Source organism: Methyloparacoccus murrellii, assembly GCF_054657115.1.
On sequence record NZ_BAAHXD010000004.1, the window covers coordinates 57480 to 105072 of the forward strand.

44 protein-coding genes and 1 tRNA gene (1 of these 45 running past the window's edge) are annotated in these 47593 nt (G+C 63.9%); 20 read left to right on the top strand and 25 right to left on the bottom strand.

The window, feature by feature from the left end; translation table 11 throughout:
• The 4 genes from ACYQ1H_RS01875 to lptF all read right to left on the bottom strand — a co-directional run.
• On the bottom strand, positions 1-987 hold the 5' portion of the coding sequence (locus tag ACYQ1H_RS01875; RefSeq protein WP_460026354.1) for a phosphoglycerate kinase. It extends 189 nt beyond the left edge of the window; 987 of the gene's 1176 nt are visible here — the first part of the coding sequence; it begins with the start codon at positions 985-987; its stop codon lies off the left edge, out of view.
• Between the two features lie 44 nt (positions 988-1031).
• On the bottom strand, positions 1032-1589 hold the full coding sequence (locus ACYQ1H_RS01880) for a thioredoxin family protein (RefSeq protein WP_460026355.1): 558 nt from the start codon (positions 1587-1589) through the stop codon (positions 1032-1034).
• Between the two features lie 97 nt (positions 1590-1686).
• On the bottom strand, positions 1687-2760 hold the full coding sequence (gene lptG / locus ACYQ1H_RS01885; protein WP_460026356.1) for an LPS export ABC transporter permease LptG: 1074 nt from the start codon (positions 2758-2760) through the stop codon (positions 1687-1689).
• Positions 2757-3899 (bottom strand): LPS export ABC transporter permease LptF, encoded by a 1143-nt coding sequence (lptF, locus tag ACYQ1H_RS01890; RefSeq protein ID WP_460026357.1) that lies wholly within the window; start codon positions 3897-3899, stop codon positions 2757-2759. Before lptF ends, lptG begins: the two co-directional genes overlap by 4 nt.
• A gap of 240 nt (positions 3900-4139) precedes the next feature.
• Between lptF and ACYQ1H_RS01895 the strand changes: the two genes are divergently transcribed.
• The 12 genes from ACYQ1H_RS01895 (at position 4140) to ACYQ1H_RS01950 (ending at position 17485) form a co-directional block, all read left to right on the top strand.
• A complete protein-coding gene (locus tag ACYQ1H_RS01895) occupies positions 4140-5630 on the top strand; it encodes a leucyl aminopeptidase (protein WP_460026358.1) in 1491 nt (496 codons plus the stop codon).
• Positions 5627-6061, top strand: coding sequence for a DNA polymerase III subunit chi (locus ACYQ1H_RS01900; protein WP_460026359.1), 435 nt, complete (start codon positions 5627-5629; stop codon positions 6059-6061). The genes ACYQ1H_RS01895 and ACYQ1H_RS01900 overlap by 4 nt, the downstream gene beginning before the upstream one ends.
• 77 nt (positions 6062-6138) lie before the next feature.
• On the top strand, positions 6139-8961 hold the full coding sequence (locus tag ACYQ1H_RS01905; RefSeq protein ID WP_460026360.1) for a valine--tRNA ligase: 2823 nt from the start codon (positions 6139-6141) through the stop codon (positions 8959-8961).
• Positions 8962-9028: 67 nt separating this feature from the next.
• Positions 9029-10729 carry a type IV-A pilus assembly ATPase PilB gene (pilB, locus tag ACYQ1H_RS01910; protein ID WP_460026361.1) on the top strand — a complete coding sequence of 567 codons (1701 nt, stop codon included), beginning with the start codon at positions 9029-9031 and terminating at the stop codon, positions 10727-10729.
• 3 nt (positions 10730-10732) lie between these two features.
• Positions 10733-11953: a type II secretion system F family protein gene (locus tag ACYQ1H_RS01915; RefSeq protein WP_460026362.1), complete on the top strand. Its 1221-nt coding sequence runs from the start codon at positions 10733-10735 to the stop codon at positions 11951-11953.
• 10 nt (positions 11954-11963) lie between these two features.
• Positions 11964-12839, top strand: a complete 876-nt coding sequence (locus tag ACYQ1H_RS01920) for a prepilin peptidase (protein WP_460026363.1) — start codon at positions 11964-11966, stop codon at positions 12837-12839.
• 7 nt (positions 12840-12846) lie between these two features.
• Positions 12847-13452 (top strand): dephospho-CoA kinase, encoded by a 606-nt coding sequence (coaE, locus tag ACYQ1H_RS01925; protein ID WP_460026364.1) that lies wholly within the window; start codon positions 12847-12849, stop codon positions 13450-13452.
• An 83-nt stretch (positions 13453-13535) separates the two neighbouring features.
• A complete protein-coding gene (zapD, locus tag ACYQ1H_RS01930) occupies positions 13536-14306 on the top strand; it encodes a cell division protein ZapD (RefSeq protein WP_460026365.1) in 771 nt (256 codons plus the stop codon).
• Between the two features lie 30 nt (positions 14307-14336).
• Complete coding sequence (gene yacG / locus ACYQ1H_RS01935; protein ID WP_460026366.1) at positions 14337-14543, top strand: DNA gyrase inhibitor YacG; 207 nt, start codon at positions 14337-14339, stop codon at positions 14541-14543.
• A gap of 167 nt (positions 14544-14710) precedes the next feature.
• Positions 14711-15004 (top strand): co-chaperone GroES, encoded by a 294-nt coding sequence (gene groES / locus ACYQ1H_RS01940; protein ID WP_460026367.1) that lies wholly within the window; start codon positions 14711-14713, stop codon positions 15002-15004.
• Between the two features lie 46 nt (positions 15005-15050).
• Positions 15051-16679, top strand: coding sequence for a chaperonin GroEL (gene groL, locus ACYQ1H_RS01945; protein WP_460026368.1), 1629 nt, complete (start codon positions 15051-15053; stop codon positions 16677-16679).
• A gap of 83 nt (positions 16680-16762) precedes the next feature.
• Complete coding sequence (locus tag ACYQ1H_RS01950; RefSeq protein ID WP_460026369.1) at positions 16763-17485, top strand: phosphoadenylyl-sulfate reductase; 723 nt, start codon at positions 16763-16765, stop codon at positions 17483-17485.
• An 84-nt stretch (positions 17486-17569) separates the two neighbouring features.
• On the opposite strand, the gene fdxA is transcribed toward ACYQ1H_RS01950, so the two are convergent.
• The 16 genes from fdxA to speA all read right to left on the bottom strand — a co-directional run bounded on the left by fdxA (position 17570) and on the right by speA (position 31684).
• A complete protein-coding gene (gene fdxA, locus ACYQ1H_RS01955; protein WP_460026370.1) occupies positions 17570-17893 on the bottom strand; it encodes a ferredoxin FdxA in 324 nt (107 codons plus the stop codon).
• A 284-nt stretch (positions 17894-18177) separates the two neighbouring features.
• Positions 18178-18253 (bottom strand) — tRNA-Phe (locus ACYQ1H_RS01960).
• Between the two features lie 77 nt (positions 18254-18330).
• Positions 18331-19593 (bottom strand): ABC transporter substrate-binding protein, encoded by a 1263-nt coding sequence (locus ACYQ1H_RS01965; RefSeq protein WP_460026371.1) that lies wholly within the window; start codon positions 19591-19593, stop codon positions 18331-18333.
• Between the two features lie 4 nt (positions 19594-19597).
• Positions 19598-20455, bottom strand: a complete 858-nt coding sequence (gene rapZ, locus ACYQ1H_RS01970) for an RNase adapter RapZ (RefSeq protein ID WP_460026372.1) — start codon at positions 20453-20455, stop codon at positions 19598-19600.
• 25 nt (positions 20456-20480) lie between these two features.
• Positions 20481-20768, bottom strand: a complete 288-nt coding sequence (hpf, locus tag ACYQ1H_RS01975) for a ribosome hibernation-promoting factor, HPF/YfiA family (RefSeq protein WP_460026373.1) — start codon at positions 20766-20768, stop codon at positions 20481-20483.
• Between the two features lie 25 nt (positions 20769-20793).
• Positions 20794-22272, bottom strand: coding sequence for an RNA polymerase factor sigma-54 (locus tag ACYQ1H_RS01980; protein ID WP_460026374.1), 1479 nt, complete (start codon positions 22270-22272; stop codon positions 20794-20796).
• A 91-nt stretch (positions 22273-22363) separates the two neighbouring features.
• Positions 22364-23089: an LPS export ABC transporter ATP-binding protein gene (gene lptB, locus ACYQ1H_RS01985; protein ID WP_460026375.1), complete on the bottom strand. Its 726-nt coding sequence runs from the start codon at positions 23087-23089 to the stop codon at positions 22364-22366.
• Between the two features lie 6 nt (positions 23090-23095).
• Positions 23096-23668 carry a lipopolysaccharide transport periplasmic protein LptA gene (gene lptA / locus ACYQ1H_RS01990; protein ID WP_460026376.1) on the bottom strand — a complete coding sequence of 191 codons (573 nt, stop codon included), beginning with the start codon at positions 23666-23668 and terminating at the stop codon, positions 23096-23098.
• Complete coding sequence (gene lptC, locus ACYQ1H_RS01995) at positions 23655-24254, bottom strand: LPS export ABC transporter periplasmic protein LptC (protein WP_460026377.1); 600 nt, start codon at positions 24252-24254, stop codon at positions 23655-23657. Before lptC ends, lptA begins: the two co-directional genes overlap by 14 nt.
• Entirely contained in the window at positions 24232-24765 is a 534-nt protein-coding gene (kdsC, locus tag ACYQ1H_RS02000; RefSeq protein WP_460026378.1) for a 3-deoxy-manno-octulosonate-8-phosphatase KdsC, read from the bottom strand. Before kdsC ends, lptC begins: the two co-directional genes overlap by 23 nt.
• A gap of 2 nt (positions 24766-24767) precedes the next feature.
• On the bottom strand, positions 24768-25778 hold the full coding sequence (locus ACYQ1H_RS02005; protein WP_460026379.1) for a KpsF/GutQ family sugar-phosphate isomerase: 1011 nt from the start codon (positions 25776-25778) through the stop codon (positions 24768-24770).
• 88 nt (positions 25779-25866) lie between these two features.
• Positions 25867-26916 (bottom strand): MlaD family protein, encoded by a 1050-nt coding sequence (locus tag ACYQ1H_RS02010; protein ID WP_460026380.1) that lies wholly within the window; start codon positions 26914-26916, stop codon positions 25867-25869.
• Positions 26909-27763, bottom strand: coding sequence for an ABC transporter ATP-binding protein (locus ACYQ1H_RS02015; protein ID WP_460026381.1), 855 nt, complete (start codon positions 27761-27763; stop codon positions 26909-26911). Before ACYQ1H_RS02015 ends, ACYQ1H_RS02010 begins: the two co-directional genes overlap by 8 nt.
• An 11-nt stretch (positions 27764-27774) precedes the next feature.
• On the bottom strand, positions 27775-28911 hold the full coding sequence (locus ACYQ1H_RS02020; RefSeq protein WP_460026382.1) for an ABC transporter permease: 1137 nt from the start codon (positions 28909-28911) through the stop codon (positions 27775-27777).
• Positions 28908-29795, bottom strand: coding sequence for an NAD(P)-dependent oxidoreductase (locus tag ACYQ1H_RS02025; protein WP_460026383.1), 888 nt, complete (start codon positions 29793-29795; stop codon positions 28908-28910). Before ACYQ1H_RS02025 ends, ACYQ1H_RS02020 begins: the two co-directional genes overlap by 4 nt.
• A gap of 8 nt (positions 29796-29803) precedes the next feature.
• Complete coding sequence (gene speA / locus ACYQ1H_RS02030; RefSeq protein WP_460026384.1) at positions 29804-31684, bottom strand: biosynthetic arginine decarboxylase; 1881 nt, start codon at positions 31682-31684, stop codon at positions 29804-29806.
• A 69-nt stretch (positions 31685-31753) separates the two neighbouring features.
• Here speA and speE point away from each other — a divergent pair, with 69 nt between their 5' ends.
• The 5 genes from speE (at position 31754) to ACYQ1H_RS02055 (ending at position 37244) form a co-directional block, all read left to right on the top strand.
• A complete protein-coding gene (gene speE / locus ACYQ1H_RS02035) occupies positions 31754-32608 on the top strand; it encodes a polyamine aminopropyltransferase (protein ID WP_460026385.1) in 855 nt (284 codons plus the stop codon).
• Between the two features lie 36 nt (positions 32609-32644).
• Positions 32645-32908, top strand: coding sequence for a DUF4404 family protein (locus tag ACYQ1H_RS02040; RefSeq protein WP_460026386.1), 264 nt, complete (start codon positions 32645-32647; stop codon positions 32906-32908).
• 52 nt (positions 32909-32960) lie between these two features.
• On the top strand, positions 32961-33464 hold the full coding sequence (locus ACYQ1H_RS02045; protein WP_460026387.1) for a peroxiredoxin family protein: 504 nt from the start codon (positions 32961-32963) through the stop codon (positions 33462-33464).
• An 88-nt stretch (positions 33465-33552) separates the two neighbouring features.
• Positions 33553-35979: a phosphoenolpyruvate synthase gene (ppsA, locus tag ACYQ1H_RS02050; RefSeq protein WP_460026388.1), complete on the top strand. Its 2427-nt coding sequence runs from the start codon at positions 33553-33555 to the stop codon at positions 35977-35979.
• A 173-nt stretch (positions 35980-36152) separates the two neighbouring features.
• Complete coding sequence (locus ACYQ1H_RS02055) at positions 36153-37244, top strand: glycosyltransferase (protein ID WP_460026389.1); 1092 nt, start codon at positions 36153-36155, stop codon at positions 37242-37244.
• Positions 37245-37407: 163 nt separating this feature from the next.
• On the opposite strand, the gene ACYQ1H_RS02060 is transcribed toward ACYQ1H_RS02055, so the two are convergent.
• The 4 genes from ACYQ1H_RS02060 to ACYQ1H_RS02075 all read right to left on the bottom strand — a co-directional run bounded on the left by ACYQ1H_RS02060 (position 37408) and on the right by ACYQ1H_RS02075 (position 42018).
• Complete coding sequence (locus ACYQ1H_RS02060; RefSeq protein ID WP_460026390.1) at positions 37408-37854, bottom strand: DapH/DapD/GlmU-related protein; 447 nt, start codon at positions 37852-37854, stop codon at positions 37408-37410.
• A gap of 104 nt (positions 37855-37958) precedes the next feature.
• Entirely contained in the window at positions 37959-39032 is a 1074-nt protein-coding gene (locus ACYQ1H_RS02065) for a glycosyltransferase (protein WP_460026391.1), read from the bottom strand.
• Positions 39033-39300: 268 nt separating this feature from the next.
• Positions 39301-40524 carry a glycoside hydrolase family 5 protein gene (locus ACYQ1H_RS02070; protein WP_460026392.1) on the bottom strand — a complete coding sequence of 408 codons (1224 nt, stop codon included), beginning with the start codon at positions 40522-40524 and terminating at the stop codon, positions 39301-39303.
• Between the two features lie 84 nt (positions 40525-40608).
• On the bottom strand, positions 40609-42018 hold the full coding sequence (locus tag ACYQ1H_RS02075) for an undecaprenyl-phosphate glucose phosphotransferase (RefSeq protein WP_460026393.1): 1410 nt from the start codon (positions 42016-42018) through the stop codon (positions 40609-40611).
• Positions 42019-42281: 263 nt separating this feature from the next.
• Between ACYQ1H_RS02075 and ACYQ1H_RS02080 the strand changes: the two genes are divergently transcribed.
• The 3 genes from ACYQ1H_RS02080 (at position 42282) to ACYQ1H_RS02090 (ending at position 46851) form a co-directional block, all read left to right on the top strand.
• Positions 42282-43895, top strand: a complete 1614-nt coding sequence (locus ACYQ1H_RS02080; RefSeq protein WP_460026394.1) for a GumC family protein — start codon at positions 42282-42284, stop codon at positions 43893-43895.
• Positions 43896-43995: 100 nt separating this feature from the next.
• A complete protein-coding gene (locus ACYQ1H_RS02085) occupies positions 43996-45450 on the top strand; it encodes an oligosaccharide flippase family protein (protein WP_460026395.1) in 1455 nt (484 codons plus the stop codon).
• Positions 45451-45516: 66 nt separating this feature from the next.
• Entirely contained in the window at positions 45517-46851 is a 1335-nt protein-coding gene (locus ACYQ1H_RS02090; protein WP_460026396.1) for a VpsF family polysaccharide biosynthesis protein, read from the top strand.
• Positions 46852-46857: 6 nt separating this feature from the next.
• Here ACYQ1H_RS02090 and ACYQ1H_RS02095 read toward each other — a convergent pair.
• A partial coding sequence (locus ACYQ1H_RS02095) for a DUF2490 domain-containing protein (protein ID WP_460026397.1) occupies positions 46858-47593 on the bottom strand: 736 nt, incomplete at its 5' end.

Here is a 47593-nt window from a genome sequence, read left to right on the forward strand (position 1 = left end):
CACCTGGGTGCCCTGGCTGAACTGCTCGATCTCGAACACGCCGACCGGGCCATTCCAGACGATCGTGCCGGCCGACTTGATGATCTCGGCATAGCGGGCCGCCGTCTCAGGACCGATGTCCAGGATCATGTCGTCCTCGGCGACGTCGCCGACCTTTTTCACCGTGGCAACCGCGGCTTCGGAAAATTCCTTGGCGGTAACGACATCGGTCGGCACCGGGATCTCGCCGCCGCGGGCCTTGGCCTGTGCCATCAGCCGCTGCGCCTCGGGAATCAGATCCGCCTCGTAGAGCGACTTGCCGACGGGGAAACCGGCCGCGGCGATGAAGGTGTTGGCGATGCCGCCACCGACGATCAGCTGGTCGCAGAGGCTGGACAGCGAATCCAGCACCTCGAGCTTGCCGGACACCTTGGAGCCGCCGACGATGGCCAGCATCGGCCGTTGCGGATGCTTCAGCGCCTTGCCCAGCGCGTCCAGTTCGGCCGCCAGCAGCAGGCCGGCGCAGGCGACTGGGGCGAAGCGGCCGACCCCATGGGTGGAGGCATGGGCGCGGTGGGCGGAACCGAAGGCGTCCATCACGTATACGTCGCACAGGGCCGCCATTTGCCTCGACAGTTCCTCGCCGTCCTTCTTCTCGCCCTTGTTGAAGCGGACGTTCTCGCAGAGCACGACATCGCCCGGCGCGGCCTCGACCCCGTTCAGCCAGTCCCTGGCCAGCTTGACCGGTCGACCCAGCAGTTCGGCCAGCCGCTCGGCGACCGGCTGCAGGGAAAACTCCCCGGCGAACTCGCCCTCGCTGGGGCGGCCCAGATGCGACATCAGCATGACCTGGGCGCCAGCCTTGAGGCAATGTTCGATGGTCGGCAGGCTGGCGCGGATGCGGGTATCGCTGGTGACCTTGCCATCCTTGACGGGGACATTCAGGTCCTCGCGGATGAGGACGCGTTTGCCGGCGAGATCCAGATCGGTCAGTCGTTTGAAGCTCATATGTCGTAAGGTTCCGGTTGGTGGGTTGAATCTGCTGGTGGGGCTCAGGCCACGCGCCACTTGATGGAGCAGCCCATGCTGGGCATCTGCTCGGCCGGCCCGTTGCCGGTCTCGGCCACCTGCTGCATGGCCTCGAACAGTTCCCGGCGCGCCTCCGGCGGTGCCGGGTTGCGGCCGCTGGCGTCCAGCCGGCCCCGGTACTGCAGCGCGAGTTGCGCGTTGTAGCCAAAGAAGTCCGGCGTGCAGACGGCGCCATAGGCGCGGGCGGTTGCCTGGCTGGCATCCAGGAGATAGGGGAACGGGTATTCCTGCTCGCGGGCGACGCGCTGCATGTTCTCGAACGAATCCTCGGGATAGTCGGCGGGATCGTTGGCCATGATGGCCACGCTGTGTATGCCGTGCGCCCGGAGCGCCAGGGTGTCGCGCACCAGCCTCGGCTGGATGGCCTTGACGTAGGGGCAATGGTTGCAGATGAACATGACCAGCAGCCCGCGCGGGCCCAGGCAGTCGCTCAGGGTCCAGATCCTGCCGTCGACGCCGGGCAGGGCAAAGTCGATGGCGCGCGCGCCGAAATCGCAAACGGGTGTTTCCAGTAGGGCCATGCGGTCGTGCCGGTATGTGCGGTTACAGCCGCCGAATGATAGCAAACCTCGCCCGCCTTCCGGTTTTCATGGATTTTCCGCCTGCCGGCCCGGCGGCTCAGGTTGTCCGCAGCCGCCAGAGGGCCACCAGCACGCCCAGCAGTGCCAGGAGGGTCGGCATGGAGACGGAGAGCAGCGGGTTCAGCTCGTAAACGAGCCCCAGGTGGCCGAACATCTTGTCGAACACATGGAAGCCAAGCCCGATGACCACCCCGGCCACCACGCGCTGGCCGGTGCCGACCTCGCGCCTGACCGTCAGCACGAACGGTATTGCCACCATCAGCATGACCAGCGTGACCAGCGGATTGACCAGCCGGCCCCAGAAGGCCTGTTCGACGATCTGCGATTTCTGGCCGTTCTCGCGCAGGTACTGCGCGTAGTTGTGCAGTTCCAGGGCCGACAGGTTCTCCGGACGGATGACGAAGGCATTCAGCAGCTCGGGCGCCAGCACCGAGGACCAGTCGGTTTCATGCAGATGCGAGGTCGCCACACGCCGCCCGTCAAAGGTGCTGGTGCTGATGTCGCTCAGCCGCCAGCGGATGCCGTCGTGGCTGGCCTGGTCGGCGTGGGTGGCACGGGTCAGCTGGCGGTCGGTGTCGACATCGTAGATGCTGATGTCGCCCAGCTGCTCCAGTTCGGTCATGCTGCGGATGTTGATGAAGACATTGCCATCCCGCACCCAGAAGCCGTACTTGGAACGCGAGGTCACCTGCTTGTTCTGGGCGATGGACTTGAGATTCTGGGCGGCGCGCTCCGAGGGTGGCGCTAGCAGTTCGCCGACCAGGATGGACAAGACCAGCAGGATGACCCCGCCGAGGATCACGCCGCCGACGATGCGGGCCCGGGCCACGCCGGCCGCCTGCATGGCGACCAGCTCGCGGTGGTTGGCGAGCGCTCCCAGGGTGACCAGGCTGCCGACCAGGGCGGCGGGTGGCAGCAGCTCATAGAAGTTGCGGGGCAGGGTCAGGGCCAGGTACTTGAATATCTGCCGCATGCCGTAGTCGCCCTTGCCCATGTCGCCCAGCTCGTCGGCAAAGGTGAAGAAACTCAGCAGGGTCAGCAGGATCAGTACCGCGATCAACGATCCCTTGATGACCTCGCGGGCGATGTACCAGTCCAGGCTGCGGATCATGTCCGTCTCCCGATATGCAGCTGGTATCGCACCCAGCGCAGGCCCAGGTTCTTGGCGAACAGCACCAGCGTCATCAGCAGCAGAAGGCCGTAGATGGCCGCATAGGCCACCCAGGGGGCGATCTTTTCCGACATCACCAGGCCCTGCGATATTTTCTGGGCATTCTCGTAGACGATGTAGATGATGAAGGCCGAGAAGACGCTGGCATAAGGGCCCTGGCGTGGCGAGACCCGCGCCAGCGGGACGGCGAGGAGGGCGAGGGCGACGACCCCCAGCGGAATGCCGATGCGCTTTTGCAGTTCGGCGAGTTCCTTGGGGGTGCCGGCCGCCAGCAGTTCCAGGCTGGCCGTTCCCTCGCGGCGCAGGGTGGCGGACATTTCCTCCGGCCCGCCGATACGGACGGCGTACTCGTCGAACTGGCTGATGACGTAATCGGCCTGTCCGGGGATGCCCTGATAGCGGCGTCCATTGTTCAGGACCACGAAATTGTCGCCGTTGTCGGCCCGCTGCAGCCGGCCCCGTTCGGCGATCACGACCCCGGTGCTGTCGCTCTGCCGGCTCTGCACGAAGATGTTCAGCATGTCCTGGCTGGCGTCCAGGGTTTCGGCGTAAAGCACGACATCGCCGGCGCTGAATTCGTTGAAACGGCCCGGCTTGATGCCGCGGATATCGTGCGTTTCCACGTCGCGCATCAGCAACTGCTGGGCCTGGCGCTCGCTCCAGGGCATGACTTCCAGCGCCATGTAGGCGGACAGCAGCAGCAGGGGAATGACAGTCCAGGCCAGGGCGCGGTAAAGCCGCCTCGCGCCGATTCCGGCCGAGGCCAGCACCGAAATTTCGTGATCGCGGTACATGCGTCCCATCAGGGTCAGCACGGCCATGAACAGTGAGGGCGGGATCAGTACCGCGATGGCCGACAAGGTTTTCAGGCCCAGCAGCGAGAACACGGTTTCGGTGGCCACCTCGCCTTCGATCGCCTTGGTCAGGATGCCCAGGAACTTGCGGCTGACGATGATGGTGACCAGGACCAGCAGTATGGACAGCAGGGTCTTGAGCAGTTCCTGACACATCATGCGGTCGATGACCGCGAACAGGGGGCGGCCGGCGCGGCCCCGGCGGCTGTCCGATCCGGCTTTCATCGGCCGGAACCGGTGTGGCGGGCCAGGGTCGGAAAATGGCCGCGGGGACAGGGGTGATGGGGTTTCGGCACGGATCGCTGGTGTGGTCTTGTTCTGCACGGGAACGGTTTGGACGCTGGCCCCGCTCCCTTGCTATCCTTCCGCCTCGGGTGCGGGGCGCAACGTCGGAGCCGCCGTCCGGCGGGCGCGGTTCGCGCGGCGTGCCGGCGTCTCCCTACCTTCAAATCAGGACAGTTTACTATGGACTATCTCGCAAAATCCGATCTCATCGAACAGCTGGCCACGCCCTGCGTCATCGCCGGGTTTCACCACAAGCGCAAGCTGACGCCTGCGGCGGCGGCGCTGGATGCCCGCCTGGGTGGTCTGCTGGAGCGGCTCCTCAAGCGCGACGACATCGACGGCAAGCCGGGCGATCTGCTGGTGGTGGCGCACACGGGGGATGCCGGCATCGAGCGGGTGATCCTGATCGGGCTCGGCAAGAAAGACGAGCTTAACGCGGCGGTCTACCGCAAGGCCCTGTCGGTGGCGGCCCGCGCGCTCCGGGACAGCCATGCCCGGCAGGCGGTCAGCCTGTTGCACGATGTCGAGCCGGCGGAGCGGGATGCGGCCTGGGCCATCCGCCAGTTCATCGACATCCTGGAGGCGGCGCTCTACCGTTTCACCGAATTCAAGCGCGAGGAAAACAAGGCCAGGCGCAAGCTGGAGTCGCTGGCGTTCCTGGTCGCCGAAACGGCCGGCTTCAAGGCGGCCGAGCAGGCCATCCGGGAGGGGCAGGCCATCGCCCAGGGCGCCAACCTGGCGCGGGACCTGGCCAACCTGCCCGGCAATGTCTGCACACCGACCTATCTGGGCGAGCAGGCCGAGCGGATCGGCAAGAAGCACAAGAAGCTCAAGGTCAAGGTGCTGGCCGAGAAGGACATCGAGGAACTGGGCATGGGTGCCTTTCTTTCGGTGTCGCGCGGCAGCCAGGAACCGGCCCGGTTCATCGTCCTGGAATATGCCGGCGGTCCGGCCAAGGCCAAACCCTATGTCCTAGTCGGCAAGGGCCTGACCTTCGATGCCGGCGGCATCTCGATCAAGCCCGCCGCCAACATGGACGAGATGAAATACGACATGTGCGGTGGCGCCAGCGTCATCGGCGCCATGGCTGCCGTCGCCGAACTGCAATTGCCCATCCATGTGGTGGGTCTGGTGCCGGCCTCGGAAAACCTGCCATCCGGCTCGGCCAACAAGCCCGGGGACATCGTCAGGAGCATGGCCGGCATCAGCATCGAGATCCTCAATACCGATGCCGAGGGGCGTCTGCTGCTGTGCGACGCGCTCTGCTATGCCAAGCGCTACGATCCGGCGGCGGTCATCGATGTGGCGACGCTCACGGGCGCCTGCGTGGTGGCTCTGGGCCGCCATCCGAGCGGCCTGTGGAGCAACCATGAGGATCTGGCGGCGGCGCTGGCCAGGGCCGGTGACGAGAGTTGCGACCGGGTCTGGCGCATGCCGCTGTGGGACGATTACCAGGAGCAGCTGAAGTCCAATTTTGCCGATGTCGCCAACATCGGCGGGCCCGATGGCGGCAGTATCACGGCGGCCTGTTTCCTGTCGCGCTTCGCCAAGGAATACCCCTGGGCGCACATCGACATCGCCGGCACCGCCTGGCGTACCGGCGCCGAGAAGGGCGCGACCGGGCGGCCGGTGCCATTGCTGGTGCAGTACCTGATCGACCGGGCGCGATGACCCGCATCGACTTCTACCTCCTGTCGACCCGCGATCCGCAGTCACGCCGGCTGATGGCCTGCCGGCTGATCGAAAAGGCCTATCGCCAGGGCCACCGGCTCTGGGTGAGAACGGAAACCGCCGAGGAAACCCGAGAGCTGGATGATCTGCTCTGGACGTTCCGGCAGGGCAGTTTCGTGCCGCACGAGTGCGCGGCGGAGATCAACGAGGCGCCGGTGCTCATCGGTCATGGCCCACCCCGGCCGGAACTGGCCGATGTGCTGGTCAACCTGGGCGCCGGGGTGCCGCCGGGCTTCGAGCATTTCGAGCGGGTCGCCGAGCTGGTGGACCAGGATGCGGCGGTGAAGCAGGCCGGCCGGCAGCGCTACCGTCACTATCAGGCCGGCGATCACCCGATCCACACGCACGAGCTTGATCGGCTCGCCGGCTGAGGCGCGCCGGATCTCCAGGCCCCGAATCCTTGCAAACATACCGTTCGCGCGAGCCGCGGACGATTCCCCGAGACGTTATGGACAAGACATACGAACCGCACGCGCTGGAACAACGCTGGTACGACACCTGGGAGCGCCAGGGCCATTTCAGGCCGTCCGGCAGCGGCGAGTCCTACTGCATCATGATCCCGCCGCCCAACGTCACCGGCAGCCTGCACATGGGGCACGGGTTCAACAACACCATCATGGACACCCTGATCCGGCTGCGTCGCATGCAGGGCCGCAACACGCTATGGCAGGTGGGGACCGACCATGCCGGCATCGCCACGCAGATGGTGGTCGAGCGGCAGCTGGCTGCCGGCAACCTGACCCGCCACGATCTCGGGCGCGAGGCATTCCTGGAGAAGGTCTGGGCGTGGAAGGCCGAATCCGGCGGCACCATTACCCGTCAGCTGCGCCGCCTGGGTTCCTCCGTCGACTGGACCCGCGAGCGTTTCACCATGGACGCGGGACTGTCCCGCGCCGTGCAGGAGGCCTTCGTCCGGCTCTATGACGAGGGCCTGATCTATCGCGGCAAGCGCCTGGTCAACTGGGACCCCAAGCTGCACACCGCGATTTCCGACCTGGAGGTCCAGAGCGAGGAAGAGAAGGGCAGCCTGTGGCACTTCCGCTATCCGCTGGCGGACGGCTCGGGCCACCTGGTGGTGGCGACCACCCGGCCGGAGACCATGCTCGGCGATACCGCCGTGGCCGTGTATCCGGAAGATGCGCGCTACCGGCATCTGGTCGGCCGCACGGTCCGCCTGCCGGTGGTGGGCCGGGAGATTCCCATCGTCGCCGACGATTACGTCGACCCGGAATTCGGCACCGGTTGCGTCAAGATCACGCCCGCCCATGATTTCAACGATTACGAGGTCGGCAAGCGCCACAACCTGCCGCTGATCAATGTGCTGGACCGCGATGCGCGCATCCTGCACGAGTTCACCGTGCTCACCTTCGAGGGCTATGCCGGCGCCCACGGCGAGAAGGCGCCGGAAGCCTATGCCGGGCTGGACCGCTTCGCGGCGCGCCGGCAGATCGTCGCCGAGTTCGAAGCCCTGGGCCTGCTGGAAAAAATCGAGCCGCATACCCTGAAGGTGCCGCGCGGCGATCGCTCCGGGGTGGTGATCGAGCCCTGGCTGACCGACCAGTGGTACGTCAACGCCAGGGAGCTGGCCCGGCCCGCCATCGAGGCGGTCGAGGACGGCCGCATCCGCTTCGTGCCGCAGCAATACGAGAATCTCTACTTCTCCTGGATGCGTGATATCCAGGACTGGTGCATTTCCCGCCAGCTGTGGTGGGGTCACCGCATCCCGGCCTGGTACGACGACCGCGGGCAGGTCTATGTCGGTCGCGACGAGGCCGACGTGCGCGCCAAGTACAGCCTGGCTGCCGCCACGCCGCTGCGCCAGGACGAGGACGTGCTCGACACCTGGTTCTCCTCCGCCCTGTGGACCTTCTCCACCCTGGGCTGGCCGGACGAAACACCGGAGCTGCGGACCTTCCATCCCACCGACGTGCTGGTCACCGGCTTCGACATCATCTTCTTCTGGGTGGCGCGGATGATCATGATGACGCTGCACTTCATGAAGCACCCGGACGGTTCGCCGCAGGTTCCGTTCAGGACCGTCTATGTCCATGGTCTGGTCCGCGATGCCGAGGGCCAGAAGATGTCCAAATCCAAGGGCAACGTGCTCGATCCCCTGGACATCATCGACGGCATCGGCCTGGAGGCGCTGGTGGCCAAGCGCACCACCGGTCTGATGCAGCCCCAGATGGCGGAAAAGATCGACAAGCGTACCCGCAAGGAATTTCCGGAAGGCATCGCGGCCTATGGTTGCGATGCGCTGCGCTTCACCTTCGCCTCGCTGGCCTCCACCGGCCGCGACATCAAGTTCGACATGGGCCGGGTCGAGGGCTACCGCAATTTCTGCAACAAGCTGTGGAACGCGGCGCGCTTCGTGCTGATGAACACCGAAGGCCAGGATTGTGGCCTGGCGGGCGAGATGGCCCTGAGCCTGCCGGATCGCTGGATCCGCTCCCGCCTGAGTCGTGCGGTCGGCGAGACCTTGGCGGCCTTCGACGATTTCCGCTTCGATCTTGCCGCCCGTGCGATCTACGAATTCATCTGGAACGAGTACTGCGACTGGTATCTGGAACTGGCCAAGGTCAGCCTGCAAGCTCCCGATGTGGCCCGGCAGCGCGGCACGCGACGGACCCTGGTCGAGGTACTGGAGACCGTGCTGCGCCTCGTCCATCCGGTGATGCCCTACATCACCGAGGAGATCTGGCAGCGCATCGCGCCGCTGGCCGGGCAGGGCGGTGAGACCATCATGCTGCGGCCCTATCCGGTGGTCGCGCCGGCCGGCTGCGATGCCGATAGCGAGGCGGCGCTGGACTGGCTGATGGCGCTGCTGCTCGGGATCCGTCGCATCCGCGGGGAGATGAACATCGCCCCGGGCAAGCCACTGAATATCCTGCTGGATAACGGCTCGGCGCAGGATCATGCCCATGTCGACGCCTGCCGCGACTATATCCACCGGATCGGCCGCATCGAGTCGATCGACTGGCTTGCGGCGGGTGCCACGGCGCCGGACGCCGCCATCGCCCTGGTCGGCGATCTGAAGGTGCTGATCCCCATGCGCGGCCTGATCGACAAGGATGCCGAACTGGCCCGGCTGGACAAGGAAATGCAGCGGATCGCCAGGGAGCTGCCCCGGCTCGAAGGCAAATTGTCGGATGCCGGTTTTCTGGCCAAGGCGCCGCCTGCCGTGGTGGCCAAGGAACAGCAGCGGTTGCAGGAACTGCGCGCCAACCTCGCCGAACTCGAAGCCCAGATGGCGAGGATACGGACGCTCTAGCCGGGGCGGCAGGTGAGCGCCGAGTTCCCGATGGCCGGTCCGGCGCGTTCGTCCGCTTGAGGCACGCATGGCTGCCGTTCCTGCCGGCCTGTCCGGCCTGGCCAAATGTCTGGTGAAGCAGGGCCTGATCACAGAAGGCAAGGCCCTGGCCTGCACGGAGGAGGCGGCGCGCAAGAATGTCCCGCTGGTCAGCCATCTGGTGGCCGGCGGCATACTGGGCAGCCTGGAGATCGCCGAGACGGTGGCTGAGGAATTCAGCGTGCCCCTGCTGGATCTGGCCGTCTTCCTGCCCGAGTTCATCCCCCTCAAGGCGGTGAGCGAGCGGCTGATGCTGGAGCATCATGCCCTGCCGCTGTTCCAGCGCGGCAATCGCCTGTTCTTGGCGGTATCCGACCCCAGCCAGCATCTGGCCTTCGACGAGATCAAGTTCCACTCGGGTCTGATCGTCGACATTGTCGTTGTCGAGGAAGACAAGCTCGGCAAGGCCATCGAGGCGGCGCTGGAAGCGGCCGACACCACCTTCAAGGAACTGCTGAACGTCAATCTCGACGCCATCCCCCTGACTGGCGCCGATAGCGGCGGGGCCGAGGGCGCGGTCGAGGTCGACGACGCGCCGATCGTGCGCTTCGTCAACAAGATCCTGCTCGATGCCATCAAGAAGGGCGCCTCCGACATCCACTTCGAGCCCTACGAAAAGGCGTTCCGCATCCGCTTCCGCAACGACGGCCTGCTGCATGAGGTCGCCAGTCCCCCGGCCGGTCTGGCGACCCGCATCTCGGCCCGGCTCAAGGTCATGTCGCGCATGGATATCGCCGAACGCCGGGTGCCGCAGGACGGCCGCATCAAACTGGAGATTTCCCGCCACCGGGCGATCGATTTCCGCGTCAACACCTGTCCGACGCTGTTCGGGGAGAAGATCGTCCTGCGCATCCTGGACCCGACCACGGCACAGATCGGCATCGAGCGGCTCGGTTTCGAGCCGGAGCAGCGGGTGAATTTCCTTGAGGCGATCAACAAGCCCTACGGCATGATCCTGGTGACAGGGCCGACCGGCAGCGGCAAGACCGTGACGCTGTATACCGGGCTCAATATCCTCAACACCAGCGATCGCAACATTTCCACCGTCGAGGATCCGGTCGAGATCACCGTGCCGGGCATCAACCAGGTGAATGTCAACGTCAAGACGGGCCTGACCTTTGCCGAGGCGCTGCGGGCCTTCCTGCGGCAGGATCCCGATATCATCATGGTGGGCGAGATCCGCGATCTCGAAACCGCCGAGATCGCGGTCAAGGCGGCGCAGACCGGTCACCTGGTGCTGTCGACCCTGCACACCAACGACGCGCCGCAGACGCTCAACCGCCTGATGCAGATGGGCATCCCGCCCTTCAACATCGCCTCGTCGGTGCTGTTGATCATGGCCCAGCGGCTGGCGCGGCGACTGTGCGAGTCCTGCAAGCGCCCGCTCGATCTGCCGCCGGAAACCCTGCTGGAGGCGGGTTTTGCCGAGGCCGATCTGGATGGGCTGACCCTCTATGGTCCCGGCGAGTGCGACCAGTGCGTGAAGGGCTACAAGGGGCGGGTCGGCATCTACCAGGTGATGCCGATCACCGAGGCCCTGAACCGCATCATCCTGGAGGGGGCGAATGTCAGCCGCATCGCCGAGCAGGCCCGCGCCGAGGGGATCACCGATCTGCGCACCTCCGGTCTCCGCAAGGTGCGGGCGGGGATCACCAGCCTCGCGGAAATCGACCGTATCACCCGGGAGTAGGACGTGCCCAGGAGCGGAGAACATCTCGTCTGGTTTGTCTGGGAGGGGACCGACCCGCGCGGCCTGCGGACCAGGGGCGAGCTTACCGCCCGCACGGAGATGATCGCCCGCGCCGAGCTGCGCCGCCAGGGTGTCCGCGTGGTCAAGATCCGCAGGAAGCCCAAGGCGCTGTTCCCCTCCGGGCAGAAAAAGATCACGACCCGGGACATCGCCATTTTCAGCCGCCAGCTAGCAACCATGCTGTCCTCGGGCGTGCCGCTAGTACAGGCGTTCGATATCGTCGGGCGCGGACACGAAAACCCGTCGATGCAGGACCTGCTGCTCAAGATCAAGACCGACATCGAGGGCGGCGTCGCCCTGGCGGAGGCGCTGGGACGCCACCCGCAGTATTTCGACGAGCTGTTCTGCAATCTGGTGCAGGCCGGCGAGCAGGCCGGCGTGCTGGAGACGCTGCTGCACAAGATCGCCGAATACAAGGAAAAGACCGAGTCGATCAAGGGCAAGATCCGGAAGGCGCTGACCTACCCGATCGCCGTCATCATCGTCGCCGTGGCGGTCACGGCCATTCTGCTGATTTTCGTGGTGCCGCAGTTCGAGGAGCTGTTCAAGGGGTTCGGCGCCGACCTGCCGGCCTTTACGCGGATGGTGGTCGACCTGTCGCGCTGGGTGCAGGACGGATGGTACCTTGTTCTCGGGGGGCTGATGGCCCTGGTCTATGTCCTGGTCCAGCTGCAGAGGCGCTCGGTCGGTTTCAATCACATGGTGGACCGCCTTGCCCTGCGCGCCCCGGCCATCGGCACCATCGTCAACAAGGCCGCGATCGCTCGTTTCGCCCGCACCCTGGCCACCATGTCCGCCGCCGGCGTGCCGCTGGTGGAGGCGCTCGCCTCGGTGGCGGGGGCCACGGGCAATGTCGTCTACTCCACCGCGGTCATGCACATGCGGGACGACGTTTCCGCCGGTTCGCAGTTGCAGCAGTCCATGCGGCAGACAGCCCTGTTTCCGAATATGGTGGTGCAGATGGTGGCCATCGGCGAGGAGGCCGGATCGCTGGACAACATGCTGGCCAAGATCGCCGACTTCTACGAGGAAGAGGTCGACAATGCGGTCGATTCGCTCAGCAGCCTGATCGAGCCGATGATCATGGCCATCCTGGGCGTCGTCGTGGGCGGGCTGGTCATTGCCATGTACCTGCCCATCTTCAAGCTGGGTTCGGTTGTCTGAGGTGTATGCCATGCAGGATTTGTGGATCGACGCGCCGGCCTTCCTGATCGTGATGACGGCCCTGCTGGGGCTGGCGGTGGGCAGCTTTCTGAACGTGGTTGTCCACCGGCTGCCGCGGATGCTGGAGCGGCAATGGCGGCGGGAATGCCTGCTGTTCCTGGGTCAGCCGGCGGAGCCCGCGAGCGATGTGGAAGATCCGGGGAACCTGTTCTGGCCCGGCTCGCGCTGTGCCGTTTGCCGGACGCCGCTGTGCGCCGCTGAAAACATCCCGCTGCTCGGCTATCTGTGGCTGCGCGGGCGCTGCGCCCATTGCGGGACAGAGATTTCTCCGCGCTATCCGCTGCTGGAACTCCTCTCGGCGGTGTTGTCGGCGGCGGTGGCCTGGCGGTTCGGCTGGAGCCTGCCCTTGCTGCCGGCACTGGTGCTGAGCTGGGGACTCCTGGCGCTGGCCGCCATCGATCTCGAACGGCAGCTTTTGCCGGATGCGATCACGCTGCCCTTCCTGTGGCTGGGCTTGCTGCTCAGCCTGTTCGGCGTCTTCACGGACAGCCCGGCGAGCATCCTCGGCGCCGTCTCGGGATACCTCAGCCTGTGGCTGGTGTACCAGCTTTTCCGCCTGCTGACCGGCCGCGAAGGCATGGGCTACGGCGACTTCAAGCTGCTGGCCCTGCTGGGGGCGTGGCTGGGCTGGGACGTCCTGCCTTCGATCATCATCCTGTCCTCCGGCGTCGGCGCGGTGGCGGGTCTGCTACTGATCGGATTCGGCGGCCGGGACCGGCATCAGCCGATACCCTTCGGTCCTTATCTTGCCGCGGCCGGCTGGCTGGTCCTGCTGTTCGGCGATGCCATCAACACGACCTACCTGGCCTGGATCGCCCCGGTTTGAGGACAGCATGTTCAAGGTCGGCCTGACCGGCGGCATCGGCTGCGGCAAGACCACCGTCGCCAATATCTTTGCCGAGCTGACGGTTCCCGTCATCGACGCAGACCAGATCGCGCGGCAGCTGGTGCAACCTGGCGAACCGGCGCTGGCGGCGATCATCGGGCATTTCGGCGACAGCCTGCTCGCCGGTGGCCAACTGGATCGGGCACGCCTGCGTGCCCGCATCTTCGCCGACGAGCGGCAGCGCGTCTGGCTGGAAAATCTCCTGCATCCGCTCATCTATGCCGACATGCAGCGACGTGTCGATGCCTTGCCGGATGCCTATGCCGTGCTGGCCATTCCCCTGCTGCTGGAGACCGGACGCCGGGATTTCGTCGACCGGCTGCTGGTGGTCGACTGCGAGCCGGAGGTCCAGCAGCGGCGGGTCATGGCCCGGGATGGTATCGATGCGGCGGCTTTCCGGGGCATCCTGGCGGCGCAGGCATCCCGCTCGTCGCGGCTGGCGGCGGCCGACGATGTCCTGGAAAACAATGGCGATCTGGGCGTGCTGCGCGACCGGGTGAGGATGCTGCACGAACGCTACCTGCGCTTGGCTGCGCCGGGGGCCGGGGCTTGAGGGGCCATCGGCCGGGCATCCGTTTATACTTCAACTACGCCTTGCCGATTGCGCAATCACTGCCTTGGTGCGGGAACCCACCCTTGAGCGACCTGATTACCTACGAATTTCCCCTCAACGAGCGGATTCGCCTCTTCATGCGCCTGGAGCACCTGTTCCGGCAGTTCGATCACTTCATGCCGGGACGCTCCAGCTGGGATTGCCGGGCCGTGGTGTCGACCCTCATCGATATCGTGGGTCTGTTCAACCGTAACGATCTCAAGTCCGAGGCCCTGCAGGAGATCGATCGCCAGACCACCGTGCTGAACCGCATGGCCAGACTCCATGAGGGGATCGACCAGGGGCGGCTGGCCGAGGTCGTCGGCCGTCTGGAAGCCATCAGTCGCGAGCTGTACGCGGTACCGGGCAAGCTCGGAGCCAGCCTGATGGAGAACGATCTGTTCAAGGGCATCATCCAGCGCAGCAGCATGCCGGGCGGCAGCTGCTCCTTCGATCTGCCGGCCTATCACCACTGGCTGGAAGGCGACGAGCAGGCGCGCCGGCAGGATCTCCTGGGCTGGATTGAGCCATTTCAACAGACCCGTGTGGCCATTGACCTGCTGCTGAATTTCATCCGCACCAGCGCCATGCCGGTGCGGGAGCTGGCGCCCGGGGGATTCTTCCAGAAGACGCTCGATCATTCCCTGGCGTTCCAGCTGTTGCGCGTGGCAGTGCCCCGGGCGGCTCCCTATTTCGCCGAGATCAGTGGCGGCAAGCATCGTTTCACCATCCGCTTCATGCTGCGCGACCCGCTGCTGAGACCGGCGCAGTGCCTGGACGATGTCGAATTCCTGCTGACGGCCTGCCTGTTCTGAGCCAGCCGGACCGCCGCCCTCCTCAAGACCGTGAGCATCATCGTTTCCTGTCCCACCTGTCGCCAGCCGGTGTGCTGGTCTCCGGCCGCGCCGTTCCGCCCCTTCTGTTCCGAGCGTTGTCGCCTCATCGACCTTGGCGAGTGGGCGGCGGGAAGCTACGCCATACCGGCCGAGCCCGCCAGCCAGGACGACGGCGCCCTGCCACTGCCGCCGGCTCGTCCCGAGACCGACGCCTGACCAGTAGACGCATCGGCTTTCACCGGAAAAGCCGGCCGCCCCCTTGAAATGGGCAAGGGCGAATCCCATTTCGCTGCCCAGCCTGATACAGGCTGGCTTGCCGGCTCCGGTCGGCAAGGCATCTACATCGTCATCCGTTTCGAGAAAACCTTAAAGGAGTTCCAAGCATGGGAAATATTCGTCCTCTGCATGATCGTGTCGTGGTCAAGCGCTGGGAAGAAGAAAAGACCTCGCCTGGCGGCATCGTCATTCCCGACAATGCCAAGGAAAAGCCCATCAAGGGCGAAGTCATCGCCGTGGGGCCGGGCAAGCCGATGGACGACGGCCAGGTCCGCGCACTTGGCGTCAAGCCTGGCGACAAGGTGCTGTTCGGCAAATATTCCGGCACCGAGGTCAAGGTGGATGGCAACGATTACCTCATCCTCAGGGAAGACGACATCATGGGCGTGTTCGAAGCCTGATCGTCCGTGAACGAATCCCATCAACCGTCACAAGGAGTTTGAATCTATGGCAGCCAAAGAAGTCCGCTTTTCCGATGATGCCCGTCAGCGCATGCTGGCCGGTGTGAATGTCCTCGCCGATGCCGTCAAGCAGACGCTGGGTCCCAAGGGCCGCAACGTCGTGCTGGAGAAATCCTGGGGTGCTCCGACCGTCACCAAGGACGGCGTGTCGGTCGCCAAGGAAATCGAGCTGAAGGACAAGTTCGAGAATATGGGTGCGCAGATGGTCAAGGAGGTCGCGTCCAAGACATCCGACATCGCTGGCGATGGCACCACCACCGCGACCGTGCTGGCCCAGGCCATCGTGCGTGAGGGTCTGAAGTCGGTTGCCGCCGGTGCCAATCCGATGGATATCAAGCGCGGCATCGATCAGGCCGTCGGCGTGGTTGTCGAGGAGCTGAAGAAGCTTTCCAGACCCTGCACCACCAGCAAGGAGATTGCCCAGGTCGGCAGCATCTCGGCCAATTCGGACGATAGCATCGGCCAGATCATTGCCGATGCCATGGACAAGGTCGGCAAGGAGGGGGTGATCACCGTCGAGGAGGGCTCGGGCCTAGCCAACGAACTGGACGTGGTCGAGGGCATGCAGTTCGACCGCGGCTACCTGTCGCCCTACTTCGTGACCCAGCAGGAGACCATGAGCGTCGAGCTGGAGAATCCCTACATCCTGTTGCACGACAAGAAGATTTCCAATATCCGCGACCTGTTGCCGGTGCTGGAAAAGGTCGCCAAAGCCGGACGCTCGCTGCTGCTGGTGGCCGAGGATGTCGAGGGTGAGGCGCTGGCCACGCTGGTGGTCAACACCATGCGCGGCATCCTCAAGGTCTGCGCGGTCAAGGCACCGGGCTTCGGCGACCGCCGCAAGGCCATGCTGGAGGACATCGCCGTGCTGACCGGTGGCACCGTGATCGCCGAGGAAGTCGGCCTGTCGCTGGAGAAGGTGGAACTGTCCGATCTGGGCAGCGCCAAGAAGGTACAGGTCAACAAGGAAAACACCGTCATCGTCGATGGCGCCGGCAGCGCCGAGACCATCAAGGCCAGGGTCGAGCAGATCCGCAAGCAGGTCGAGGAAACCACCTCGGACTACGATCGCGAGAAGTTGCAGGAGCGTGTTGCCAAGCTGGCCGGCGGTGTGGCCGTGATCAAGGTGGGGGCGGCGACCGAGGTCGAGATGAAGGAAAAGAAGGCCCGTGTCGAGGATGCCCTGCATGCGACCCGCGCCGCGGTGGAAGAGGGCGTGGTTCCGGGTGGTGGCGTCGCGCTGATCCGTGCGCAGAGGGTCCTGCAGGATTTGAAGGGCAAGAACGCCGATCAGACCGTGGGTATCCACATCCTGCGGCGCTCCATCGAGGAGCCGCTGCGGCAGATCGTCGCCAATGCCGGTGAGGAGCCCTCCGTGATCCTGCACAAGGTTCAGGACGGCAGCGGCAATTTCGGCTACAACGCCGGCAGCGGCGAGTATGGCGACATGATCGACATGGGTATCCTCGATCCGACCAAGGTCACCCGTTCCGCCCTGCAGAACGCTGCCTCCGTCGCCGGTCTTATGCTGACCACCGAGGCCATGATCGCCGAAGCGCCGAAGAAGGAAAAGGAGCCGGCCATGCCTGCTGGCGGCATGGATGGCATGATGTAATTCACGCCGAAGTCGATTAGACTTTTCCGGGCCCCGTTGCCGGCAGGCAACGGGGCTTTCTTTTGCTGGGAATCGATGTTCCGATGAATGCAACAAACTTTGACCTGGAATCCCTGCAAGCAGAGCTGGCGGGCAGTAATCCCCGGGTGATCCTGAAGGCCGCGCTGGCTCACTTCGAGAACATCGCCATCTCCTTCAGCGGTGCCGAGGATGTGGTGCTGGTGGATCTGGCCGTGCAGCTCAGGCCGGATGTACAGGTCTTCACGCTCGACACCGGACGCCTGCATCCGGAAACCTATCGTCTGATCGAGGCGGTGCGCAAGCGTTACGGGTTGGCGATCGACGTGCTGTCACCCGATCCCTTCGCATTGCAGCAGATGGTCAAGGCCAAGGGGCTGTTCAGCTTCTATGAGGATGGCCACAAGGAATGCTGCGGTCTGCGCAAGGTGGAGCCTCTCAGGCGCAAGCTGGCCACACTGGATGCCTGGGTTACCGGTCAGAGACGCGATCAGAGCCTGACACGAACCGCATTGCATGAGGTCGAGTACGATCAGGCCTTCGGCGGGGAAGGGCATGTGCTGGTGAAATTCAACCCTCTGGCTGGCTGGACCTCGGCCCAGGTCTGGGATCATATCGAGGCCTACGATGTGCCGTTCAACGAGCTGCATCGCAAGGGCTACGCCAGTATCGGTTGCGAGCCGTGCACCCGCCCCATACTGCCCAATCAGCATGAGCGCGAGGGGCGGTGGTGGTGGGAGGATGGCGCCAAGAAGGAGTGTGGTCTCCACGTGCGGGATGGCGGTTAGGCCGACCGAGTTTGGTCGCCGCCAACAGCGGACAAAAAAATAGCGGCTCCGGAGCCGCTATTTTTGTCTCTGTACCTTGGGTACCTAACGTTCCAGATGCTGGAGCTTGTCGGGCTTGCCGTTCCATTCGTCGGCATCTTCGGCGGCAGGCCTCACTTCGGTGAGGCTTGGCCAGACCTTGGACAACTCGGCATTCAGTTCGATGAACTGCTTCTGATCCTCCGGCACCTCGTCTTCGGAGAAGATGGCATTGGCGGGACACTCCGGTTCGCAGAGCGTGCAATCGATACATTCGTCCGGATCGATGACCAGGAAATTGGGGCCTTCATGGAAACAATCGACCGGGCATACATCCACGCAATCGGTATATTTGCACTTGATGCAGTTTTCGGTAATTACGAATGTCATTTCTAGTCCTGTCGTCTTGCGAATAGGCCGATCAGTGGCAGTCATGCCGACGGGAGACTACCCCGTGCCTTGCCGATAGTGCGCACACTGGGGTGGCTGGAGACAACCATAACCCCGATGGCCATGGGTTGCGGAGTTATTGCTGACCCCGGCGGTCGCGCGATTATAGCCCTGATGCCGGACTCGATGAAATCCTGATGCGGCAGGAGACCAACGAAGCACCGGTCTGCAAAATAAAAAGGCTTACGACCTGGGAAAACAGTAGCGTAAGCCTCGGAAAACATTGGTGGCCAAGGACGGAATCGAACCGCCGACACGGGGATTTTCAATCCCCTGCTCTACCAACTGAGCTACTTGGCCAAGTCACTAACAATCTGTATATTAAACCGTAAAAAAAGATGTACGTCAAGGCATCCATGACAGTCTGCATCTTGCGTTCAACGGCGGCAGGTCGATTCCGGTTCGTCGAAGCCCAGCGTATCCAGCTCGTTTTTGGGGTGCAGATAACCTTCGACAGGGGCAACAGCCACGATCGCGCGATCCGAGGCCACCAGCACCGGCTGTCGCAGTTGGTGATCCCAGGCCCGGAATGACAGGGGCACGCCCTTGAATCCGGCCAACGAGAACTCGGGACCCAGCAGGAAACCGCTGACGGTGGCGAACTCGACCGACCGGGCGCGGGTTGCGGCCTCGCCGATGGCGCGAACCGCCAGCCAGCCGCCGTAATCCCGTTCCGTCATGAAACGTCCGGCCTGCTCGCGAAAACGTGTCTGAAGCTGCAGGGCGCCCCAGGCTTCGTGGGCCTGATGCCAGGCCAGCGGTCGCAGACCGGCGCCGCCGGCAATCGGGCGCGGCAACCAGGTCCGGTAGGGGAAGAGGTCACCAAAGGCGTCCAGTTCATCGACCACCACGATCACATCGTAGTTGCCCTCCTGCGTGAAGACGGGTACCTCGGATTCCGGTGTTCGCCGGTCGTTGAACTCAGGATTCCAGGTCTTCTCGGCGACGATATCGAGACCGAACTTCTTTGCCGAGCGCCGCAGGGCGTCGGCCTGCCGCCGATCGGCATCGCTGGCGCCTTGTATCAGCAGCCATTTGTTCCAGCGCTTCTTGCTCAGGTACTGCGCCAGGGCATCGCCGCGCATGGCGTGCGAGGGCTGGAGGTACACGAGGTTTTTCCGGCAATCGCGGCCTCGCAGCCGATCGTCGCGGTTGGCCACGTCCAGAAGTAGGATCTCCCGCGCTTCCGGCAGGTCGGCCAGCTGCAGGATCCGTTCGGCTGGCAAGTCCACCAGAACGAAGCGTGTTCCCCGGGCCAGCAGTCCCTTCAGGGCATTGGCGGGATCCTCGGTGATCGGGACTTCGGCCTCGATCAACTCGAAGTGCTGCCGGGTGAAACTGCCGGTGGTGTTGTCGTCCCGGATACCCAGGCGGGCGCCCTGGACACCCTCGTCTGCGGGGAGCGGGTCGAAGTAGGGGCGGCTGGGTGCAGGCTCGCGCGGTTCGTGCAGATACCCCAGCGTCAGGGTGTTGTTGGCAGGCGCTTCGGCCCTGGGAGCCTCCGCCGGGGGCGCGGTGACTTTCTTCCTCGCGGCGGCCTCGGCAATCCCGTGCTGGCAGAGCAGGGCGGAACCCAGCGGCAATGCCAGCGCAAGTGTGTGCCAGAGCGGCCGGGCTACTGTGGGGGGGCGTTTCATCATCGGTTCAACGCAGGTCGCGATGACGGACGAGCAGATCGTAATCGTCCGAGGCCAGGCGCTCGGCCAGTGCTTCCGTCAGGTATACCGAACGGTGCTGGCCACCGGTGCAGCCGATGGCGATGGTCAGATAACTGCGGTTCTCGGCTGCGAAACGTGGCGCCCAGCTCCGCATGAAATGCGTCAGATCATCCAGGTAGCGCTGGACCTCCGGCTTCGACTCCAGAAAGGCCCGGACCTCGGGATCGCGCCCGGTTTTCGGGCGCAAGGCGAGATCCCAGTGGGGGTTGGGCAGGCAGCGGACATCAAAGGTGAAATCGGCGTCGAAAGGAATGCCATTGCGGTAGCCGAATGACAGGCAGTACACCGACATGCGGTATTCCCGCTGGGCACCGACCCGCTCGCGGATCAGTTCGCGCAGCTGGTGGATGTTGGTGTGGCTGGTGTCGATCACCAGATCCGCCCGGCTGGCGATGGGGATAAGCAGCTGGTTTTCCCGCTCGATGGCCTCGGTCAGGGAGTGGTGATTATCGGTCAGCGGATGCTTGCGCCGGGTTTCGCTGAAGCGCTGGAGCAGGCTCTCCATGCGTGCCCGCAGGAACAGGACCTGACAGTTGATGCCAAGCTGCGCCGCCAGTTCCAGCGTGCTGGGAAACTGCTGCAGGCTGTTGCAACGGCTGCGGGCGTCGATGCTGATGGCCACCTTGCGGTAGGCCTGCGGGCTCTCCTGCATCGCGCCGCGTACGAAGGCGGCGAAAACAGCGATGGGAAAATTGTCGATGCAGTAGTAGCCGCAGTCCTCCAGCGTCTCCAGCGCGATGCTTTTGCCGGAGCCCGACAGCCCGCTGACGATGACCAGGTCCATGCGCGTCGGACTCGCGTCTGCTGCTTCAGTGGTCCTGATGTTTTTCCTTGTGCTTGACGATCTGCCGGTCCAGCTTGTCGACCAAGCCATCGATGGCCGCGTAGAGGTCAGCCTGCGTGTCGGCCGCGAACAGGGTGGCGCCGTTGACCTGCACGGTCGCTTCCGCCTTCTGCTCGAGCTTTTCGACTTCCAGAACGACATGCACGTCCATGACCCGGTCGAAATGGCGCTCCAGGCGGGCGAATTTTTCCAGGACGTACTGCCTGATGGAGTCGGTAACCTGAAGCTGGTGGCCGGTGATGTCGATGTTCATGTCGCGAATCTCCTTGGTTTGATGGTTAGAAAATCTGCTTGCGCTCGCTGGAGGGCGGGATGGCCATGGCCTCGCGGTATTTGGCGATGGTCCGCCGTGCGACGTTGATGCCGCGTGCCTGCAACTGTTTGGCGATGGCCTCGTCGCTGAGGGGCTTGCGCGCGTCCTCCTGCTCGACGATCTGCTTGAGGAAGGCCTTGATCGCCGTCGCCGAGCATTCGCCGCCGCCCTGGGTGGAAACGTGGCTGGAGAAAAAGTACTTGAATTCGAAGATGCCGTTAGGCGTGTGCAGGTATTTCTGCGTGGTCACGCGGGAAATGGTGGATTCGTGCATGCCCACCTCCTCGGCGATGTCGCGCAGCACCATCGGCTTCATGGCCATGGCGCCCTCGTCAAGGAATGCCTGCTGGCGGTCGATGATGCTGCGGGCCACTTTCAGCAGCGTTTCGTTGCGGCTTTGCAGGCTCTTGATGAACCAGCGCGCTTCTTGCAGGTGGTGGCGCATGGTGGCGTTGTCGGTGCTGGTGTCGGCGCGCTTGACCATGCCCGAGTAGAGCGGATTGACCCGCAGTTTCGGCGCGATTTCCGGATTGAGCCGGACCACCCAGCGGTTGCCCTGGCGAACGACATAGACATCCGGGGTGATGTACTGCGAGTCATCCGCCGGAATGCGGCGGCCGGGTTTCGGTTCGAGGCTGCGGACCAGGGTCACGATGCCGGCCAGCGCCGCATCGTCCACGCCCAGCCCGCGTTTCAGCCCGGCCACGTCCTTGCGCGCCAGCTGGTCGAGATGGCGTTCGACCAGCTGCAGGGCCTGGTCCCTGAATGGCGTATCCTCGGGCAGCTGTTTCAGCTGGATGCGCAGGCAGTCGGCAAGGTCGACCGCCCCGATGCCGGGCGGCTCGAAGTTCTGGATGCGATGCAGTACCGCCTTGACTTCGTCCAGCTCCAGCGACTGGATCTGCTGGGCCAGCCCCTGGTGAATGTCTTCCAGCGTGCTGCTGAGGTAACCATCCTCGTTGATGCTGTCGATCAGGGCGGTGGCGATGGCATAGTCGCGGTCGCTGAAGCGCGCCAGTTCCATCTGCCAGGCCAGCTGGTCATGGAGGTTCTCGCCGGCGATGCCCTGGAAGACGTAGTCGTCGTGGCTGTCGCCGCCGGCCGGGGAGGATGCTGCGGACGAGAGGCTGTCGTACACATCTTCCCAGGAAACATCGACCGCCAGTTCGCTTGGTATGTCGGCCGGCGCGTCCATGTCGCGCAATTCACCGTATTCGGTCTGTGCCGTTGCCGTGGTTTCCGCGGGCGCGGCGAGGTCCGTGGGCTGATTGGCGGCGGCCGCGGGCTCCTCGTCAGCGATTTCCAGCATCATGTTGGAATCCAGGGCCTCCTGGATCTCGTGTTGCAACTCCAGGCTCGACAACTGCAACAGCTTGATGGCCTGCTGAAGCTGGGGAGTCATGGCCAGATGCTGGCCCATGCGGATTTGCAGCGATTGTTTCATGGTGTCCTGATGTCTTTTTCGCCCATGCGATCACCTCCATCGCATGGGGGCTATTGCGTTAGCTTATCCCCATGGCATGGCGATTGCTAGATTACATCGAGAAGTTTTCACCGAGGTAGACCTGGCGTACCTCCGGATTGCTGACGATCTCCTCCGGATGACCGTCGGCAATGACCCGACCTCCGGCCAGGATATAGGCCCGGTCGCAGGTGCCCAGCGTCTCGCGCACGTTGTGTTCGGTAATCAGGATGCCGATGCCGCGTTCCCGCAGGTGCACGATGATCTTCTGGATATCGATGATCGAGATCGGATCGACGCCGGCAAAGGGTTCGTCCAGCAGCATGAAGCGCGGTTCGCAGGCCAGGGCCCGGGCAATCTCCACCCGGCGTCGCTCGCCACCCGAGAGGCCGATCGCCGGCTGGTTGCGCAGATGGCCGACGCTGAACTCCTCCAGCAGTTCGTCGATGATGAGTTCCCGTTGACCGTGGGTCAGTTCCTTGCGCAGTTCCAGTACCGCCATGAGATTCTCTGCGACGGTGAGCTTGCGGAAGATCGAGGGTTCCTGGGGCAGGTAGCCGATGCCCAGGCGCGCCCGCTCATGCATGGGCAAGTGGGTGATCTCGCGCTCGTCGAGCCGGATCTGGCCCTCGTCGGGGCCGATCAGGCCGACGATCATGTAGAAGCTGGTGGTCTTGCCGGCGCCGTTCGGACCCAGCAGGCCGACGATTTCGCCGGTATTGATGGAAACCGAGACCCCGTCGACAACATTGCGCCGGTGGTAGCGCTTGACGATGTGGTGGGTGCTGAGTGTCGGCATCTTTGATTACTCGGAGGGCTTCTCTTCCTTGGGAATGATGCGGACATGCACGCGGCGGCTGCCGGAGCGGCTGGAACCCGCCTTGTAGATGGCGTTGCGGGTGTCGTATTCGATGTGGTCGCTCTTGACCGTGTGTTCGCTGCTGTCGGGATCGGGGCCTTCCCAGGTCATGGCGTCGCCGTTGAGGATCAGGATGCCCGAATCCGGGAAATAATCGGCCCGCTTGCCGATGCCGTGATTGTCGGGACCGCCGCCGTCGGGTGTCTGTTTCAGCCGGGCGGGATTGCCATAGATGATGATCTGGTCGGCTTCGCCCTTCTGCTGGTTGACAATCATCTTGTCGCCCTTGACTTCGAGGCTCCCCTGGCGCGCGGTGACGTTGCCGGTATAGACCGTCTCGCCCTTGTTTTCGTCGAAGACCACCGCGTCGGACTCGATGAACATGGGTTGCTTGGAATCGCTGCTGAGGGCGCGGGCGGGGGCCGGGGCCAGCGCGGCGACGGCTGCCGCCAGCAACAGGGAGGCCAGCGGCCAGCGAGCGGGGAGTCGCGGAAGGGGGCGTGGATTACTCTTGCACATCGTGTCGTCTGCGGACATTGGCGAGGATGGAGTACTGGATGCCGTCCCCGAATTTGAATCTGGCGCCCGTCCCGGTCATGTAGTCGGGCGGGCTGATGACGCGGATGTCTTCATCCGTTTCGGCGTAGTTCTTGTCGGGCTGGACGCGCGCATTGGTCGTCTCGATGCGCATGGTGCGCCCCTGGCGGTTGGCCTCCCGGGTTACCAGCACGTCGCCATGCAGCAGGATTTCGTCGCTCTTGCCCGGCAGCGTGGCCGATTCGGCATGAATGATCCAGGGAGGGCCATCCTTCACGAACAGGTTCATCACCGGCCGGGCGATTTCCGTACGGTCGTCGCCGTCGTAATGCACCAGCTCGTCCGCCACCAGCAGTTCCTTCGGCTGTCCCGTCTCGTCCATCACCGTGCGCTGAAGCTGCTTCGCGTAGTAATCCACCTTGCCGGGTTCCAGCTTCACGCCCTTTTCGAAGGCGGGTCCATAGCGTTCCGCCAGCCACCAGGACGCCAGCGCCAGCAGAACCGGCAGCACGTAACGGGAGAGGTTGCCGGCGCTGGCCAGCAGCCTAGCGATAGCCTTGAAGGACATGCTCCAGCGTTCCCTGGGCCTGCATGATGAGGTCGCAGACTTCCCTGACCGCGCCCAGCCCGCCCGCCCGGGTGGTGACCCAGTGCACATCCGGGTACAGGCTCGTGTGCGCGTCGGCCACGGCCACGGCCAGACCGACCCGGCGCAGCAGTGGCAGATCCAGCACATCGTCGCCGACGAAGGCGGTTTGCGCCGGATCCAGTCGCAGCAGCTCCAGCAGCTCCAGATAGGGTTCCAGCTTGCTTTCGCGGCCCTGGTAAACGTGCTCCACGCCGAGGCTTGCCATGCGCAGCGCCACGGCCGGCGAGCTGCGGCCGGAAATGACGGCGGTCGCGACGCCGGTACGTTGCAACAGCTTGATGCCGTGGCCGTCGCGCGCGTGAAAGCTCTTGAGTTCCTGGCCCTCGGGCGTGAAGAACAGGCGGCCGTCGGTCAGCACGCCGTCGACATCGCAGATCAGCAGGCGGATGTTCGCCGCCTGCGCCAGCACGTCCGGGGGCAGGGGCGGCAAGGTCATACCACCCCGGCTCGCAGCAGGTCGTGCATGTTGAGCGCGCCGATCAGGTCATGCTCCTCGTTCACGACCAGCAGGGCGCTGATGCGTCGCGCCTGCATGATGCGCACGGTCTCGGCTGCCAGCCGCTCCGGGCCGACCGTGGCGCAATCGCGGGTCATGACGGCCTGGATGGGCGTGGCGTGGATATCGATGCCATGCTCCAGCTGCCGCCGCAGGTCGCCATCGGTGAAGATGCCCCGGAGTTTTCCCTGCTCATCGACCACGGCGGTCATGCCCAGTTGCTTGGCCGTCATTTCCAGCACGGCTTCGCGGATCGGTGCCAGCTCCCGTACCGCCGGGATGCCATCGCCGGCATGCATGATGTCCCTGACGCGGATCAGCAGTCGGCGGCCGAGACTGCCGCTCGGGTGCGAGAAGGCAAAATCCTCGCGGCTGAAGCCGCGCGCCTCCAGCAGGGCCACCGCCAGCGCGTCGCCCAGGACCAGGGCGACGGTGGTGCTGGAGGTCGGCGCCAGTCCCAGCGGGCAGGCCTCCTCGTCGATACGGGTGTCGAGGCTGACATCGGCCTGGCGCGCCAGCGGCGACAGCGGGTTGCCGCTCATCGCCACCAGGGGAATGCCGAGCCGCTTGAGCATGGGCAGGATGGTCAGGATTTCGGCGGAGTCGCCCGAATGCGACAGGGCCAGCACGACATCCTGGCCGGTGATCATGCCCAGGTCGCCATGACCGGCTTCGCCCGGGTGCACGAAGAAGGCGGGTGTGCCGGTACTGGCCAGGGTGGCGGCGATCTTGCCGGCGATGTGTCCGGACTTGCCCATGCCTGTCACCACCACGCGTCCCCGGCAGTCCAACAGCAGCTCGCAGGCTTGGGCGAAGCGCTCGTCGATGCGTTCGCCGAGGGCGGCCACGGCGGCGGCTTCGACAGCGACGACGCGCGCGCCGGCGGCACGGAGGCGCTCATGGTCGTACGCGGGACGGGGCAGCTGGCGCGTCGGACAGGGTGTCATGAATCGGTCGGGGTCGGCATGCCGGCATTATGCCATGCCGCGGTTCCCGGCTTCGCCTGCCGGAGTACTGTCGCGCATGTCCCGGTCGTCAGGGCTGTGCCGGCGGGCGCCGCCCATAGAGCAGGCTGTCCGGGTGCCGTTCCAGGGTATCGGCCAGCCGCCGTATGGCGCGCGCGGCCTCCGACATGTCCCGCAGCGCGGTCGACAGCTCGGCGTCCGGCTGGGTCATGCCCTCGAGCGTGGACAGCGTGGCGCGGGCCTGTTTCAGGCTGTCGTTGGCGTTGCCGAGCAGGTCCGGCACCCCGGCATTCAGGTGGTTGACCAGCACGCGGCCATCGCGTGCCAGGCCGTCCACGGCCGTGGTGAGGGTGGCGGCCGACTGATCCAGCCGCTTGACCAGCTGGCGGGCTTCGCGGGCGGTCTGGTCGACGTTGCCGCTCAGATTGTCGACCTTGCCGTCGACATGCCGCAGCAATTGCTGCAGGTCCAGCAGGGTCCGGTTGAGATTGACGATGGCGGCGTCCGTCTCGGGCTTGGCCAGCAGGCTGTCCACCCGGCGGATCGCGCCCAGGGCGGCCTCCACCGTATCCTTCAGGGGCAGTTCCCGCACTTCGCGCACCACCTGCTGGACCGTCTTCTCGATTTCATCCTTGCTCGACGTGACGGTCGGGATCTCCGGCCACCGGAAGCTCTTCTGGCCGACCAGCACGGCGGGCTGTCCCGGCAGGAAGTCGATGTCGACGTACAGCTGGTTGGTGACCAGGCTCTGCAGCGCCAGCTTGGCCCTGAGCCCGCGCTCGATCAGCTCCCCAAGGCCCGGATGTGCATGTCCGGGCTTCTGCCCGCGTGTCTCCATGACCTTTTCCAGGTCGATTTCCAGAACCACCGGGGTCAGCACCCGGTTCTGGTCCAGGTCGTACTGCACCAGGACGTTGTCGACGCGGCCGATGCTGACGCCCCTGAGCTTGACCGGCGCACCGCTGTTGAGGCCGTTCACCGATCCCGGGAAATAGGCGACGAAGCGTTGCACATGGCTGAAGTAATAGCCGCCGCCAAACATCAGTACCAGCACCGTTGCCAGCGCCAGGCCACCCAGCACGAAAAGGCCGATGATCCGGACATCGAGGCGGTTATCCATGGCCCGAAATCCTCATGCCGGATGCCGGGAAGGTCTGTTCGCCGGCGGAACCCGGCGGTTGCTGTCCCCTGTCCGGCCCCGTATCCCCCCGGCTCAGGAAGTTGCGGACCGTCGGGTGTTCGGCATGCGCCAGGAGCTCCCGGGGTGCTCCCCGGGCGATGATGGTCTTGCTGTCCGTGTCGAGGAACACCGAATCGGTGCCGATGTTCAGGATGCTGGGGAGATCATGGGTGACGATGACGGCGGTGCTGCCGAGACTCTCGCTGACATGCTGGATCAGCTCGTCCAGGCGGCGGGCGCTGATCGGGTCCAGGCCCGCGGAGGGTTCGTCGAAGAACAGGATTTCGGGATCCAGCGCCAGGGCCCGGGCGAGGGCGGCCCGTTTCTGCATGCCGCCACTGATCTCAGCGGGATAGAAGTCCTCGAAGCCCGCCAGTCCCACCAGCGCCAGCTTGAACGATACCAGTTCGGCGATCTCTGTCCGGCCCAGCCGGGTATGCGCGCTCAGCGGCAGGGCAATGTTCTCGGCCAGGGTCATCGAACTCCACAGCGCCCCGCTCTGGTAAAGGATGCCCATTTTCAGCAGCATGCCGTTGCGCACGGCCGGCGGGGCTTCCCACAGATCGATGCCGTCGAACCACACATGTCCCCGGGCCGGTGGTTTGAGGCCGATCAGGTGACGGAGCAGGGTGCTCTTGCCGCAGCCGCTGCCGCCCATGATGATGAAGATTTCGCCGCGCCGGACGGCAAAGTCGAGATCGCGCTGCACCACGAATCGGTCGTAGGCCATGGTCAGCCCGCTGACCCGTACATGCGCGGCGGCCGGCGGCGTTGGGAGGTGAGCCATGGTCGCGGTGCTCAGCGCTTGAAGACGTTCAGGGTGGTGACCAGCAGGGTCATGATGGCGTCGGAAATCACGATGTAGACGATGCCGGTGACGACGGCCGACGTTGTCGCGAGACCGACGGCGGTGGCGTTCCGCTGGCACTGCAGGCCGCGCATGCAGCCGGCGATGGCGACCAGGATACCGAACACGGCGCTTTTGCCGATGCCGACCTCGAAGTCTATCAGCCTGAGCCGGTTCTGAATCTGGATCTGGTATTCGGCGAAGGAAACGTCGAACATGCCGGCCGCCACCAGCGCGCCACCCAGGATGCCGAGGATGTCCGCATACAGGCACAGGAACGGGATGGTCAGGAACAGCGCCAGGATGCGCGGCAGTACCAGGAATTCCATGGGCGAGAAACCGGAGGTTTTCAGCGCGTCGATCTCGTCGTTGACGGTCATGGAACCGAGTTCGGCGGCATAGGCGGCACCGGTGCGGCCGGCCATGAGAATGGCGGTCATCATGGCGCCCATCTCCCGCGCCATGCCCAGGCCGACTAGGTCGGCGATGAACACCTGCGCGCCGAACAGCTTCAGCTGCACCGCACCGACAAAGGCCAGGATCATCCCCACCAGCACCGCGATCAGGCTGATGATGGGCAAGGCATGCGGGCCCGTGCCCTGGATCAGCCGGCCAAGATCCACGGCGCGCATGCAGGACCGGCCCAGCAGCAGGCGGCCGAAGGCGAGGCAGGTCTCGCCGATGAAATCAGCCAGGTGCAGGAAATCCCGCCAGCCGCGCAGGGCGTGTCCGCCCAGCAGGGCCAGCAAGCCGCCGGGTTTGTCGATGCGGTGCACGTCCTCGCGTTCGGGAACGGCGTTGGCCAGGGCCAGCATGCCCTGGATGCCCCTGGGCAGACCCGAGCGGTCGATCCGCCGTCCGAGCGCCTCCTGCCCGGCGATCAGGGCCTTGAGGAAGGTCAGCAGGCGGCTGTCCCAGCGCGACAGTTCGGCGCAGTCGAACGCCAGGACGGTGAAGGCGGCGCCGGATTCGAGCCGCGCCAGCACCTCGGCCGTCGGCGGGATGTTGGTCTGCGTCGTCCAGGCGCCCGCCAGCCTGAGTGTCAGCGTGCCGGACGGCGTGGCGATGTAATCCAGCTGCGGATTCACGGCGCGGGCCGTTTCAGCCGGTAGAGTGCCGAAATGTCCTCGTCGCCATGGCCATCGGCCAGCAGGCGGTCGTAATCGTGGGCTGTCATCTCGGCAAGGGGCAGGGCGACGCCGTGCTCGCGCGCCATTGCCAGGCAGATGCCGAGATCCTTCTGGTGCAGCGCCAGCTTGAAGCCCGGCACATAGCTGCCCCGGACCATGGTGCGCCCGCGCTTTTCCAGGAACCAGCTGCCCGCCGCGCCACTGTCCATCACCTCGATGAGTTTGTCCATGTCGAGCCCCAGGGTCTCGCCGAAGGCCAGGGCTTCGGTCACCGCCTGGTTGATGCCGGCGCACATCGCCTGGTTGACCGCCTTGGCCGACTGTCCCATGCCGACGTCACCCATGTGGACGATGCGGCTGCCCATGGCCGCCAGCACCGGCCGCACTCGCTCCAGGGTGGCCGCCGCGCCGCCGACCATGATGGCGAGCGTGCCATGGCGCGCACCCTCCATGCCGCCGGTGACCGGCGCATCGAGGAAGTCGGCTCCCTGGCCGCGGACGCGCTCCGCCACCGCGCAGGCGGTTTCCCGACTGACGGTGGAAAGGTCGACGACGATCTGGCCGGGCCTCAGGCTTGGCAGCAGGGCATCGACGATGGCGAGCACGTCGGCATCGGCCGATACGCAGACGAGGATGACATCGGCCGTTGCCGCCAGCCCGGCCGGCGAGTCCGCCTGCGCGACGCCAAGCTCCCGGCATAGCGCCTCGGCGACAGGGGCGCTGCGGTTCCAGACACTGCTCAGGAGGCCGGCTCTGGCCAGGTTGCGGGCCATGGCTGCGCCCATCGAGCCCAGGCCGATGAAGCCGGCCATGGGGCCGGCGCTGTCAGTCGTCGCCGTCATGTTGCCGCTCATTCTTCCAGGTAGGTGTAGCTCGACAGGCCGGCGACCAGCTCGCTCTCGAACAGCTTGCGGCGCTCGGGCGGCAGCCGGGCTTCGAGCAGTTTCTTGCGGTAGGCGCGTTCCAGTTCCTCGGGCTCGATGTGCACGTAGCGCAGCATGTCGTCGGCGCCGTCGCCGTGCATGGGATTGACCAGACGGTAGCCGCCGGCGCCATCCAGTTCCACGTTGACCGAGTGCGTGTCGCCGAACAGGTTGTGCATGTCGCCGAGGATCTCCTGGTAGGCGCCGACCAGAAAGATACCCAGCAGATAGCTCTCGCCCGCGCGCGGCTCATGCAGGCGCAGGGTGGTCTCCAGGCTTTGCTGGTCGATATAGGCGTCGATGCGGCCGTCGGAATCGCAGGTAAGATCCTGGATCACGCCACGGCGGTTCGGCTCCTCGTCCAGGCGTTGCAGGGGCATGACCGGGAACACCTGGTGGATGGCCCAGGCATCGGGCATCGACTGGAACAGGGAGAAGTTGCAGAACACCTTGTCCGCCAGGCGCTCGTTGAGGGTGTCCAGCAACTCCCGGTGGGCCCGCAGGCGCACGTCCAGCCGGCGCTGCACAGCATGGCAGACCGCCGCGTTCAGGCGCTCCGCCTCGGCCAGCTCCGCCAGCGAGAGCTGGCCCTGGACGAACATGGCCCGGGCCTCGGCAAGGTCGAACTGGGCATCGTGATACACCCCCAGCACCGGTTCGGTGGGGAGTTGCTGAAGGCATTCGGCCAGATCCTGCAAGGGCTTGGCTGCCGTCGGGGCGGGTGGCGAGGTGTCCTCGGGCACCCGCTCGATGTCGGTGACATGGGTGATGAGGATGGCGTGATGGGCGCTCATGGCGCGGCCCGACTCGGTGACGATGTCCGGTTGGGGCAGGTCATGCTCGGCGCAGACCTCGCTGAAGGCGCGGACGATGCTGTGGGCGTATTCGTCGATGCTGTAGTTGATCGAGCAGTCGCTGGTCGAGCGGGTTCCCTCGTAGTCGATGCCGAGTCCGCCGCCGACGTCGGCCACGGCGATGACGGCCCCCAGCCGGTGCAGCTCGGCGTAGTAGCGTCCGGCCTCGCGCAGGGCGGTCTTGACGTCGCCGATGTCGGCGATCTGCGAGCCCATGTGGAAGTGCATCAGCCGCAGCCAGTCCAGTTTGCCCGCTGCCGACAGCCGGTCGACCAGCCGGAGGATTTCGCCGCTGTGCAGGCCGAATTTGGATTTTTCGCCGCCGCTGTTCTGCCATTTGCCGGCACTGATGCTCGACAGCCGGACCCGCACGCCCAGTTGCGGCTCGATCTCCAGCGCGGCTGTCTCGGACAGCACCACGTCCAGTTCGGACAGTTTCTCGATGACGATGTGGACGTTCAGTCCGAGCCGGCTGCCGATCAGCGCCAGACGGATATAGGAGCGGTCCTTGTAGCCGTTGCAGATGACCGTGCCGGCCTGGGACAGGGCCAGGATCGCCAGCAGTTCGGATTTGCTGCCGGCCTCCAGCCCGACCGGGTGCGCGCCGTTGTGCAGGATGCCGTCCACCACGCCACGCTGCTGGTTGACCTTGATCGGATAGACCGGCGTATAGCGGCCCCGGTAGCCGTATTCCTGGCGGGCCGCCTCGAAGGCGCCCGCCAGCCGGACGATGCGGTCGCGCAGGATGTCGGTGAAGCGCACCAGCACCGGCAGCGTCAGGCCTTCCTGGCGCACCGACTGGATGATGGCCATGAGGTCCAGCGTCGCGCCGGTGTCGCGGCCGGCGGGGCGTACGACGACATGGCCCTCGTCATTGATGTCGAAGTATCCCTCGCCCCAGTGTTCGATGCCGTAGATGTCGCGTGACCGTGCGGAGCTCCAGCGCGTCGTCATGATGAATTCCTTTGATAAGGCCGGCAATTATGTGGAAAATCCCCGCTCTTTTCCATTTGAGGTCTCCTGATGATCGACCCCGCCGGCTGGTTCACCGAAATCTATCCCAGGCATGGCAGCGCCTTCTCGCTCAGGATCAAGGCACGGCTGCACGAGGAGCAGACACCGTTCCAGAAGATCGAGATCTTCGATACCGAGTGGTTCGGCAAGCTGATGGTCATCGACGGCTGCACCATGGTGTCCGATAGGGACAATTTCCTGTACCACGAAATGATGACGCATCCGGTGCTCTATGCGCATCCCCATCCCCGCCGGGTATGGGTCATCGGCGGCGGAGACTGCGGCAGCCTCAAGGAAGTGCTGCGCCACCCGGAGGTGGAGCAGGCGGTACAGATCGAGATCGACGAGCGCGTCACGCGACTGGCCGAGATCCATTTTCCCGATCTCTGCACTTCCAATGCAGATCCGCGTGCCGAACTGCTGTTCATCGACGGCATCCAGTGGGTCAGGGACGCCGCGCCCGGCAGCGTCGACGTGATCATCGTCGACAGCACCGACCCGGTTGGTCCGGCCGAGGGCCTGTTCAACGAAGCCTTCTACCGTGAATGTTTCCGCTGTCTGGATCAGGGTGGCATCCTCGTGCAGCAGAGCGAGTCGCCGCTGTTCCACGCCGACCTCATCGAGGCCATGCACGGCACCATGCGCCGTGCCGGTTTCGCCGACACCCGCACTTTCTACTTTCCGCAGTGTATCTATCCCTCCGGCTGGTGGAGCGGCACCATGGCCGGCAAGGACGCGCTCGGCGGGTTTCGCGAGGCCGCGGCCTTGGCGAAACCGTTCGCGACCCGCTATTACAATGTGGACATCCACAAGGCGGCCTTCGCCACTCCCGAATTTCTTCGCCGGCCGCTCGCGGTCGATTGAAGCCCGGGTCCACCATCTTCCATCGAGGAACCACCCATGGCCGAGAAAGAAATCAACGAAGCGCTGTTCACGTTGCGGCGGGAAGTCGAGCAGCTCGAGGACAGCCATCCGGAACTGAAGGACAAGCTCGATGCCCTGCTCGGCAGCCTGGAGGAGCGGCTCGACGTCAGCGAGAATCCCCACGAACTGCACCTGGTCGAGGATTTCAAGGCGGCGGTGTCGCAGTTCGAGGTCGAGCATCCCACCGCGGCCGGTGTCCTCAACGAACTGATGATCACCCTCGGCAATCTCGGCATCTAGGTTCCAGGCGCCGAGTCTCCGCCGCCCGTCCCCAGCCCTGGAGCAGATGTCGATGCCATCCGGTTTCCCGCTGGCGCCGCCGCTGACCGTGGCGCAATGGTTCAACACCCCCGAGCCGTTGTCCCTTTCCGCCCTGCGTGGCCAGATCGTGGTGCTGCATGCTTTCCAGATGCTGTGCCCCGGCTGTGTCAGTCACGGCCTGCCGCAGACCCAGCGGATCCACGACTATTTCGGTGGTCGGGGTGTCACGGTCATCGGTCTGCATACGGTGTTCGAGCATCATGCGGCGATGCAGCCGGTTTCCCTGGAAGCCTTCATCCACGAGTACCGCCTTGGTTTTGCCATCGGCGTCGACATGCCCGGCAGCGGCCCCGTTCCGCGGACCATGCAGGCGTACGCGCTGCGGGGCACGCCCTCGCTGATCGTGATCGACAGGTGCGGGCGCATCCGCCAGCACGCCTTCGGCCAGGTCGACGACATGCGGCTCGGCTTCCTGCTGGGCCAACTGCTGGCAGAGCCGGAACCGGAACCCGACCAGGAACCACACCGGCCTTGATCCCGCCGTGAGGCGTCCCATGTTTCCCGCCCGCGGATAGCCCGTGGTACCCTCGGGCCCTGGACGCGACACCGATACGGAGGAGACCATGGCCAGCGTGGACCGGACCCAGGCGGAAATTCTCTGGTTCGAGGACATCGGCATCGAGGACGTGCCGTTGGTGGGCGGCAAGAACGCCTCCCTCGGCGAAATGTACCGGGAGTTGACACCCCAGGGGATCCGCATCCCGCCCGGTTTTGCCATCACGGCTGCTGCCTACCGCGACTTCCTCGAGCATGCCGGTGTCGCGGCACGGTTGCGGGAAATCCTGGCCGGGCTGGACACCCACGACATCGCCGATCTGCAGCGGCGCGGCCTGGCGGCGCGGCATGCGATCCTGGCGGCGGAACTGCCGGCGGGACTGGAGCGGGCGATCCTCGCGGCCTACCATCGGCTTTCCGGCGATGGCGCCGTGCTGGCGGACGTGGCCGTGCGCTCCAGCGCCACCGCCGAGGATCTGCCCGATGCCAGCTTCGCCGGCCAGCAGGAAACCTATCTCAATGTGCAGGGTCCCTCGGCCTTGCTGGAAGCCTGCAAGCGCTGTTTCGCTTCCCTGTATACCGACCGGGCCATTTCCTACCGCGCCGACAAGGGTTTCGACCAGCTGCGCATCGGGCTTTCCGTCTGCGTGCAGCGGATGGTGCGCTCGGATCTGGCGGCTGCCGGGGTCATGTTCTCCATCGATACCGAAACCGGTTTCCCCGACGTGGTGCTGATCAATGCGGCCTACGGGCTGGGCGAAAACGTTGTCGCCGGTTCCGTCAATCCCGATGAGTTCTACGTGTTCAAACCGACCCTGCGGCAGGGCTTCCGGCCCATACTCCGCAAGTCGCTGGGCAGCAAGGAGCAGAAGCTCATCTACGACATCGGCGGCGGCAGGATGACGCGCAACGTGGCTGTCCCGCCCGAGGAGCGGACGCGGTTCTGCATCGACGAGGAGGACATCCTGATCCTGGCCCGCTGGGCCTGCCTGATCGAGGCGCACTACACCCGCAAGCGCGGCCAGGCCACGCCCATGGACATGGAATGGGCCAAGGATGGCCGCAGCGGCGAACTGTTCATCGTCCAGGCGCGTCCGGAGACGGTGCAGTCGCAGAAGTCCGCCGGTGTCATCGAAAGCTACCGGTTGCGCGGGCCGGGCGGTGAGCCGCTGATCACCGGTCGCAGCGTGGGCGATCGCATCGCCGCCGGCCCGGTCCGTGTTGTCCAGTCGGTCAAGGACCTGCACCGTTTCCAGGACGGCGAGGTACTGGTAGCGGACAGGACCGATCCGGACTGGGAGCCGTCGATGAAGAAGGCTGCCGCCATCGTCACCAATCGCGGTGGGCGTACCTGTCATGCCGCGATCGTCAGTCGCGAACTGGGGCTGCCGGCCGTGATCGGCACCGAGCGGGCGACGCAACTGCTCAGCGACGGCCAGCCCGTTACCGTGTCCTGCGCCGAGGGCGATACCGGCAACGTCTACGACGGGCTGCTGCCCTTTGCGGTCGAGCGCCGGACGCTGGCCGATCTGCAGCGTCCGCGCACCAAGATCATGATGAATGTCGGCAACCCCGAGGAGGCATTCCGTCTGTCCTTCCTGCCCAATGACGGCGTCGGCCTGGCGCGCGAGGAATTCATCATCTCCAACTCGATCCGCATCCATCCCAAGGCGCTGCTGGACTACGCGCGCCTGAACGATCCGGATGTGAAGGAGGAGATCGACCGGCTGACCGTGGGGTATGACGACAAACCCGGCTTCTTCGTCGAGCGACTGGCGCAGGGCGTGGCGATGATCGCGGCGGCGTTCCATCCGAACGACGTCATCATCCGCATGAGCGACTTCAAGACCAACGAGTACGCCAACCTGGTCGGTGGCCGGCCCTACGAGCCGACGGAGGAAAACCCGATGATCGGCTTCCGGGGCGCCAGCCGCTATTACGACCCGCGCTATCGCGACGGCTTCGCCCTGGAATGCCGGGCCATGAAGAAGGTCCGCGACGAGATGGGCCTGACCAACCTGAAGATCATGATTCCCTTCTGCCGCACGGTCGAGGAAGCCAGACGGGTGCTGGCGGAGATGGAGAAGAACGGTCTCAAGCGCGGCGAGAACGGGCTGGAGGTCTACGTCATGTGCGAGATCCCCAGCAATGTGTTGCTGGCAAAGGAGTTCGCCGAGGTGTTCGATGGCTTCTCGATCGGTTCCAACGACCTGACCCAGCTCACCCTGGGCGTGGACCGCGATTCCGAGATCGTCGCGCATATCTTCGACGAGCGGAACCCGGCGGTGATGCGCTCGATTGCCTCGGTCATCCGCGATGCCAAGGCAGCGGGCCGCAAAATCGGCATCTGCGGCCAGGCGCCCAGCGACTATCCGGAATTCGCCCGCTTCCTGGTCGAATGCGGCATCGACAGCATATCGTTGAACCCCGATGCGGTCCTGCGAACGACCATGGATCTCCTGGAGATCGAGGCCGGTTTGGCGCAACGCTCCTGAGGTCCTGCCTGCCTAAGTGATGGTTCCATTTCCTGCAAGGCAGGATCACTCCGCCCCGGAGCGCGTCCATGGCTGACTCGTGATGGAAATCACCCGAGGCCCATACCCTTGTACTCGCCCAGGACGGGCGAGCGGCGGCGCCCCGATTCGGAAACAAGCCCAACAATCGAACGATGAAAATCCTGCACGTGGAAGGAGGACGGAACCTGTATGGTGGTCCCCACCAGGTCCTGCTCCTGATGGAGGGGCTGAAGGCCCGGGGTATTGAAAATCACCTTGCCTGTCGACCGGGCTGCCAGTTGGCCGAGCGGGCAGTCGCCGTGGCAACGGTTCACCCTGTGCCGATGAGGGGCGATCTCGACGTGAGTCTGATTGCCCGGCTGTATCGCCTGATCCAGAACGTGAAGCCGGATATCGTTCATCTGCACAGCCGTATCGGCGCGGACGTGATGGGCGGCCTGGCGGCGCGACTTGGCGGCACTCCCGTGATCCATTCGCGCCGCAATGACAATCCCGAGAGCCGGTGGATGGTGGCCCTCAAGTATCGCCTGCATGACCGGGTGATTGCGATCTCCGAAGGCATCGGCAGGGTACTGCTGAGCGAGGGCTTACCGGCGGCTAAACTCCGCTATGCCAGGGATGCGGTGGATGCGGAGGAGTGGCAGGAGCCGCGCGACCGCGACTGGTTCGCGCAGGCGTTCGGTATCGGGCCGGCGCAACCGGTGATCGGGGTGGTGGCACAGTTGATCCCCCGCAAGGGACACCGGTATCTGATCGAGGCGGTAGCCCGTATCGTGGGCGATCATCCCGACCTGCAGGTGCTGTTTTTCGGCCAGGGTCCGCAAGAGGTCGAGCTGATCCAGGCCATCCAGGACCGGGGGCTGGAGCGCACTATCCGGCTGGCCGGTTTCCGGCCCGACTTGCCGCGCATCCTGCCCTGCCTGGATGTGCTGGTCCATCCGGCATTGATGGAAGGCATGGGGGTTTCCCTCCTGCAGGGCGCCTGTGCTGCGGTGCCGATCATCGCATCGCGGGTGGGTGGAATACCCGAGGCGGTCAGCGCCGGCGAAACCGGCATCCTGGTTGCTCCCGCCGATCCGCTCGAACTGGCAGGCGCCTTGGCCAGGCTCCTGGAGGACCCCGGCTTGCGCCGGTGCATGGGGATGGCGGGCCGGCAGCGGGTCATGCGTGAATTCTCTCCCCAGGTGATGGTGGAGGCGAATCTGGCCGTCTACCGTGAAGTGCTCAGAGGGGGGGGGGCCTGAGTGGGGCTTCGCTCGCCCCGGTCTGCTCGAGCGCCTTCACGATGCGATTGCACGGGAGCAGGACCTGATCTGTCGGCATGATCCTCGTGTTCCGTGCGGGATCTGTCCAGCCGTGTTTTGCGGGGCCCGGACGGGAGCCCGGATCTCGGGTTTCCGGCCTCGTTCAGGTCACATAGCCAATACGGTCCTGCATGCGCGCGTTCATGTCGGCCTTCATGGCGTCGGAGAGATGCTTCTCAACGGTATATTCCTCACCGAAGCAGGGATGAGCCTGCATCTCCTTGCGCCTCCTGTCGAGAAAAGCGTCGAGTGTGCCGATGACTCTGGCCGGATTGCCCGCGGCGACCGAGCCGGGCGGAATATCGTGCGTGACCACGCTGCCTGCGCCGATGACGACATCGTCGCCGATGGTGACGCCGGGAAGAATGATCGAACTGGCGCCGACGAACACCCGGTCACCGATCGTGACCTTGCCGATGCGGGTACTCCCCAGATGCGTGCGGGTGCTGGCGTCGTGCGCCAGAATGTGGACACGTGGCGCCAAGGTAACATCATCACCGATTTCGATATGCCAGATATGGGAATGGTCAAGCTTGACCTCTTCCAGCATCTTGAAGTTTCTTCCAACCTTAAGGCCCCGACGGATATGGTCTTTAAGTTCGTTCCCGCGAATGAACCGATGATAGAGGGCCCTCAATAAGCGATGTGCCTTATTCATTTCTGGACGCTCATGAAATAGTCAAGGTATTCGTCTGAAATCTTCTCGACCGTAAAGTCGTTGGCGCGTGCCATCAGCCGCTCGGGAGCATGCCCGGATATCAGGCTCTCCCGCATGGCTCGGGCCAGTTCCTGGGGATCGTGGCAGCGGACGAGGGTGCCGAACTCACCATGATTGAGGATTTCCGCAGGGCCGCTCGGGCAATCCGTGCTGACGATCGGGATGCCATGGGCCAAGGCTTCGACAAGCACGTTGCCAAATCCTTCGTGGTCGGACGACAGGACAAACAGATCCGCGTTCCTGAAACAGTCGTCTACATTTTCCCTGTATCCCGGGAGCGCAACCGACTCGCCCAGGCCAAGCTCAGACACCAGGGATTCCAGCGCTTGCCTTGACGGGCCTTCACCATAGAGGGTCAAGCTGACGTCCATGGTGTTGCGCAGTTCCTTGAGGGCCCTCAGCAGCAAGGCGTGGTTCTTCTGCGGGACCAGGCGACCTAGCGTGATGATCCTCTTCGGCCCGTTACCCTGCCTGATTGCTCGTGGCGCCGCGTCGACCCGTTGCCTGAGCACAGGGTTATAGATGACTCGTATCTTGTCGTCCGCCAGGCCGGTGAGGGTGAGCAAATCGTCCTTGACACCTCTTGATACCGCGATAATGCCACTGGCATACGGGTAGGTCACGCGCAGGCTCAGTTTCAGCAGGAATGGTATGGAACTTCTTTCGCTGCTCAGATGGTTGTGTTCGGACAGGAACAAACGGCCCTTGCAGCCGGCATAAAACCAGGCCATGGCACTCGCGACGGTGAGTGGCCACATTCTGGACAGAATGACGTCGGGCCTGCTGGCCTTGAGATGTCGGCAAAGCCCTGGAATGGCCCAGCGCAGCCTGGATGAGCCGAGATTCTGGAGGCTTGCCCCGGATGGCAGCTTGTCGACCAGCTCCCCCTGATTTTCCAGGAGAACAAACTCGACCTCATGTCCCTTCCGGAGCCAGTCCTCGGCAAGGTTGAGGCTCATTCTTTCGACGCCACCCCCGGCAAGGCTGGGCAGCAGGATGCTGATTTTCATGGGGCTAACCTGCTGGGCAAAGGTTGATGGGCGTGGCGCAGGCCGGTCTCGGCCAGTTGCGGGTGATGATCTCTCCGTGAGCGCCGGCCAGGGGTTCGCCGAAATCCCGGACAGCGCGAATCCTGCCGGATTCCGGCGATGGCGCCATCCCGTCTGGCGGCACCACACAGGTATCCTGGCTGTGCGGTTTCCCGCAGCAGCCAGGGACAAGGCGGAAGGGCGTCGCAGGTCGAGTGCTGCCGCCGGGTCAAGCGCGACTCCACCCCGTTTACTTTGCGGTGACGGTCATCCCCAGGGCCTCCAGATCGCCCGGATTCCACTCCCTGACGGGGTTGTTGGTATCGGAGGGAATCACCGCGCCATCGGAGGAGAGGTAGGTATTGCCCGTGGCAACGGCAATGCCGAAGATGTCGGCATAATCCCATACGGTCCAGCCCAGTCCCTTGGCGCTGAGGGCATTGCGCATATCCCTCAGCCAGGCAGAGCGATAGGCCGGATCGGTGACCGGCGTGGGATGAATCCGGACGACGCCGAATTCGTTGCAGATCACCTTCGCCTTGTTGGTGGCGGCCCAGTTTTGTATCAGCGTCAGATCCTGCAGGATTCGGTCGTAACCCCAGTTCTGGTCCTTGTACTCATCGAACGCCGCCCTGACCACCGCCTCGTTCACCCCCGGCTTGAGGGTCAGGCTTTCCCAGGTGCTGCTGGAGGCGGGGTAGGCAAGGCCGGTGAACATCCCTTCCGGCCGCGACAGATGCGGCTCCCAGGGGGCTCCGAGGTGGGTGAACAGATAGGGTTCGTAATAGTGAATGGTGTGGGCCACGGCAGGATCGTTCACGGGCTGATCCTCCAGCAGTCCACGCAACCCGCCGCCATAGCTGCCGGACAGCAGGACCAGATGTCCCGGGTCCTGTTTCCGGATCGAGGCGAGTGCCCTGTTGCGCAGTTCAAACCAGGGTTTGGGGCCCGTGCCATCCCAGTACTGTGGTTCGTTCAGGATCTCGTAAACCAGCTTGTCCTGGGGTCTGCTCTTATAGCGTTTGGCCAGGGTTCCCCACAAGTTGATGAAAGCCGACTGAACGCTGGTCTCCTTTTCGATCCGCTGTTTCAGGGTGGCGGAGGGGTGGAAGTCCAGCACGGCCACCAGGCCCGCCTGCAGGGCCATGTTGACGGCGTTGTCCAGTTTGCTGATCTGCGGCAGCGACGCCGAATTGGTGCGGCTGTCCGGGTTCCAGCCCAGGAGACCGGGATCAAAGTTGATGCGGACATGATCGAAGCCCGCGCTGGCGATGCGCGTCATGTCCGCCTGGACGATCGGCTGGCGGCCATAGTAGGTCAACCAGTGGGAAAGGTTGACCCCGCGTTGCAGGTTGGGCAGCGTGGCTGGTGATGGCGCGGCTTTGCCGGGGGGGGCCCCCAGGCAAAGCCAGGGCCAGACCAGCATGGCAAGCGCCACCGGTATCGCCCATCGTAACGACTTGAAAACTTGCATGGTTGTTCTCCTGATGGTTGGACATCGACGGATCGCAATGCCCTTGGTTTCAATGTTGATGGCGCTTGGGTGACTCGATCCGGGTCAGTAGGCATTGTCACCCTTGATCACGGCCCCGAAGGTCTTGAGGATGATCAGAAAATCCAGCCAGAAGCTCCAGTGTTCAATATAGTAAAGATCGTACTCGAGGCGCTGGGCCATTTTCTCGGGCGTGTCGGTCAGACCGCGCTTGCCATTGATCTGGGCCCAGCCCGTGATGCCGGGCTTGACGCGTGTGCGGGACACGTATTCGTCCAGGATCTTGGCGTACTCGTCGTCCATTTCCACCGCGTGGGGACGCGGCCCCACGACCGATATGTCGCCCACCAGAACGTTCCATAGCTGCGGAAGCTCGTCCAGACTCCAGCGCCGCAGGAACTTGCCGACGCGGGTGGCGCGCGGATCGCCGGGGCGTGCCTGGATCATCCTCTCGGCCGCGGCGACGCGCATGGAGCGGAATTTGTACATGTCGAAGCTGCGGGTGTTGAAACCACCGCGCCGCTGCGCGAAGAAGATCGGTCCGGGCGAATCCAGCCGGACGGCCAGTGCGATCAGGGCCATGACCGGCGCCAGTACGATCAGGGCGAGGCTGGCAATGACGATATCGAGAAGCCGCTTTAGCCACGCCGCCCATGGGCCGATCGGGCTGTGGATGACACGCAGCAAGGGAACCTCGCCCAGGGTCGAGAGACGCAGATCTCCCGACTTCAGCCCCAGGCTTTGCAGCGGCATCATGTTGACGTAGATGTCGATGGGCGTCACCCGCAGCTTGTGGATGAATGCCTGTATGCGCTCCTGAGCCCGGAGCGGTATGGCGATCAGGACCTGATCGACGCGATTGTCCCGAATCAGCCGCAGCAGGTCGTCAGTATTGCCGGCTCTTTCAAGCCGAGGTTGCTCAGGGGAGGCCTGCTGGTCGCGCAACGGGTCGCTGCGGTCGTCAAACAGCCCGATGAGCTCGAATTCGCGGGAAACGCTGCCATGGATGCGGGCGGCCAGTTCCTGACCCTCACTCCCGGCTCCCACGATGGCCAGGCGTGTGACGGATATCGACCGTAACCAGCCGGCCCGGTAGGCCATGAGCAGCAACCCGCGGAAAAGCCAGAGCCCCAGGAGGCCGATCAGCGCCCAGATCAACCACCAGCGATTGACGATATAGTGAGCGGTACCCGTGATGGCCAGCACGGCCGCCAGCAGCACGAAGACCCGCAGCCACCAGTAGGCGGTTCGCTTGAGGCATTCACGCAGAACGCCGCAATATCCCACGTCATAGGCTTTGACGTCCCGCATCTTCAGAACGAAGACCAGCGGGATGGCCACGGTGAGAAATTGATACTCCGGCAGCACTTCGGCATTGCCGCCGAATACCAGCCACAGTGCTATCCGGGATGACAGCATGCCCCAGCCAAAATCCAGCAGCATCAGGGCAATTTGCAGATAAACGCGGGAACCCATCGGCTCGATCCTCACCCGTCGTGGCATTGAGTTGCCATGCTACCATGTGCCCTGCTGCGCATCTTGGGCAAATGATTTTTCTTCTGAATTTACAGCTGGTTACCTGATGTTTTCGGGGCTGATGCGTGAGCGGGACGGGTTCCCGGGCAGCCTGCGGTCCCGCGCCTGTGACCGCGGCTTCCGTACTTTGCCGGCGGCTGCGCGGCCGGCGAGGCGTCAGCATCTGGATCCTCTCGTCCACCCCGGATGGTGAACCCAACCCTATGTCGAATCATGTGAACCTGGCCGACAAGGTCGCCCGCAACTTTTCCCCGACGGGCACCGGGTATGGGCTGCGCGAACTGCTGACGCAAATCTTTCGCGAGAAACGGCTCTGTCTGGCCGTATTTCTCATCATTGGCCTCATCGGCATACTGGCAGGTTCGATGGCTGGGAAGGTTTATACCGCCGAAGGCCGGGTGCTGGTATTGCCGAGCCGTGCCTACACCATGAAGCAGGAAGTCGGCAGCGACAATATCTCGCTGAGCATGACCAGCGAGGAGTTTGTTCTCTCGGAGGCCGAGATTTTCAAGAATCGGCAAGCCATCTGGCAAGCCATCAAGCTGACCGGCCTGGAGCGCCTCTATCCTGACATCGCTAGGAAACTCCGGCGTTCACGCCCTTCTTTCTGGCAAGGCCTGGTGGGCGCCGTCAAAAACGGACTGGGTCTTGAGTCTGCCCCCCTGAGCCGGCGGCAGAAGATCCGCGCCCGGCGGGCGCAGCTCATGGATCAGGCCGTCGTCCGCTTCGAGAAAGCGCTCAAGGTCTGGAGCATCAAGAATGCCAACGTCATTCTGCTCAATTTCCGGCACAGGAATCCCTTCGTCGCAGCGGATGCCCTCAACGCCTTGATGGCGTCCTATCTGGATACCCGCCACAAGATTTATGCCCAGACACGCTCGGAAGTGTTCAGGGAGCAGAGGGAAAAAATCGCGGATCGACTCAACGAAAAAGCACGCGAAATCGAGAACTTCAAGCTGGCCCATCGGATCAGTGACTTCGAGGACCAGAAGTCTTTGCTGATCCGGCAGCAGGCCGAGTTGCTGGGTAGTCGCATGGAGGCCGAGACCAGGCTTCGGGAAACCGAAAGCCGACTGGAGGCGCTTGGTGCGAAATTGGCCACGACGCCGGCCGAGGTGGCCCTTTACCAGGAAAATATCCGCTCGGAGAATAGCGACTCGGCCCGCGCCACCTTGATCACCCTGGAAGCGCGCCGCAACGAGTTGCTGACCAAGTTCACGGAGGATAGCCGCTACATCCGCGATATCGACGATCAGATCCAGGCGCTCAAGCAGAACATGAAAGCCCTGCCGCCGACCGAGTCAAGGCATCGGCGTGTGGGGCGAAATCCGATTCTCGACGCGCTGGAATCCGATTTCGCCATGCGGAGCGTCGAAGCGGCCTCCCTGCGGGGGCGATTGAGCAGCCTGATCGCGGAACAGAACTCGCTCAATGACAAGCTCCAGCAATTCGACCACCTGGAGAAGGATTTCAAGAATCTGAAGATACAGCGCGATTTTCTGGAGGATAACTTGAAGGTCTATGCGCAGAAAGTCGAGGAAGCCATGATACTCGAAGAAATGGACCGCCAGAAAATGGATAATGTTCGCATCATCGATTATCCACGCCCTGTCGAACAGGGGTCCAATCTTTTTCTGATGATCAGTGTTGCGGCGCTCTTGATCGGTGCTTTCATGGCGCTCGCTGCCGCCCTGATCAAGCATTATTTCCGGCAGGTCTTCATCGCGCCAGAGGAGGTTGAGCGAAAGCTCGGCCTGCCTGTCCTGGTCACCGTTCCCTTCAAGGCCGATCTGACTGTCCCGGTCGGCAAGACCTGATGTTTGCCATCACGGCAGGCGCGGAAGATTGCCAGGCACCGGCCCTGTGCCTGGCCGATGACCCGACCGACGGGCGAATCGCCAAGGCCGCTGCCGGATCATGAAAACCCGCGGCTGGCATTTCCATCTCACCAGCTTGGCGCCGGCCAATTTGCTGCTGGCCGTTGTCGGGCTTGGCGGTCTGGCCTTGTATAGCCGATTGATGACGACCGAGCAGTATGGCGCCTATGTTCTTGCCCTGACGGCGCAATTGCTGGGGCAGTGGTTGCTGTTCAGTTGGCTGACGATGAGCGTGGCCCGCTTCACGCCCCGCATGAGGAAGCCGCGGCAAGCCCGTGAATTGCTCACCACCGTCTATGCCATGGCTCTCATGGTCGGCCTGGCCCTGATGGGTCTTGCCTGGGGGCTTGACATGCTTTACCCGGAAGGGTCGGGCCGTTACCGCCCGCTTGTCTTTGCCACCATGAGCATGATGGTGTGCCGCAGCATGGCTCAGATTGGCCTGGAATCCCATCGCGCCAACCTGCGGATTGGTCGCTACAGCTTGCTGGAGTCGAGCCAGGCGCTGGCGGGCCTGGGTTTTGGCTACGTGCTGGTCAGCCGTGGTGCGGGCCAGCCGGAATTTGCCTTGTGGGGTAGCGCACTGGCCAATCTGGGGCTTTTGGTGGTGGATTTACCCTGGATCCTGCGCAACCTTCGCCCGGGCTGTTTTTCCCGGCCTCTGTTGCAATCAATCTGGCAGTATGGCTGGCCCATGGCGGTATCGCTGGTGCTTTGCATGTCGCTGGCCAGCCTCGATAGATTCCTTCTGGGCTACTTGACCGGTGAGGAGGCGGTAGCGCTCTATGGTGCCGCTGTTTCCATAGCCGAAAGACCCCTGTCGATCGCCTTTAACTGGATTGGTTCGGCTACCATTTCCTTGAGTTTCAACGCGCATGAGCGCGAAGGCATCAGCGCTGCGAACGCCATCATGCAAGGGGCTCTGGTCACTCTGATTTTACTCACCTGGCCAATGGCGTTCGGGCTGGCCGCCCTGGCTGAGCCAATCGCCACTTTCATGCTGGGCAGGGAGTTTCACCAAGGTGTTGCTAATCTATTGCCATGGGTTGCCCTGATCGGACTCCTGAAGGGTTTTGTGGATCACTACTTTGCCCAGACATTCCAGCTGACGGGCAGGACCGCGGCGCTTTCCGGAACCTACGCCGCTGCCTTGGGCGTCAATTTGCTGGCCAACCTGATCCTGATACCCGCATTCGGTCTGCCCGGCGCCATCGCCAGCGCCGTCCTGGCCTATGTCACGGCGATGATCCTGCAAGTGGCGTTGGCCGATGCCGGTTTGCGCCGGCGGCCCCCCATGATGGACATGTTGAAGGCCTTGCTTGCCTGTGGCCTGATGTACGGAGTGGTTCGCCTGCTGGCCTTTTCCGGCACGGTGCAGGGTTTGCTGCAGGGTGTCGGCGCGGGTGTGCTGAGCTATGGTCTCGTCGCCTATTGGCTCGACTTGGCCGGGATCCGGAGGCGCATTGCCCGGGGTTTGGCTGACCCCAAACGGTGATGACACGCTTCCATGCCGCCTGACATGCCGCCGGCCTTCCGGGCAACCCCGACGACAGATCCGGCGATGAGCGCATATCCGCTGTTGCCTGCCACCGGCAGCGTTTCACAAGCTGCCGGACTGCTTGCCCTCATTCTCTACTACGTCATGCCGGCCAATCTGCTGGTTCTGCTTGGCATACCCTACAACGTCCCGGGTGGCGCCTTGCCTTTCAAGTTTCATCCGGGCAGCTATCTGATTGCCCTGGCCTTCGTGGCGACCATGGTTCGCCGCGATCCGATGGGCCAGTTTGTCGCCCTGTCACGTCAGTTCCCGGCGCTTGCAGGGTATGCACTCATGCTGATCGGCATCATGGTTTACACCACGATCCGCTTCGGCACGGGCGGGGTCGGATTCTTCATCGATACCCTGTTTATCCCCTCGCTTCTGGTCGCGCTATTGTATCTCTCGCCCGATACCTACCGGCAGCGTCTTTTCTACTGGATACTGGGGTTGACTCTGGTGAACGCGATGCTCGGCATCGTGGAATCGGCAACGCAGCGGCGCCTCCTGCCCTACATGATTGGCGACGAGGAGGTTGTTGAGGATTTTTTCCGCTCCGCGGCGTTGACCAGTCATCCTCTGGAGAGCGCTCAGCGCACGGTCCCGGTCCTGTTCGCATGCCTGATCCTGCCGGTTGGCTGGCGCATTCCCTGCCTGCTGGTGCTGTTCCTTTCCTTGTTTGCCTTTGGCAGTCGTGGCGCCTTCGGTGCAGCCCTGTTGTTCATGTCCACCTGGGCGGGGTATGCAGCCTTCCGTGCGATGGTTGCCTCCAGGCTCGATATTCGCTGGTTGATCTGGGCTAGCCTGCTGTTGCCACTTGTCCTTGCTGCCGGCGGATATTCCGCCTGGAAACTGGATCTGGGCGCCCGCATCTTTGAAAAGCTGTTCTGGGACGATAGCGCGGCCAGCCGGCTCGAATCGGTTCAGCTGCTGGATGAGCTGACCCTGGGGCAGTTCCTGTTCGGTGCGGGTACCGATGGACTGGCGCAGTTGATCGATGCCAAGGGTGGCTACTTCAATATCGAGAACTTCTGGGTGGTTTTGCTCATCCAGCTCGGTATTTTCGCCTTCGTGCCGTTTGCCCTGGGGCTGATTGGCCTGATGGTCAGCGTGGCACGCAAGGGGCCGACGCCGGTGCGGTTGGCGGCATTCGTCTATTTGTTGCTTGCTTCCAGTAACGATGCGCTGTCCCACAAATCGCCCAACCTGAGCCTGCTGCTGGCGACCCTGATCGGGGCCACTGCCGTTGCCCGCACGCACCAGAATCAGGAGCCGATTCACCCCGGCCAGCATGAGCTCTATCGGAACCATCTCCGGCGCCTGCGCCAGCCGGTTCGTGAGCCTATGTCGCGGCCATGACGGACGTCAGTCGTTGGGGACATCGATATAGAGATTCAGCGATACGAGGTCAAAGTCGCGATCATAGACGACATCTCTGTTGAGGTATTGGTTCATGTAGCCGATTTCCGTGCGCCATACCTTGTCGAATTTGTATCCGACGCCGACAAAGACACGATTCTGGTCTATGCCGGAAACCGGGCCCCAGTTCACGGTATTGGCATTGACGAATAATTCGTCCGAGCCAATGAGTGACCATTTGTCGTCCAGGGGGTAGGCGAGCTTGAACTGCTGGCGAAAACGTACCCCGACTTCTCTGCCATTATAGCGACCTTCGCTAAGGTTTACGGTACGCTGCTCCAGCCGGGATCGGGAGGAAAAACTACCGATTGGGGTTGGCGTTGAATAGGTATATTGTTCCCAGGCACGGTTCTCGTTGAACGGGGATTCTAGTTTCGCGTAAGGATCCTTGACGGTCTGGAAGGCATAACCAACGTGGACGCTATGATTGTCATCGAACTTGTAGCCTATCGCATCATGCGTCACCATCGCGGCCAGAACCATGTTGCGGTCATTGTTGCCCGGGTATCCATATTGTTGTGCGGCACGCAAGGACAAGTCCGCGTAGTAGAGCCATGGAGAATCCTTGGCAAATTTTCCATTGACGATGACATTGCCCCACATGCCGAACAGCTGTTCGGTGCCTTCTACTCCGTCGGCCCCGCCGCCTCCCGCCAGAACCGGGACAGTAAAGGCCGATAAC

What these genes read in the sequence shown, in the direction of transcription:
- ACYQ1H_RS01880 (WP_460026355.1), bottom strand. Translation starts at nt 1,589, where the DNA reads ATGGCCCTACTGGAAACACCCGTTTGCGATTTCGGCGCGCGCGCCATC.
- lptG (WP_460026356.1), bottom strand. Translation starts at nt 2,760, where the DNA reads ATGATCCGCAGCCTGGACTGGTACATCGCCCGCGAGGTCATCAAGGGA.
- lptF (WP_460026357.1), bottom strand. Translation starts at nt 3,899, where the DNA reads ATGAAAGCCGGATCGGACAGCCGCCGGGGCCGCGCCGGCCGCCCCCTG.
- ACYQ1H_RS01895 (WP_460026358.1), top strand. Translation starts at nt 4,140, where the DNA reads ATGGACTATCTCGCAAAATCCGATCTCATCGAACAGCTGGCCACGCCC.
- ACYQ1H_RS01900 (WP_460026359.1), top strand. Translation starts at nt 5,627, where the DNA reads ATGACCCGCATCGACTTCTACCTCCTGTCGACCCGCGATCCGCAGTCA.
- ACYQ1H_RS01905 (WP_460026360.1), top strand. Translation starts at nt 6,139, where the DNA reads ATGGACAAGACATACGAACCGCACGCGCTGGAACAACGCTGGTACGAC.
- pilB (WP_460026361.1), top strand. Translation starts at nt 9,029, where the DNA reads ATGGCTGCCGTTCCTGCCGGCCTGTCCGGCCTGGCCAAATGTCTGGTG.
- ACYQ1H_RS01920 (WP_460026363.1), top strand. Translation starts at nt 11,964, where the DNA reads ATGCAGGATTTGTGGATCGACGCGCCGGCCTTCCTGATCGTGATGACG.
- coaE (WP_460026364.1), top strand. Translation starts at nt 12,847, where the DNA reads ATGTTCAAGGTCGGCCTGACCGGCGGCATCGGCTGCGGCAAGACCACC.
- groES (WP_460026367.1), top strand. Translation starts at nt 14,711, where the DNA reads ATGGGAAATATTCGTCCTCTGCATGATCGTGTCGTGGTCAAGCGCTGG.
- groL (WP_460026368.1), top strand. Translation starts at nt 15,051, where the DNA reads ATGGCAGCCAAAGAAGTCCGCTTTTCCGATGATGCCCGTCAGCGCATG.
- ACYQ1H_RS01950 (WP_460026369.1), top strand. Translation starts at nt 16,763, where the DNA reads ATGAATGCAACAAACTTTGACCTGGAATCCCTGCAAGCAGAGCTGGCG.
- fdxA (WP_460026370.1), bottom strand. Translation starts at nt 17,893, where the DNA reads ATGACATTCGTAATTACCGAAAACTGCATCAAGTGCAAATATACCGAT.
- ACYQ1H_RS01965 (WP_460026371.1), bottom strand. Translation starts at nt 19,593, where the DNA reads ATGATGAAACGCCCCCCCACAGTAGCCCGGCCGCTCTGGCACACACTT.
- rapZ (WP_460026372.1), bottom strand. Translation starts at nt 20,455, where the DNA reads ATGGACCTGGTCATCGTCAGCGGGCTGTCGGGCTCCGGCAAAAGCATC.
- hpf (WP_460026373.1), bottom strand. Translation starts at nt 20,768, where the DNA reads ATGAACATCGACATCACCGGCCACCAGCTTCAGGTTACCGACTCCATC.
- ACYQ1H_RS01980 (WP_460026374.1), bottom strand. Translation starts at nt 22,272, where the DNA reads ATGAAACAATCGCTGCAAATCCGCATGGGCCAGCATCTGGCCATGACT.
- lptB (WP_460026375.1), bottom strand. Translation starts at nt 23,089, where the DNA reads ATGCCGACACTCAGCACCCACCACATCGTCAAGCGCTACCACCGGCGC.
- lptA (WP_460026376.1), bottom strand. Translation starts at nt 23,668, where the DNA reads ATGTGCAAGAGTAATCCACGCCCCCTTCCGCGACTCCCCGCTCGCTGG.
- lptC (WP_460026377.1), bottom strand. Translation starts at nt 24,254, where the DNA reads ATGTCCTTCAAGGCTATCGCTAGGCTGCTGGCCAGCGCCGGCAACCTC.
- ACYQ1H_RS02005 (WP_460026379.1), bottom strand. Translation starts at nt 25,778, where the DNA reads ATGACACCCTGTCCGACGCGCCAGCTGCCCCGTCCCGCGTACGACCAT.
- ACYQ1H_RS02010 (WP_460026380.1), bottom strand. Translation starts at nt 26,916, where the DNA reads ATGGATAACCGCCTCGATGTCCGGATCATCGGCCTTTTCGTGCTGGGT.
- ACYQ1H_RS02015 (WP_460026381.1), bottom strand. Translation starts at nt 27,763, where the DNA reads ATGGCTCACCTCCCAACGCCGCCGGCCGCCGCGCATGTACGGGTCAGC.
- ACYQ1H_RS02025 (WP_460026383.1), bottom strand. Translation starts at nt 29,795, where the DNA reads ATGACGGCGACGACTGACAGCGCCGGCCCCATGGCCGGCTTCATCGGC.
- speA (WP_460026384.1), bottom strand. Translation starts at nt 31,684, where the DNA reads ATGACGACGCGCTGGAGCTCCGCACGGTCACGCGACATCTACGGCATC.
- speE (WP_460026385.1), top strand. Translation starts at nt 31,754, where the DNA reads ATGATCGACCCCGCCGGCTGGTTCACCGAAATCTATCCCAGGCATGGC.
- ACYQ1H_RS02040 (WP_460026386.1), top strand. Translation starts at nt 32,645, where the DNA reads ATGGCCGAGAAAGAAATCAACGAAGCGCTGTTCACGTTGCGGCGGGAA.
- ACYQ1H_RS02045 (WP_460026387.1), top strand. Translation starts at nt 32,961, where the DNA reads ATGCCATCCGGTTTCCCGCTGGCGCCGCCGCTGACCGTGGCGCAATGG.
- ppsA (WP_460026388.1), top strand. Translation starts at nt 33,553, where the DNA reads ATGGCCAGCGTGGACCGGACCCAGGCGGAAATTCTCTGGTTCGAGGAC.
- ACYQ1H_RS02055 (WP_460026389.1), top strand. Translation starts at nt 36,153, where the DNA reads ATGAAAATCCTGCACGTGGAAGGAGGACGGAACCTGTATGGTGGTCCC.
- ACYQ1H_RS02060 (WP_460026390.1), bottom strand. Translation starts at nt 37,854, where the DNA reads ATGCTGGAAGAGGTCAAGCTTGACCATTCCCATATCTGGCATATCGAA.
- ACYQ1H_RS02065 (WP_460026391.1), bottom strand. Translation starts at nt 39,032, where the DNA reads ATGAAAATCAGCATCCTGCTGCCCAGCCTTGCCGGGGGTGGCGTCGAA.
- ACYQ1H_RS02070 (WP_460026392.1), bottom strand. Translation starts at nt 40,524, where the DNA reads ATGCAAGTTTTCAAGTCGTTACGATGGGCGATACCGGTGGCGCTTGCC.
- ACYQ1H_RS02075 (WP_460026393.1), bottom strand. Translation starts at nt 42,018, where the DNA reads ATGGGTTCCCGCGTTTATCTGCAAATTGCCCTGATGCTGCTGGATTTT.
- ACYQ1H_RS02080 (WP_460026394.1), top strand. Translation starts at nt 42,282, where the DNA reads ATGTCGAATCATGTGAACCTGGCCGACAAGGTCGCCCGCAACTTTTCC.
- ACYQ1H_RS02085 (WP_460026395.1), top strand. Translation starts at nt 43,996, where the DNA reads ATGAAAACCCGCGGCTGGCATTTCCATCTCACCAGCTTGGCGCCGGCC.
- ACYQ1H_RS02090 (WP_460026396.1), top strand. Translation starts at nt 45,517, where the DNA reads ATGAGCGCATATCCGCTGTTGCCTGCCACCGGCAGCGTTTCACAAGCT.